At 68.0% G+C, this 57,397-nt stretch carries 42 protein-coding genes, 2 tRNA genes and 1 pseudogene; 28 read left to right on the top strand and 17 right to left on the bottom strand.

Annotated elements, in window-relative coordinates; translation table 11 throughout:
* The 4 genes and pseudogenes from AC5JJ2_RS03640 to AC5JJ2_RS03625 all read left to right on the top strand — a co-directional run.
* Positions 1–712: pseudogene (locus AC5JJ2_RS03640) on the top strand (squalene--hopene cyclase); the annotation flags it as partial.
* Positions 713–802: 90 nt separating this feature from the next.
* On the top strand, positions 803–1,822 hold the full coding sequence (gene hpnH / locus AC5JJ2_RS03635; RefSeq protein WP_495856597.1) for an adenosyl-hopene transferase HpnH: 1,020 nt from the start codon (positions 803–805) through the stop codon (positions 1,820–1,822).
* Positions 1,807–2,508, top strand: coding sequence for a phosphorylase family protein (locus AC5JJ2_RS03630; protein WP_495856596.1), 702 nt, complete (start codon positions 1,807–1,809; stop codon positions 2,506–2,508). Before hpnH ends, AC5JJ2_RS03630 begins: the two co-directional genes overlap by 16 nt.
* A 26-nt stretch (positions 2,509–2,534) precedes the next feature.
* Positions 2,535–2,984 (top strand): phosphatase domain-containing protein, encoded by a 450-nt coding sequence (locus AC5JJ2_RS03625; protein ID WP_495856595.1) that lies wholly within the window; start codon positions 2,535–2,537, stop codon positions 2,982–2,984.
* Positions 2,985–3,022: 38 nt separating this feature from the next.
* On the opposite strand, the gene AC5JJ2_RS03620 is transcribed toward AC5JJ2_RS03625, so the two are convergent.
* Genes AC5JJ2_RS03620 through AC5JJ2_RS03610 form a run of 3 tightly spaced genes read right to left on the bottom strand, consistent with a single transcriptional unit; the run spans position 3,023 to position 4,824 of the window.
* Positions 3,023–3,379, bottom strand: a complete 357-nt coding sequence (locus AC5JJ2_RS03620; protein ID WP_495856594.1) for an FKBP-type peptidyl-prolyl cis-trans isomerase — start codon at positions 3,377–3,379, stop codon at positions 3,023–3,025.
* Between the two features lie 23 nt (positions 3,380–3,402).
* Entirely contained in the window at positions 3,403–4,212 is an 810-nt protein-coding gene (locus AC5JJ2_RS03615) for an FKBP-type peptidyl-prolyl cis-trans isomerase (RefSeq protein WP_495856593.1), read from the bottom strand.
* Positions 4,213–4,236: 24 nt separating this feature from the next.
* Entirely contained in the window at positions 4,237–4,824 is a 588-nt protein-coding gene (locus AC5JJ2_RS03610; protein ID WP_495856592.1) for an FKBP-type peptidyl-prolyl cis-trans isomerase, read from the bottom strand.
* 72 nt (positions 4,825–4,896) lie between these two features.
* On the opposite strand from AC5JJ2_RS03610, the gene AC5JJ2_RS03605 reads away from it, so the two are divergent.
* The 4 genes from AC5JJ2_RS03605 to AC5JJ2_RS03590 all read left to right on the top strand — a co-directional run bounded on the left by AC5JJ2_RS03605 (position 4,897) and on the right by AC5JJ2_RS03590 (position 8,902).
* Entirely contained in the window at positions 4,897–5,637 is a 741-nt protein-coding gene (locus AC5JJ2_RS03605) for a tetratricopeptide repeat protein (protein ID WP_495856591.1), read from the top strand.
* The gene (locus tag AC5JJ2_RS03600) at positions 5,634–6,866 is read left to right on the top strand and encodes a hypothetical protein (protein WP_495856590.1); all 1,233 of its coding nucleotides are present in this window, start codon (positions 5,634–5,636) and stop codon (positions 6,864–6,866) included. Before AC5JJ2_RS03605 ends, AC5JJ2_RS03600 begins: the two co-directional genes overlap by 4 nt.
* A gap of 104 nt (positions 6,867–6,970) precedes the next feature.
* A complete protein-coding gene (locus AC5JJ2_RS03595) occupies positions 6,971–8,584 on the top strand; it encodes an ArnT family glycosyltransferase (RefSeq protein WP_495856589.1) in 1,614 nt (537 codons plus the stop codon).
* Between the two features lie 96 nt (positions 8,585–8,680).
* Positions 8,681–8,902: a hypothetical protein gene (locus tag AC5JJ2_RS03590; RefSeq protein WP_495856588.1), complete on the top strand. Its 222-nt coding sequence runs from the start codon at positions 8,681–8,683 to the stop codon at positions 8,900–8,902.
* A gap of 177 nt (positions 8,903–9,079) precedes the next feature.
* On the opposite strand, the gene AC5JJ2_RS03585 is transcribed toward AC5JJ2_RS03590, so the two are convergent.
* On the bottom strand, positions 9,080–12,286 hold the full coding sequence (locus AC5JJ2_RS03585; protein WP_495856587.1) for a cytochrome c biogenesis protein: 3,207 nt from the start codon (positions 12,284–12,286) through the stop codon (positions 9,080–9,082).
* A gap of 34 nt (positions 12,287–12,320) precedes the next feature.
* Positions 12,321–12,914, bottom strand: coding sequence for a hypothetical protein (locus tag AC5JJ2_RS03580; RefSeq protein WP_495856586.1), 594 nt, complete (start codon positions 12,912–12,914; stop codon positions 12,321–12,323).
* A 310-nt stretch (positions 12,915–13,224) separates the two neighbouring features.
* Here AC5JJ2_RS03580 and AC5JJ2_RS03575 point away from each other — a divergent pair, with 310 nt between their 5' ends.
* The gene (locus tag AC5JJ2_RS03575) at positions 13,225–13,698 is read left to right on the top strand and encodes a hypothetical protein (protein ID WP_495856585.1); all 474 of its coding nucleotides are present in this window, start codon (positions 13,225–13,227) and stop codon (positions 13,696–13,698) included.
* 19 nt (positions 13,699–13,717) lie between these two features.
* Here AC5JJ2_RS03575 and AC5JJ2_RS03570 read toward each other — a convergent pair whose 3' ends face one another.
* Both AC5JJ2_RS03570 and rho read right to left on the bottom strand, forming a co-directional pair.
* The gene (locus tag AC5JJ2_RS03570; RefSeq protein ID WP_495856584.1) at positions 13,718–14,335 is read right to left on the bottom strand and encodes a Uma2 family endonuclease; all 618 of its coding nucleotides are present in this window, start codon (positions 14,333–14,335) and stop codon (positions 13,718–13,720) included.
* A 139-nt stretch (positions 14,336–14,474) separates the two neighbouring features.
* Positions 14,475–16,073 carry a transcription termination factor Rho gene (gene rho / locus AC5JJ2_RS03565; protein ID WP_495856583.1) on the bottom strand — a complete coding sequence of 533 codons (1,599 nt, stop codon included), beginning with the start codon at positions 16,071–16,073 and terminating at the stop codon, positions 14,475–14,477.
* Positions 16,074–16,684: 611 nt separating this feature from the next.
* Here rho and AC5JJ2_RS03560 point away from each other — a divergent pair.
* The 3 genes from AC5JJ2_RS03560 (at position 16,685) to AC5JJ2_RS03550 (ending at position 20,528) form a co-directional block, all read left to right on the top strand.
* Positions 16,685–18,490, top strand: coding sequence for a protein kinase domain-containing protein (locus AC5JJ2_RS03560; RefSeq protein ID WP_495856582.1), 1,806 nt, complete (start codon positions 16,685–16,687; stop codon positions 18,488–18,490).
* An 84-nt stretch (positions 18,491–18,574) separates the two neighbouring features.
* Positions 18,575–19,588: a dTDP-glucose 4,6-dehydratase gene (gene rfbB, locus AC5JJ2_RS03555; protein WP_495856581.1), complete on the top strand. Its 1,014-nt coding sequence runs from the start codon at positions 18,575–18,577 to the stop codon at positions 19,586–19,588.
* 208 nt (positions 19,589–19,796) lie between these two features.
* Positions 19,797–20,528, top strand: coding sequence for a sugar phosphate nucleotidyltransferase (locus AC5JJ2_RS03550; protein WP_495856580.1), 732 nt, complete (start codon positions 19,797–19,799; stop codon positions 20,526–20,528).
* A 50-nt stretch (positions 20,529–20,578) separates the two neighbouring features.
* Here AC5JJ2_RS03550 and AC5JJ2_RS03545 read toward each other — a convergent pair whose 3' ends face one another.
* The gene (locus AC5JJ2_RS03545) at positions 20,579–22,879 is read right to left on the bottom strand and encodes an OPT family oligopeptide transporter (RefSeq protein ID WP_495856579.1); all 2,301 of its coding nucleotides are present in this window, start codon (positions 22,877–22,879) and stop codon (positions 20,579–20,581) included.
* A 139-nt stretch (positions 22,880–23,018) separates the two neighbouring features.
* Between AC5JJ2_RS03545 and AC5JJ2_RS03540 the strand changes: the two genes are divergently transcribed.
* The 3 genes from AC5JJ2_RS03540 (at position 23,019) to AC5JJ2_RS03530 (ending at position 27,499) form a co-directional block, all read left to right on the top strand.
* Positions 23,019–23,107, top strand: a tRNA-Ser gene (locus AC5JJ2_RS03540).
* Positions 23,108–23,276: 169 nt separating this feature from the next.
* On the top strand, positions 23,277–24,386 hold the full coding sequence (locus AC5JJ2_RS03535; protein ID WP_495856578.1) for an efflux RND transporter periplasmic adaptor subunit: 1,110 nt from the start codon (positions 23,277–23,279) through the stop codon (positions 24,384–24,386).
* The gene (locus tag AC5JJ2_RS03530; RefSeq protein ID WP_495856577.1) at positions 24,383–27,499 is read left to right on the top strand and encodes an efflux RND transporter permease subunit; all 3,117 of its coding nucleotides are present in this window, start codon (positions 24,383–24,385) and stop codon (positions 27,497–27,499) included. The genes AC5JJ2_RS03535 and AC5JJ2_RS03530 overlap by 4 nt, the downstream gene beginning before the upstream one ends.
* Positions 27,500–27,517: 18 nt before the next feature.
* Here the strand turns inward: AC5JJ2_RS03530 and AC5JJ2_RS03525 are convergent, their stop codons facing one another.
* A complete protein-coding gene (locus AC5JJ2_RS03525; RefSeq protein WP_495856576.1) occupies positions 27,518–28,333 on the bottom strand; it encodes a hypothetical protein in 816 nt (271 codons plus the stop codon).
* Between the two features lie 166 nt (positions 28,334–28,499).
* Here AC5JJ2_RS03525 and AC5JJ2_RS03520 point away from each other — a divergent pair, with 166 nt between their 5' ends.
* From AC5JJ2_RS03520 to AC5JJ2_RS03510, 3 genes are read left to right on the top strand one after another with little or no spacing between them, the layout of a single operon-like run.
* Positions 28,500–29,954, top strand: coding sequence for a N,N-dimethylformamidase beta subunit family domain-containing protein (locus AC5JJ2_RS03520; protein WP_495856575.1), 1,455 nt, complete (start codon positions 28,500–28,502; stop codon positions 29,952–29,954).
* Positions 29,955–30,014: 60 nt separating this feature from the next.
* Positions 30,015–30,818: a Uma2 family endonuclease gene (locus tag AC5JJ2_RS03515; RefSeq protein ID WP_495856574.1), complete on the top strand. Its 804-nt coding sequence runs from the start codon at positions 30,015–30,017 to the stop codon at positions 30,816–30,818.
* Positions 30,819–30,864: 46 nt separating this feature from the next.
* Positions 30,865–31,734, top strand: a complete 870-nt coding sequence (locus AC5JJ2_RS03510; RefSeq protein WP_495856573.1) for a UbiA-like polyprenyltransferase — start codon at positions 30,865–30,867, stop codon at positions 31,732–31,734.
* A gap of 1 nt (position 31,735) precedes the next feature.
* Here the strand turns inward: AC5JJ2_RS03510 and AC5JJ2_RS03505 are convergent, their stop codons facing one another.
* On the bottom strand, positions 31,736–33,109 hold the full coding sequence (locus AC5JJ2_RS03505) for a DUF1501 domain-containing protein (RefSeq protein ID WP_495856572.1): 1,374 nt from the start codon (positions 33,107–33,109) through the stop codon (positions 31,736–31,738).
* Between the two features lie 99 nt (positions 33,110–33,208).
* Here AC5JJ2_RS03505 and miaA point away from each other — a divergent pair, with 99 nt between their 5' ends.
* The 3 genes from miaA (at position 33,209) to AC5JJ2_RS03490 (ending at position 37,519) form a co-directional block, all read left to right on the top strand.
* Positions 33,209–34,120 (top strand): tRNA (adenosine(37)-N6)-dimethylallyltransferase MiaA, encoded by a 912-nt coding sequence (gene miaA, locus AC5JJ2_RS03500; protein ID WP_495856571.1) that lies wholly within the window; start codon positions 33,209–33,211, stop codon positions 34,118–34,120.
* Positions 34,121–34,237: 117 nt separating this feature from the next.
* Positions 34,238–35,860, top strand: coding sequence for a phosphoglycerate dehydrogenase (serA, locus tag AC5JJ2_RS03495; RefSeq protein ID WP_495856570.1), 1,623 nt, complete (start codon positions 34,238–34,240; stop codon positions 35,858–35,860).
* A gap of 312 nt (positions 35,861–36,172) precedes the next feature.
* Positions 36,173–37,519 (top strand): ATP-binding protein, encoded by a 1,347-nt coding sequence (locus tag AC5JJ2_RS03490; RefSeq protein ID WP_495856569.1) that lies wholly within the window; start codon positions 36,173–36,175, stop codon positions 37,517–37,519.
* Between the two features lie 71 nt (positions 37,520–37,590).
* On the opposite strand, the gene AC5JJ2_RS03485 is transcribed toward AC5JJ2_RS03490, so the two are convergent.
* From AC5JJ2_RS03485 to AC5JJ2_RS03465, 5 genes are all read right to left on the bottom strand, one after another.
* A tRNA-Arg gene (locus AC5JJ2_RS03485) sits at positions 37,591–37,663 on the bottom strand.
* 56 nt (positions 37,664–37,719) lie between these two features.
* Positions 37,720–43,119: an alpha-2-macroglobulin family protein gene (locus tag AC5JJ2_RS03480; protein WP_495856568.1), complete on the bottom strand. Its 5,400-nt coding sequence runs from the start codon at positions 43,117–43,119 to the stop codon at positions 37,720–37,722.
* A gap of 6 nt (positions 43,120–43,125) precedes the next feature.
* The gene (locus tag AC5JJ2_RS03475) at positions 43,126–43,665 is read right to left on the bottom strand and encodes an RNA polymerase sigma factor (RefSeq protein ID WP_495856567.1); all 540 of its coding nucleotides are present in this window, start codon (positions 43,663–43,665) and stop codon (positions 43,126–43,128) included.
* Between the two features lie 336 nt (positions 43,666–44,001).
* Positions 44,002–44,940 carry an amidohydrolase family protein gene (locus AC5JJ2_RS03470; protein ID WP_495856566.1) on the bottom strand — a complete coding sequence of 313 codons (939 nt, stop codon included), beginning with the start codon at positions 44,938–44,940 and terminating at the stop codon, positions 44,002–44,004.
* A gap of 209 nt (positions 44,941–45,149) precedes the next feature.
* Positions 45,150–45,617, bottom strand: a complete 468-nt coding sequence (locus AC5JJ2_RS03465) for a hypothetical protein (RefSeq protein ID WP_495856565.1) — start codon at positions 45,615–45,617, stop codon at positions 45,150–45,152.
* A 272-nt stretch (positions 45,618–45,889) separates the two neighbouring features.
* Here AC5JJ2_RS03465 and AC5JJ2_RS03460 point away from each other — a divergent pair, with 272 nt between their 5' ends.
* Together AC5JJ2_RS03460 and AC5JJ2_RS03455 are read left to right on the top strand one after the other, a co-directional pair.
* Positions 45,890–46,741 (top strand): hypothetical protein, encoded by an 852-nt coding sequence (locus AC5JJ2_RS03460; protein ID WP_495856564.1) that lies wholly within the window; start codon positions 45,890–45,892, stop codon positions 46,739–46,741.
* A 162-nt stretch (positions 46,742–46,903) separates the two neighbouring features.
* The gene (locus AC5JJ2_RS03455; RefSeq protein ID WP_495856563.1) at positions 46,904–47,212 is read left to right on the top strand and encodes an ArsR/SmtB family transcription factor; all 309 of its coding nucleotides are present in this window, start codon (positions 46,904–46,906) and stop codon (positions 47,210–47,212) included.
* A gap of 5 nt (positions 47,213–47,217) precedes the next feature.
* Here the strand turns inward: AC5JJ2_RS03455 and AC5JJ2_RS03450 are convergent, their stop codons facing one another.
* On the bottom strand, positions 47,218–48,744 hold the full coding sequence (locus AC5JJ2_RS03450; RefSeq protein ID WP_495856562.1) for an FG-GAP-like repeat-containing protein: 1,527 nt from the start codon (positions 48,742–48,744) through the stop codon (positions 47,218–47,220).
* Between the two features lie 155 nt (positions 48,745–48,899).
* On the opposite strand from AC5JJ2_RS03450, the gene AC5JJ2_RS03445 reads away from it, so the two are divergent.
* From AC5JJ2_RS03445 to AC5JJ2_RS03430, 4 genes are all read left to right on the top strand, one after another.
* Positions 48,900–49,718 carry a carbon-nitrogen hydrolase family protein gene (locus AC5JJ2_RS03445; RefSeq protein ID WP_495856561.1) on the top strand — a complete coding sequence of 273 codons (819 nt, stop codon included), beginning with the start codon at positions 48,900–48,902 and terminating at the stop codon, positions 49,716–49,718.
* A gap of 8 nt (positions 49,719–49,726) precedes the next feature.
* Positions 49,727–50,509 (top strand): NAD-dependent epimerase/dehydratase family protein, encoded by a 783-nt coding sequence (locus tag AC5JJ2_RS03440; RefSeq protein ID WP_495856560.1) that lies wholly within the window; start codon positions 49,727–49,729, stop codon positions 50,507–50,509.
* Positions 50,509–51,882, top strand: a complete 1,374-nt coding sequence (locus tag AC5JJ2_RS03435; RefSeq protein WP_495856559.1) for an alkaline phosphatase family protein — start codon at positions 50,509–50,511, stop codon at positions 51,880–51,882. Before AC5JJ2_RS03440 ends, AC5JJ2_RS03435 begins: the two co-directional genes overlap by 1 nt.
* A gap of 396 nt (positions 51,883–52,278) precedes the next feature.
* Positions 52,279–55,227: a hybrid sensor histidine kinase/response regulator gene (locus AC5JJ2_RS03430; protein ID WP_495856558.1), complete on the top strand. Its 2,949-nt coding sequence runs from the start codon at positions 52,279–52,281 to the stop codon at positions 55,225–55,227.
* Between the two features lie 3 nt (positions 55,228–55,230).
* On the opposite strand, the gene AC5JJ2_RS03425 is transcribed toward AC5JJ2_RS03430, so the two are convergent.
* The gene (locus AC5JJ2_RS03425; RefSeq protein ID WP_495856557.1) at positions 55,231–56,052 is read right to left on the bottom strand and encodes a purine-nucleoside phosphorylase; all 822 of its coding nucleotides are present in this window, start codon (positions 56,050–56,052) and stop codon (positions 55,231–55,233) included.
* A gap of 168 nt (positions 56,053–56,220) precedes the next feature.
* Here AC5JJ2_RS03425 and AC5JJ2_RS03420 point away from each other — a divergent pair, with 168 nt between their 5' ends.
* The gene (locus tag AC5JJ2_RS03420; RefSeq protein ID WP_495856556.1) at positions 56,221–57,345 is read left to right on the top strand and encodes a leucine-rich repeat domain-containing protein; all 1,125 of its coding nucleotides are present in this window, start codon (positions 56,221–56,223) and stop codon (positions 57,343–57,345) included.
* The last annotated feature ends 52 nt before the right edge of the window (positions 57,346–57,397 follow it).

The raw sequence follows: 57,397 nt of genomic DNA, 5'->3' as shown, positions 1-57,397 counted from the left end.
GAAGTCCGAGCCGGCGGCCGCCCGCGCGGTCAACTGGCTGCTCGCCATGCAGAACTCGGACGGCGGGTGGGCCGCGTTCGACCGGAACATCAACAAGCAGGTGCTCACGAAGGTCCCGTTCGCCGACCACAACGCGATGCTCGACCCGAGCTGCCCGGACATCACCGCCCGCGTGCTCGAAGCCCTCGCGCACTACGGCCACCGCGTCGGCCGGCCGCACGTCGATGCGGCGGTCCGGTTCATCGCCCGCACGCAGGAGGCGGACGGGTCGTGGTTCGGCCGGTGGGGCGTGAACTACGTCTACGGCACGTGGCAGGTGCTCGCCGGCCTCGCGGCCGTCGGGTTCGACATGACCGCCCCGATGGCCCGTCGCGGCGTCCGGTGGCTGAAGGAACACCAAAACGCCGACGGCGGCTGGGGCGAAACCTGCGGCAGCTACGACGACCCGGCCCTCGCGGGTCAGGGGGAATCGACCCCGTCGCAGACGGCGTGGGCACTCCTCGGCCTGCTCGCCGCCGGCGAGGCAGACGGCCCGGAGGCCCGCGCCGGGGTCGAGTACCTGATCGCGGAGCAGTCCGCCGACGGGACGTGGGACGAGGAGCCGTTCACCGGGACGGGCTTCCCGAAGGTCTTCTACCTGAAGTACCACCTGTACGCCCACTACTTCCCGCTCATGGCCCTCGGCCGGTACTGGAATTTGAGCCACAGATGAACACAGAAATCACAGATCAAAACAAGGCATGATTTCTTCTGATCCGTTTTCATCCGTGTCGATCAGTGGCCAACCTCTGAAGGAACTTCCATGCGTTTCCCCCTGAGCCTGACGGCCGACATGGCCGGGTACATGGTCAAGAAGAAGCTCCGCCGCGAGAAGCGGTTCCCGCTCGTCATGATGTTGGAGCCGCTGCACGCGTGCAACCTGACCTGCACCGGGTGCGGCCGTATCCGCGAGTACGAGAGCACGATCAAGCAGAAGCTGTCGGTCGCGGAGTGCCTCGCGTCCGTGGACGAGGCCGGCGCGCCGATCGTCAGCATCTGCGGCGGCGAGCCGCTAATTTACCCCGGCATTGGCGAGCTGGCGAAGGGCATCCTTCAGCGGCGGAAGCACATCTACCTCTGCACGAACGGCGTGTTCCTGAAGAAGAAGCTCGACCTGTTCAAGCCGACCAGCCGGTTCTTCTTCAACGTCCACCTCGACGGCATGCGGAAGACGCACGACCTGGCCGTCGAGCGCGACGGCGTGTTCGACCAGGCGGTCGAAGGCATCAAGGCGGCGAAGGCGGCGGGGCACTTGGTCTGCACGAACACGACCGTCTACCGCGAAACGGACATGGCCGAGATCGACGAATTGTACGCATTCCTCACGAAGCTCGGCGTGGACGGGTTCATGCTCTCCCCGGCCTACGGGTACGCGGCCGTGTGCAGCACCAACCCGGACGGGGCGGCGGAAATCTTCCTCACCCGGCAACAGATCATGGAGAAGTTCAACCAGGCGGACGGGCTGTTCCGCAAGTACAAGATGAACACGTCGCCGGTGTACAAGGAGTTCCTGCAAGGGAAGCGCGACCTGACGTGTGCGGCGTGGGCCAGCCCGACCCGCAACGTGAAGGGGTGGAAGGGGCCGTGCTACCTCATCACGGACACCCATCACGCGAGCTTCGACGAACTGATGAACGACACGGATTGGGACAAGTACGGGTACGGCAAGGACCCGCGGTGCGAGCACTGCATGATGCACAGCGGGTACGAGGTCGCGGCCGCCCTCGGCGTGAACCGCAAGATCAGCGACACCTGGAAGATGCTCAAGTGGCAACTGACGTAGTCGTCATCTTCGCCCTCGACCGGGAGGCGGCCCCGTTTCGCGCGATCGCGCGGCGAGACCGCCTCCCGGTTCGCGTTCTGGTCAGCGGCGTCGGGCCGGGGAATGCCCGGCGAACGGCGGAAGGCGTCGGCACCGCGGGCCTGGTGATCTCGGCCGGGTTCTGCGGGGCGCTGAACCCGGCGTTACGGGTCGGCGACGTGGGCGTCTGCACGATGCTCTATGACGGCGAGCCGAGCGGCGTGAGCCGCCGGGTGTGTGACGCAACCCTGCGGCTCACGCCGCTCGGCTCGCCATATCCGGTTCTCAACGATTTCACACTCCTCACCGTGCCGCAGCTCGTCGCCACGCCCGAAGAGAAGCGTCTCCTCCGCGAACGAACTTTCGCCGATGTCGTGGACATGGAGGCCGCCCACGTCCGCGCCGCCTGCGTCGCCCGCGACCTGCCGTTCCTCGCCGTGAAGGCCGTCTCGGACGCGGCCGACACCGCCCTCTCGCCGCGGCTCGTCCGACTGCTGGCCGGCGGTCGCGTCTCGCCGGTTAGGGCGGCCGCCTCGCTACTCGTACAACCGAGCCTCGCCGGCGAGTTCCGCCGACTCGCCCTCGACACGCGACTCGCCGCCGACCGGCTCGCGCACGAGCTGTGGGAAATCGTCACCTGTCGCGGGCCGGCCGGCCGACTACGATAGCCCGACCCGCCCCCGCGAGGTTCCCGATGCCGCCGCCCGCGTTCAGTTGGGTCGATCGCCCGCACTTGGCGGCCCTCGCGTTTCCGGACTCCGCCGACGACCTCAAGTGGCTCCGCCGCAACGGCATCGAAGTCCTCGTCTCGCTCACGGAAACACCGACCCCGCGGCAGTGGGTCAACGAGGCCGGCCTCATGCTCGTTCACGTCCCCGTCCCGGACATGGGCGCGCCGAGCCATAGGCAGTTCGAGACGATCCTCGACGCGGTCCAGCGGGCGAACAAGAGCGGCCTGGGGGTCGCGATCCACTGCGCCGCCGGGAAGGGGCGGACCGGCACGGTCCTCGCCGCCTACTTCGTGGCCCAGGGGCTGACGGCGGACGCCGCCGTCGAGAAGGTGCGGCAGCTCCGGCAGGGGTCGATCGAAACGACGGACCAGATTCTCGCCGTCGAGGAGTTCGAGAAGAAAAAGAGGGGCTGAAAGCCCACGGACGAACGTCCGTGGGCGCGTCGGGCAACTCACTTCACCAGCTTCACTTCAAACACCAGCGTCGCGTTCGGCGGGATCGTGCCGGGGATGCCACGGCTGCCGTAGGCCATCGCCCCAGGGATGAGCAGCCGGCGGACGCCGCCCGGCTTCATGCCGGGGATGCCCTTCTGCCACCCCTGGATGACGCCGTTCAGCGGGAACGTGATCGGCTGCCCGCGGTCCAGGCTGCTGTCGAACTTCTTGCCGTCCGTCAGCCACCCGGTGTAGTGGCACGTCACGGACGCGCCGGCCGGGACGGCCGTGCCCGTCCCTTCGGTAACCTCCCACTGCTTCAGCCCGCCGCCGATGTCCTTCCACTCCGGCGCGTCGATGGGGGGGAATGTCATGATGCCGTGTCCTTGCGTGAGAGTTACTTGGATTCAAACAGTTCGACTTCGAAGATCAGGTCGGCCTTCGCCGGGATGGTCGGCGGGCTGCCCTCCTCGCCGTAGGCGAGCTTCCATGGGATGAGTAGCCGCCGCTTGCCGCCGGGCTTCATGCCGGGGATGCCCTTCTGCCACCCCTTGATGAGGTCGCCGAGCGGGAACGTGGCCGCCTCGCCGCGGGTGACGCTGCTGTCGAACATCTTCCCGTCCAGCGTCCACCCGGTGTAGTGGATCGTGACCGTCGCGCCGGGCTTGCACTCGTCCCCCTTGCCCTCGGCCACGTCCCAGTACTTGATCCCGTCACCGTCCTTGAGTTCCTTCCACTCCTTCGCGTCCGCGGACGGGGCGCTGAGGGCGGCGAAGAGTTCGACCTCGAACACGAGGTCCGCCTTCGCAGGAATTCGCGGCGGCCGCCCGTCCTCGCCGTAGGCGAGCTTCCACGGGATGTGCAGCCGGCGGACGCCGCCGGGCTTCATGCCGGGGATGCCCTTCTTCCAGCCGGGGATGAGGTTGTCGAGCGGGAACGTCGCCTTCTTCTCGCGGAGGACGCTGCTGTCGAAAACGGTCCCGTCGGTCAGCCAACCGGTGTAGTGGATGGTGACGATGGCCGACGCCGTCGCGGCCTCGCCCTTGCCCTCCTTCACGTCCCAGACCTTGAGGCCGTCGCCGTCCTTGAGGTCCTTCCACTCCTTCGCGTCGAGCGGCGGCAGCTTCGGGGCGGCCTTCTTGTCCTCGGCCGCCGCGCCGCCGGCGAGCGCCAGCGCCAGGACGACCGCGGTGATCGTGCGAATCATCGAAACCTCCGAACGGGGGTGGGGTCACTTGGCGGCGAACAGTTTGATCTCGAAGATCAGGTCGGCCTTCGGCGGGATGCTCGGCGGCCGCCCCTGTTCGCCGTAGGCCATCGGCCAGGGGATGTAGAGCCGGCGGACGCCCCCCGGCTTCATGCCGGGGATGCCCTTCTGCCAGCCGGGGATGAGGTCGCCGAGCGGGAACGTGGTCGGCTCGTTCCGCTTCACGCTGCTGTCGAAGATCTTCCCGTCGAGCGTCCACCCGGTGTAGTGGATCGTGACCGTCGCGCCGGCCTGGGCGGGCAACCCGGACCCTTCCTTCACGTCCCAAAACTTCAGCCCCGCGTCGGCCGGGTCCGGGGCGACCTTCCACTCCGGGGCCGTGTCGGACGGCTTGTCGAGCGTCAGCCCGTCCGCGTTCACCTCCTCCGGCTTCAGCCCCTCGGGCAGGTTCGTTTTCGGGTCGAAGTTCACCTTCTTGGCCCCGCCGGGGCCGGACGTGTCCGGGTTGTCCCGGTTCGCGATCAGGAGGCCGATCAGCACGATCACCGCGGCGATCGCGAGGGCGGGCATGACGATCCGCATCATCTGTTCCTTGTCCGGCCGGTCGCTCATACAGTAGTCTCCGGATAAACGTATGCGTGCCATTGTAGGTCCCGCCCGCCGGATGTCCGCGAGGTTCTCGCCATGCGATTCGCACTCCCCGCGCTCTTCGCCCTCGGGTTCGCCGTGCCCGGCGCGGCGGACGACACCGACCCGGAGGCCCTGTACCAGAAGGCGACGGCCCTGGCCGCGAAGCGGGAGCACGAGAAGGCCGTCGAGGCGTTCACGGCCGCGATCAAGGCCGACCCGGACACGCCGCTCCTGTACGACCGCCGCGGCGACTCGTACCTGAAGCTCGGCAAGTTCGCGGAAGCCATCGCCGACTTCGACACGTTCCTGAAGGCGAACCCGAAGTTCGAGCCGGACCACTGGCGGCGGGGCATCGCGTACTACTACGCCGGGAAGCACAAGGAGGGCGTCAAGCAGTTCGAGACGCACAAGACGGTCAACCCGCAGGACGTGGAGAACGCCGTCTGGCACTACCTGTGCAACGTGAAGGTGATCGGCAAGGAGAAGGCGGCGAAGGAACTGATCGACGTGACGAAGGACGCCCGCGTGCCGATGGCCGAAATTCAAAAGCTGTACGCCGGGAAGCTGAAGCCGGAGGACGTGACGGCGGCCGCGGAAAAAGTGGACGCGAAGACGGAGGCTGGGAAGGAGGCCCGGTTCTACGGCCACCTCTACGTCGCCCTGTGGTACGAGGCCGAGGGTGACACCAAGAAGGTGATCGAGCACCTGACGCCGGCCGTCGAGAAGTACGTCATCAGCCATTACATGTGGGACGTGGCGAAGGTTCACCTGGCGGTCGCGAAGGCGAAGAAGTGAGGGCGGTCGTCGTCCTCGCGCTCGCGGTGATGGTGTTCGGTCCGAAGGCGGTCGAGAGCGACGGCCGCGTGCGGTACGACAACTTGCGAAACGTCGTGGATCGCGGCTCGTCCGCCGCCCCGAAGTTCTCGCACGTCGGCCCGGTCTTTTCCGCCCCGCTGCTGCTGCTCGACCGGACGTTCGGGACGGGGGAGATGATCCTCGTCCAATACAACTGGCTCCTCTTCGTCGTCGGCGTGCTGGCCCTTTCCCGACTGCTTCGGCCGATCCTTCCCGACGACGTTCGCAGTCGATTCCTGTTGCTACTCGTCGTCGGTTCGATGTTCCCGGCGAACACGTTGAACTACTTCGGCGAGACGTTCACGGCGATGACGGTCGCGGTCGGTACGGCCGGGGTCGTCGCACGGCGGGCGTGGTGGGGCTGGCCGCTCGTCGCGCTCGGCGTGGCGAACACCCCGGCGACGGCCGTGGGCCTGGCGCTCGCGGTCGCCGTGTACTGCCGGCACGAACGCCGATTCTCTGCGCTAATCGTGCTGCCGGCCGTGGCCGCGGTGATCCTCGGCGAGAACTGGTTGGCCCGCGGGTCGCCGTTCGCGACGGGGTACGAGAACGACGCCGGCGTGCCGACGGTGCTGCCGTTCTCCGGCCGGCCGGGGTTCAGCTACCCGTTCTTCTTCGGCGTGCTGTCGTTGCTGTTCTCGTTCGGCAAGGGCCTCGTCTTCTTCACGCCGGGGCTGTTCCTGCCGTGTGCGATGGAAGACCGCGGGCGGCTGATCGTGCGGATGTGGGTCGCGTTCACGGTCGGTCTGTTGCTGGTGTACGCGAAGTGGTGGGCGTGGTACGGCGGCCTCGCGTGGGGGCCGCGGATGTTGCTGTTCGCGTCGCTGCCGGCGTCGCTGGTCCTCGCGAAGCTGTCCGCCGCGCCGGACGGCGGCCGCGGCAAGAAGCTGCTCGTGCTGCTGGCGGTCGTGCTGTCGTGTTGGGTTGGGGCGAGCGGGTTCGCGTTCGGGCCGGGATTGATGGCCGCGTTCGTCGGCGAGAACTACCAGACCGAGTTCGTGCTCTGGTACGTGCCGGAGTGTTCCGTGTTGTGGCTGCCATTCGTCTTGCCGAGTGCGGTGAACCCGGCGGGATACGTGTTCCTGGTCCTCGGCGGCTTGGCATTCGTCATGCTGGGGTGGCGGCCGGCGACCGCCCTGGCGAGCCGAGCGGCGTCAACCGCCGGGTGAGTGCCACTTACCCGGCGGCTGACGCCGCTCGGCTCGCCACTTCCCCTTGACGTTCGGCGTCGTCACCGAGTTAGATGGGGCCTTTCTCCGCGGACCATGGCAGGATGCCCACCCTCAACGCGGTTGCGATTCGTCCGCGAACGCCGGTCTGCCTCCGGCCGTCGTCCGCTGCTGTTGCTTACCTCGTCATCCTTGCGTTCGCGATCGTCAACGCCCTTTACCTGCTCGTCTCGCCGCTCGACCTCTCGCCGGATGAGGCGCACTACTGGGACTGGTCCCGCCGCCTCGATTGGAGCTACTACAGCAAGGGGCCGCTCGTCGCGTGGATCATCCGCGGCAGTTGCGCCCTGCTCGGCGACACGACCTTCGCCGTCCGGCTGCCGGCCGTCGTTTGCAACGCGCTCGCGCTGATGGCGCTGTTCGCGCTCGCCCGCCGGTCCCTCGGTACCGACAAGTTGGGTCTCGCCGTCGTCGCGTTTGCAATCACGCTGCCGCCGATCTGCGCCGGGGCCGTCCTCATGACCATCGACGCCCCGTTCCTCTGTTGTTGGGCGTGGGCCCTCGTGTTCGCCCGCCGCGCGATCTTCGACGGCGACCGTCGGGCCTGGCTCCTGGCCGGCTTCGCCGTCGCGGTCGGCACGCTGACGAAGTACACCATGCTCGCGTTCCCGCCGCTCGTCGGGCTGTTCCTGCTCGCCGACCGCCGGCCGTTCCCGCGCCGCGGGTTCCTGACCATGACGCTCCTCGGCGGCCTCGGCCTGCTGCCCATCGTCGTCTGGAACGCGGCCCACGACTGGCTCGGCGTCCGCCACCTGTTCGGGCAGGCCGGGTTCGCCACCGGGCCGAAGATCGGGTTCAAATGGTTCGGCCCGCTGGACTACCTCGCCGGGCAATTCGGCGTCCTCGCCGGCTACTGGTTCTGCGTCTGGGCGGCCGCGGCGTGGGCGTACCGACCGGGGAAAACTTCCCGGCCGTTCGCGTTCCTGTGGTGGACCTCGGTGCCGCTCGTGCTGCTGCTCGTGCCGTTCTCGCTGCGGGTAAAGGTGCAACCGAACTGGCCCGGCGTCGCGTACTTGCCGGGGTTCGTCCTCTGCGTGGCGTGGCTCGCCGACCAACTGCGGTCGCCGTCCGTCGCTTACCGCCGCCTCGTCCTCGGCTGCCTCGTCCTCGGCACGACGCTTTGCGTCGCGCTCGGCGTCGTCACGCGGTTTCCGCAGTTGGCCCTGCCCGTCTTCGCAAGCCTGGCCCCAGAACCAACAGATGATCGCCTCGCCCCGGTCCGCAACCTCGACCCGACGGCCCGGCTCCGCGGGTGGAAGCACCTCGCCGCCGCGGTGGACGAGCTGCGGGAGCAAGTCCGGCGGGAAGATGGGCAAGGGCCGCTGATCGGGACGATGACGTGGAATGTGCCCGGCGAACTCGCGTTCTATTGTGCCGGAAACCCTCAAGTTTACACGTTCGGGGTCGCCCTCAGCGACCGGTTCAGCCAGTACGACGTTTGGCGGCCGAACCCGGTGGCCGACGCGCAAGCCTTCGCGGGGCGGACGTTCGTGTACGTCGGCGAGAAGATGCCCGACATGGACGCGGTGTTCGAGCGACGCGACGGACCCTACCGCGTGGAATACCGGGAAAACGGAGTGACGGTCGGCGGTTGGAAGGTGTGGGTCGCACGCGGCTACCGGGGGTTCCCGGCGGCCGACAAGCGGCCCCAGTACTGACCCCGAACCCAGGTCGGCCCCAGTTGCCCAGGTCCACGTCAACGTCCGCCGTCGGGTGACCCCGCCGACGATCAAACCAAAATATCCAGGTGACCCGTGAAGCCCACATGGACGGTTTCGTGTGCCGCGTGCGCGCACAGTTGGACGTTGGCCGGGACGTGGTCCGAAGCGGAGCGGGAGGCGATCGAGTCGCGGCCGTGCCCGAAGTGCGTGTCGTACACGCTCAGCAGCCCCGAGCCGACCGGGGCCTTGCCCCAGAAGAAGCCGCGGCGGCCGTTACGGTCCCCGGCCGTGCCGACGTGTGCCCAGCCGGCCTGAGCCTGCCGGAATGACAGGCGACACCGCCACCGCCGCCACCGCCACGGGTGGCCCCCCGTGGCGGAATCGCCACCTGGGTTGACGCGACACGTACAATGTAAATTCGTACAGACGGCCGGGGCGCGGGAACCAATTGCCCTCGCGCCCCGGCCGTCTGTACGAACGACTCGTCGGGCGTTACCGTCTCTTCTTCGCCTTCTTCCCGGCTTGCGGCCCGTTGCCGTTGGCCGCCGGCTCCGGCGTGGCCGCCGCGACGGACACCCGGTTCGTCGTCGCCGTCACGGTCGCCGCCCCGTCCTTCGGCATGAAGCTCAGCCAGTGCTCCAGGGGCACGAGGCCGAGGCCGACGAGCATCGCGTGCGACACCCACAGGCCGGTGCAGACCATCGCCAGCGTGTTGTCGAACCCGTAGGCGTGCAGCCCGATGCCGAGTTGGTTCGTGCCGAACCAACTCCACACCGTCACCATGTTCCCGGCAATCGCCAACAGCGCGATCCCCCGCGTCTTCACCAGCCCGGCCCATCGGGCGTGCAGGATGAGCGCGTTCCAGATCACGATCAGCACGGCCCCGTTCTCCTTCGGGTCCCAGCCCCAGAACCGGCCCCACGACTGGTCGGCCCAGATGCCGCCGAGGACCGTGCCGACGAAGCTGAGCAGCGTGGCGAACGCGACCACGCCGTAGAGCATGTTGTTGAACGTCTTGTTCAGCTCCGGGGTGACCGCCCGCGTGAACAGCCCGGCGATGACGTAGGCGATCCCGATCGCCCCGGCCACGAACGTGGCCGTGTACCCGAACGTCACGCAGGTGACGTGCGTGGCCAGCCAGAAGTTCGTGTCGAGCACGGCCTGCATCATCTCCAGCGTGTCGCCGCCGGCCCCGATCTGGTGCGACACGATCGTCGTCAGCACACCGAGGATCGCACCGATCAGGTTGCCGATGCCGATGGGGTAGACCCTCTCCAGTAGCAGGCCGAGGACGACGCACCCGAACCCGATGAAGATGGCGGACGAGTAGAGGTTCGTCACGAACACGAGCCACCGGTCCTGGATCGACATCCGGGCGATGAGCGCCGCCCCGTGGATGACGGCGGTGAGGACCATGAGCCAGAACGCGGACTTGCGGAACGCCTCGGCGTGGCCGAACCAGCTCGCGATGCACAGGAGGATGACCCCGACGTACAGGCCGATGCACTCGTAGAACGGGGCGAAGGCGTTGTAGAACGTTTCGAGCTTCATCTTCGCCGGTGTCGCGCCCTGAAGCGTCAGCTTGTCGGCGTTCTCCGCGAGAATCTGGTTGAACTCGTCCGGCTTCTCGCGGGAGTACGCCTTGAACAGTTTCGCCCAGAACGCGACGGCCGGGTTCTCCGCCTCGACCGCGGCCATCGTCTCGGCGAACGGCCCGGCGAGCTTGTCCTGCTGCTCCTTCGGCAGTTTCTCCGTGTCCGTACTCAGCGGGAGGTCGAACTTCGGCAGCACCCGCTTTAGCGACTCCTCGCGGAGCGTCTCGAGCGCGTCCGGCAGGGGAACGTAGTCCTCCGCGTTCGTCGGCGACGGGGCGACGAGCGGCACAGACATCTGGTTGATGGCGACGAGCAGGTTCAGCCGGTCGGCCGTCTCGATAGCCTTCGCCTCGTACAGGTCGATCGGCTGATTGTTCCGCTTCTTGTTCTTCGCCGCCTGCGCGTCCTTGCCGAGTTTCTGCACCTCCGCGCCAAGTTCACTGATGGAATAAAGGAACCCGGACCGCGGCTCGAGCTTGAGCGTGGCGAGCACCTGGTCGTTGTCGATCTTGATGAACTTGTACTTCGAGGCGGGGCCGCGGCCGAACCCCTGGCCGGCCTTCACGAGGTCGAAGAACCACTTGATCGCCGGCACCGTGTCGCCGTCGGCGTCCTTGACCGTCTCCCGGCCGCTGATGACCCGGAGGTTGACGCGGGCGAACGTGTCGAGCGGCTTCACCCGTCCGCCGTCGATCACGGGAATGCTCGACGCGGCGACGAAGTTGTACGGCTCCTTCGGCGGGTACATCCGCCCGGCGTGGGCCAGGAGGTAAAGTGCCGCGAGGCCGAGGACGGCCCACGGAACCCACTTCACGTAGGGGTCCGTCGTCTGCGCGGTGACCGACGGGGCGACGAGCGACAGCCCGCCGCGGTCCCGCTGCTTCCGCAGGAACGCCACCAGCATCATGCCGAAGTGGACCGCCATGCCGAGGCCGACCATCACGCACGAGACGTACGGGATCATCCAGCCGGGGTTCCGCACGACCTGCAGGACGGTGTACGACTCGGTCGCGCGGTCGAAGCTGTGCTGGTAGAACGCCTCCCCCCGGTGGCGGAGCGGCTCGTTCATCGCGATCCGCTGCGTCCGGTCGATGCCCTGTTCCGGGTCGATCAGCCGGATGTCGCTGGAGTAGTTCTTCGGGCTTTCCGTCCCCGTGTACTTGTCGTGCCGGAAGTCCACGAGGTGGATCGTGAACGGCTTGTAGTACCGGACGTTCCGCAGGATGGCGGTCAGCTTCGCGTCGCCGACGGTCAGCGGCTCGGCCTTCAGGAACTTGGAGAATAGGTACGTGCCCTTGTCCGCGCCGGTCGCCTTGTCGAGGAACCGGACGTAGACGCTCGGCACGTCGTCCCGCTGGCTGGTGTCCACGCCGGACACCTGGGGCAGCTTCTTCGCGATCACCTCCGTGCCGGCCCCGGCCGTCGCCCGGTTGTCGCCGGTCGGGTTGCCGAGTTCGGAGTTGTCCATGTACTCCAGTGTTTCCAGATCGTAGGGCAGGTCCGGGTGGCTGACGCGCTCGCCGGGGACGAGCCGCGACTGTGGCACCGCCGTGACCACGTCGCCGTCCGGCTCGCTCCGGACGAACGCGAGTTCGTACTTCCGGTTGTTCTCCGCGAAGTTGACCGACTTCCCTTCGTCGATAATCATCCGCTGCTCGACCTGCGCCTCGCGGGTGATCGCCTCGCCGACGAACAGGAGGATCAGCCCGGCGTGGATGACGAGGATGCCGGCCCGCCTCCAGGTGACGCGGAACCGCACGAGGTGCGCGGCCGTCAGGTTCACAAGCATGGCGAACCCGAGGAGCTTGCCGGCCGGGAACGGGAACGAGCCGGGCAGGTGAACGCTCGTCGGCAGGAAGAAGAAGACGTGCCCGAACTTCGCGATCAGGTCGAAGGGAATCCACACGACCATCGACCAGAAGTACTGGTCCACGACCGTCCAGATGCCGTCGTTCATCTGCGCGAGCGTGCCGAAGAAGACGAGCACCATCGCGAGCGCGAACAGCACGACCGTCAGTTGCAACGACGCCAGCGGCTTCAGGACCTTCTTCACCTGGTCCCAGGCCGGCGTCTGCGGGGCCGTCGTTTCGTCGGGAGCGGACATGGAAATACCGAAGCCTCGGTCGTGGGGAGTGCGGTTAGGGGTGCGGCTTGCCCATCATCATGGGGCCGCCGCCGGGCGGCGGCGGGGCCTTCGGGCCGCGGAGCGACACGAACGCGCCGGCCACCTTGTCGGCCGCCACCGGCTTGCTGTACTTGGCGAGGTAGCCGGGGTTGAACTTCTCCTGGCCGAGCTGCCCGGCCCACCGCTTGACGTTGCCGAACGCCCCGCCGCGGGACGACGAGAGCGAGACTTCGAGCTGCTTGTTCTTGGGGTCCGGGTAGACCGTTGCTAGTACGATCTCGCCGCGGCCCTCGCCGACCTCCCAGCCCTTCGGCGTGTCCCACGTCGGCTGGTTCTTCAGCCCGTTCGGGAACCGGACGGTCGCCAGCATCTTCTCGAAGTCGGCCGCGTAGGGGGCGAGGTCGCTCGCCTTGCCGGGGAACTTGAAGAACCACGCCGGGTCGTCGTCCGGGAACATGCCGCCGAGGATTTGGTAGTCGCCGGTGAGCTCCTCCAGCGGCACGTCCACCGGCTTCGGAACCTTGTACGTCTGGATGTCGTCCTGCGGCCCGCACCCGATGAGTGTGGAACCGAGAATCAGGGCAATCGCTAACGCGCGAATCAGCATGTCGTCTTTGTCCGAGGGGCCGGGAAGTCGGGCATTGTGACGCGGAACGCGAAACGGCGTCAACCCGACGTGCGGGCGGCGTGGGAGTTCATCAGCTATTTTAGGAACGCGAGCGGGGAGTGAATCGACGAAGGGGAGAATCCGGTAAACTGTTGGCACTCTTGCCGTGAGGGGAACGACCGTGTTGACAGCCCGTGTGGAGTTTCGCTGCCGACGCTGTCACATGGCACTTTGTCGGCCCGTAGAACTCGCGAGTCGAACCCGCGTAGCCGTCGGTGACAGTCAGCCCTACGTCGCGCAAGGGACGTATGTGATTTCGCCGGGCGAAGACGGATTCGAGCCGGGCGTGTTTGTGATTCACACTCAGGATGTGCTGACCGGTCAGCACGATCAGGACGCCAAGAGCATGACCGGGTGTTGCGGCCCCACGGCGGAAATGAAGTCGATGAACTGGCTTTGCCCCCGAAGGCACGCGGTCGGCGGCGAGCAAACCGAGTGTTGGTTGCCGCACGGCTTTGCCTTCAACCCGACGTGCGTGTACCGTTCCGACGGGGACGGCACGGAGTTCCTCGAAGGGGCCGCCGAGGAACTCCAAACCCTACCGGCGCGGACAAGCCGGTCGTTGGCCCGCGGCATCGCGTCGTCCGGATCCTTGGACGGGTTGTACGCTCTGGCGGACGCCTTGGAAGAAATGGGATTCGAGAACAAACTTGTTCTCAAACACCTTCGGGCCGGACACCATCATCATGCCGGTTGCCTAGTGCTGGACTGGTTGACCGGCTAATCGCCAAAACCTCCGTACCTCAGGGCAGCAGGTCCGCGACGCGGAGCGTGGCGGTCGGGACGGCGAGCGGCGCGACGGAATCGGCGGGGCCGAACGTCTGCACGGTGGCGTATCGGTGGCCGCGAGCGGCAGCCGGATCAGTCACGGGGTCGCGGAAGACAAGGAGCTGTCGGCCGTTGATGTCCAGCACCCAATAGTCTCGAATGCCGGCCGCGGCGTAGAGGCCGAGCTTCTGCGTCGTGTCGTAACTCAGCGACGTGTCGCTGACTTCGATGACTAGGGGGGCCGTCGTGGGGTGCGACGTGTAATCCCCAGGGCGACCTGGAACAACCGCGACATCGGGTTCCGGGTCGATGTCTAGGCCGAGAACCAACGGCTTGGACGCGCGGACGTGCCACCCCTTGCCGAACGCATCGCGAACCGCGTCCTCGGTCTTCGTGGCGGCGATGGCGTGGGGCGGGTTCATCGGGCCTTCCTCCAGGATTTCGCCGTCGATGAGCATGGCCCGCCGGCCCTCGAAGACGCCGAGGTCGCCGAGGTAATGGAATTGCTCGACCGTCCAGAGCTTCTGCCCCGGCGTTTGCGCGGGCACTGGGCCGTGGGCCGGGCGGGCGGCGGGCAGCGTCGCAGTCGTCATAGGAATGTCCTCCGGCGGCCAGGGTAGCATCACGACTTGTTCAACACCAGATCGAGAAGCACCGCGCCACAAAACACAACCACCCCCGCGCGGATATGTCCGCGGTCGGGGGTGGCGCTTGCCGCGAGTCGTCGTCGCGTCAGTTCAGGTTCATCGCCAACAGGAACTCGGTGTTGCTCTTCGACTTCCGGGCGCGGTTCACCAGCAACTCCATCGCCTCCGTCGGGTGCATGTCGGCCAGCACGCGGCGGAGCATCGCGATGCGGGAAAGCTCCTCCGGGTGCAGCAGCAGGTCTTCCTTCCGCGTGCCGCTGCGGTTCACGTCGATCGCCGGGTAGACCCGCTTCTCGACCAGCCGCCGGTCGAGGTGCAGTTCCATGTTGCCCGTGCCCTTGAACTCCTCGAAGATCACGTCGTCCATCCGGCTGCCGGTGTCGATCAGCGCCGTCGCCAGGATCGTCAGGCTGCCGCCCTCCTCGACGTTCCGGGCCGCGCCGAAGAAGTTCTTCGGCTTCTGCATCGCGTTGCTGTCGAGGCCCCCCGAGAGCAACTTCCCGCCCGGCCCGGCCTCCGTGTTGTGGGCGCGGGCCAGGCGGGTGATGCTGTCCAGAAGGATGACCACGTCCTTCTTCAGTTCCACCATCCGCTTGGCCTTCTCCAGGACGACTTCGGCCACGTGAATATGTTCCTCGGGCGGTTCGTCGAAGGTGCTGGCCACGACCTCGGCGTTGGTGCCTTGGACGAGCCGTTGCATTTCCGTCACTTCTTCGGGTCGTTCATCGACCAGAAGAACGAAGACGTAGGCTTCGGGGTGGTTCTTCAGAATGGCGTTGGCCATCTTCGAGAGCAGGATCGTCTTGCCGGTCCGGGGCGGGGCGACGATGAGGCCGCGCTGCCCCTTGCCGATGGGCGTGATGAGGTCCACGATCCGCATCGACAGCTCGTCCGGCGTGGTTTCGAGCGTCAGCCGCTTGTTCGGGTGCAGCGGCGTCAGGTCGGCGAAGCTGGTGATCGTCGCCGTCTCGTCGCCCGGCTTGCCGTTGACGAGCTCGATCTGCATCAGGGCGAAGTTGTCCTGGTTCTCGATCGGCAGGCGGATCGGGCCTTCGACCACGTACCCGGTCCGCAGGCTCATCCGGCGGATCTGGCTCGGCGACACGTAGATGTCTTCCGGGCTGGACAGGTAGTTGTGGGCGGCGCTGCGGAGGAACCCGTAGCCGTCGGGTAGCACTTCCAGCGTGCCGGACCCGCGGACGACTTCGCCCCGCTCGATCTGCCGGCGGACGATGCCGACGATCAGCTGCGCCCGGCTCATGCCGGTGTGCTCCCGCATCCCCTCGCTCTCGGCGAGGGCGAACAGCTTCGGCATCGGCATCCGGTACAGGTCGTCGAGCTTCACGGCCGGGCCGGTCCCGCGGGCCGGGCGTTCCTGTTGGCGGTCGCCGCCGCGGTCCTGGTGGTAGTCGCGGTCGGCCCGGTCCATGCGGTCCCGCATCGCCGGGTTCGGGCCTTGCGTCCGCTGCTGCGGCACGGGCCGCGGGGCGGGCGCGGGGGCCGGGGCGGGTTGCGGCGGGGGAACCTCGGCCTTCGGGGCCTCGGCCACCGGGATCGGGGGGAACGCGGTCGATTCCGGGGCGGCGGGTTGCGACGTGGGGGCCGCCGGCTCACCGGGCTTCCGCAGCACGCGCTTGCGGACGACGGGTCGTTGCGACCCTTCGACGCTCTTGGCGTCGGGCATGGCTAATCCTCTGATTTGAAACGTCACGGTCGAAACAGGGCAACCCCGGACGGCCGCGCCCGGGACAAAAAGGTACTGGGAACTAGATCGGGGCGGGACGGCGGCCTCGCACGTCGAGGCCGGTTCCGACAGGTCGGCGATCCGTCGCCCGTACTAGTCGAACGATACGCTCAGAATTACTCGAACGAATCTCGTTCTATCACGTCGCACGGCCGGCCCACAAGCCGAAGTCGGCCGCGGGGTCGGGTTTCGTCGGGAGTTCATCGTCCAGTCATTGGCGAAGGAACGCGGCGAAGGTCATCACTTGCGTCGGTGCTGGGTTTAGTCAGCGGGTCAACTGAGAGGGTTTAGGTCTTCAGTTTCGGCAAGTGCCGGATAACGTGCGACTTCGACGGTACTTTAGGGACCATTGGTCCGGTTGACAATGGGATTATAACTGACGTTGACGCGGAATCCAGTCGGATTCGCGGAACCGGGGAAAATCCCGCCGCCGATGCGAACCGTCCCCAAGCTTCCGCGGCCGGATTCGACTGTCTTTTTGCGGTTTCAACCCGCGTTCCCATTTTGCTAAGATATTCACTGCCAACCCGCCCGCAGGGATCGCGAGACCCATGCCGGACCCGAACCGCATCACGGCCCCCGACGAGGTGACGTGCGACACGCTCGCCGGCCTGTCGGCGACGAAGCTCGACATCCCGCTGGCGCCCCCCATCGAGGTCGGGGACATCGGGTGCTTCGCCGGGTATCGCGTCGTCCGCCAGATCGGTAGCGGCGGCATGGGCCTCGTGTACGAGGCCGTGGACCCCCGGCTCGAACGGACCGTCGCCCTCAAAGTTTTGAAGCCCCGGTACGCGGCGAACGCGCGGGCGATGGACCGGTTCCTCGCCGAAGGGCGGGCGGCCGCGGCCATCGTGGACGACCACGTCGTCACCATCTACCAGGTCCACGAGGCCGAGGGGCTGCCGTTCCTGACGATGGAGCTACTCACCGGCTGCTCGTTGCAACACCAGACACAGGGCAAGGCCGTGCCGCAGACGACGGCCGCGCGGGTGGCCCGCGAGATCGCCACCGGGCTGCGGGCCGTCCACGCCGCCAAGCTCGTCCACCGGGACGTGAAGCCGGAGAACGTCTGGCTGGACGCCCGCACCGGCCGGGTGAAGCTGCTCGACTTCGGCCTCGCCCTCCGGCCGGCGGACCTGGTCGAGCCGGTCGAGGGGCTGACCGGGACCCCGGCGTACATGGCCCCGGAGCAGGTCGGCGCTGAGGCCATCGACCACCGCAGCGACCTGTTCAGCCTCGGCGTCGTGCTGTACGAGATGCTCGCCGGGGAGCGGCCGTTCCAGGGCGGGTCGATCCGCGACGTGCTGACCGCGATCCGGTCCACCCCCGCCCGGCCGGTGACGGAGGTTCAACCGGACGTATCCGCCCGGCTCGCCCGGCTGACCCATCACCTCTTGGAGAAGAACCCGGCCGACCGGCCCCCGTCGGCCGACGCGGTGATCCAGGAACTCATCGCCATCGAGACGCTGTTCTCCATCGACACGACGGCGACGGACGGGTTGATCGAGGGGTGGCCGGAGATCGTCGAGCGGCCGACGCCCGCCCCCCGGCGGGCGGTGCGGCCGCGGCAACCGGACCGGCGGCCGCTCTACCTCGGGCTGGTCGCTCTCGCCGCCGTGCTCGTGGCGCTTCCGTTCGTGTTGAACATCCCGCTCCTGCCGAAGTCGGCCAGCTCCGCCCCGGCCCCGCCCCCGAAAAAGGCTCTGCCGAAGGCGGCACCCGTGGCGAAGGTGACGCCGCCGGTGGCGAAGAAGGCCCGAACGGACGACACGTGGTATCCCTTGTTTTCGCCGGGCAGCCTCGCCGGGTGGACCCCGGCGCGGGGGAGTTCGGCGGACGCCTGGTGGTGGGAGGACGGCGTGCTCCGCGGCAAGCCGGACAAGGTCGATGACGTGCTGCTGTCGGACCGGGAGTACGGCGACTTCGAGTTGAAGCTCGACTACCGCTGGCGGAGTGAGGGCGGCCACACGAGCGTGATGTTCCGCTGCCGGGACCTCGACACCAGGGTCGATGGCATCGAGGTCAACGTCGGCGACGACGAGAACTTCCCGAAGGTCCACGGCCGGCCCATCGGGGCGAACTTCGAGACCGGCTCGATCTATAACGTGAAGGGCACGACCGAGAAGAGAAATAAGCTGATCGGGGAGTGGAACAACTTGCGTATCCTTTCCCAGGGGCAGGTCGTCCAGGTCGATCTCAACGGCACGCGGATGGTCGAGGTCGATCTCAACGCCGTGTCGGACGAGGTGCGGAAGGCCGTCCCCGCAATCGGCCGCCCGAAAGGCCCCATCGCCCTCAAGGTCCACTGGGGGCACATCGACTTCCGGAACGTGCAAATTCGGCTTCTCGGCGAGTGACGGTTCCGGTTAAGGTTTGACGCGCCGCGCCCCCGGCCGTAAACCGGCGGGAAGGAATCCGGCCTCGCTCGCACGGGAATCGTCATGCCGACGCTGTTGGTCACGGGTGGTTGTGGGTTCATCGGGAGCAACTTCGTCCGCCACCTCCTGGCGACCGACCCGGACTGCACCATCATCAACTTCGACGCGCTCACCTACGCCGGGAACCTCGCCAACCTCAAGGACGTGGCGAATAACCCGAACTACAAGTTCCTCAAGGGTGACGTGACGAGCCGGGACGACGTGCGGGCCGCCATGAGCCTCGGCGTGACGGACGTGATCCACTTCGCCGCGGAAAGTCACGTGGACCGCAGCATCCAGGACAGCGGCCCGTTCGTGAAGACGAACGTGATCGGCACGCAAATCCTCCTCGACGCCGCCCGCGAGTTCAAGGCCCAGAAGTACGTCCAGGTCAGCACCGACGAGGTGTACGGCAGCCTCGGCCCGACCGGGCTGTTCACCGAGACGACGCCGCTCGACCCGAGCAGCCCGTACTCGGCGAGCAAGGCGGCGTCCGACCTGTTGGTGAAGGCGTACCAGCACACGTTCGGCCTGCACGCCGTGACGACGCGGTGTTCCAACAACTACGGCCCGTACCAGTTCCCGGAGAAGCTCATCCCGCTGTTCGTGACGAACCTGATGACCGACCAGCCGGTCCCGGTGTACGGCGACGGGATGCAAATCCGCGACTGGATTCACGTCCTCGACCACTGCCGCGGCGTCGAGGCCGCGTGGCGGGCCGGGAAGAGCGGCGAGGTCTACAACTTCGGCGGCCGGTGCGAGAAGCCGAACATCGAGATCACGAAGCTGCTTTTGAAGCTGCTCGGCAAGGGCGACGACCTGATCCGGTACGTCGCCGACCGCCCCGGCCACGACCGCCGGTACGCCATCGACTGCTCGAAGGCCGAGCGCGAACTCGGCTGGTCCCCGCAGGTTTCGTTCGACCGCGGGCTGCAGGAAACGATCGACTGGTACAAGGCCAACGGCGACTGGATCACCGGCATCAAGAACAAGGACTACCTGAGCTACTACGAGAAGCAGTACGGGAAGTTGAAGTAGCTCGTGGTCTTCGCCGCGGAGCGGCCGGCGGGTACAGCCTGGGGCGGAAGCCCCAGGACCGAGTGAACCAATCCCCGCCGCGGAGCGGCCGGCGTCGGCCCCTACGGGGCGAAGACCGGGGTGGTCGCGACCTGGGGCTTCCGCCCCAGGCTGTACCCGCCGGCCGCTCCGCGGCGAAAAACCAAAACCATTCGATCGGAGAGTCCACATGTCCATTCGCGGCGTCATCCTGGCGGGGGGGAAGGGAACCCGCATGGGCGAACTCACGAAGGTGACGAACAAGCACCTGCTGCCCGTCGGGGCGTGGCCGATGGTCTACCACCCGCTGAAGAAGCTCACCGGCGCGGGCCTGCAGGACATCCTGCTCGTCTCCGGCACTGAGCACATGGGTGACTTCGTCGAGTTGCTCGGCAGCGGCAAGGACCACAACTGCCGGCTGACGTACCGCGTCCAGGACGAGGCCGGCGGCATCGCGCAGGCGCTCGGGCTGGCGGAGCACTTCTGCATGGGCAGCCGGGCGTGCGTGCTGCTCGGCGACAACATCTTCCGCGACCCGCTCGTCCCGCTCTTGGAGAAGGCCAATTCCCGCCCGGACTGGGCGTGGATCGGGTTGAAGCAGGTCCCGGACCCCGGCCGGTACGGGGTGGCCGAGTTGCACGGGGACACGGTCGTCGGCATCGAGGAGAAGCCGAAGGTGAACCCGAAGAGCGACTGGGCAGTGGTCGGGATTTACATCTACCCGCCGGACGTGTTCGGGATCATCAAGACGCTCAAGCCGTCCGGCCGCGGCGAGCTGGAGATCACGGACGTGAACAACCACTACATCCGCCAGGGCCGCATGGGGTGCTTCCAGCTCGACGGCTACTGGACGGACGCCGGGACGCTCGACTCGCTCGACTTCTCGAACGAGCTGGTCCGCAAGGAACCGCCGCGGTTCTAAGGCGAACGGCACGGCGTAAGCGTGCCGGTGGTGTACAAGTACCGGCACGCTTACGCCGTGCCGTTCGCCTTCTTCTTCGCCAACCGCTCCGTCCCGACGACGAACAGGACGACGGCCAGCGCCCCGAACATGACGACGCTCGGCACGTTGCTGTCGTTCCATGCCACGCCGTTAATCTGCACCTTCTCCACGAGCGACCGCAGGTCGAGCGCCTTCGGGATCGCCGGCCAGAACTCCAGGAACGCGACGATCACCTGGGCGATGGCCGCCCCCGCGATGTACCCGGACCCGAGCAGCACGCCGGGGCTGGAGTCGCCGTCGTCCGTGTTCCGCCGGGCCTGGTCGGCCGCCCACCGGACCAGGCCGCCGATGAAGATCGGCACCGACGCGGCGAGCGGCAGGTAGACGCCGACGGCGAACGGCAGCGACGGGACGCCGGCGAGTTCCAGCGTCACGGCGATCAGCACGCCGAGGACGACGAGGTTCCACGGCAGGTTGCGGTCGAGAATGCCGTCGATGATGAGGGCGATCAGCTCCGTCTTCGGCGCGTCGTACTTGTACTCGACCTTCGTGCCGTCGTCCTGCTCCTTCAGGTCGCCGTTCACGGCCGGGTCGCACCGGTAGACGATCTGGCCGGCGGCGTTTACCAGGAACCGGCCGGGCGTCATCTTCGCCGCTTCCGGTGCGCCGCCGACGACGAGGGCCGGATCGACCTTCTCCCGCTTGCCGACCACCAGCACGAAGTACTCGGCCGGGTCGTCCGCGTACTGGCCCGTCTTCACCTTGTCGGTCGCGGTCAGCTTCGCCACGTCCACCGTCACCGGCGGCAGCCCCTTCTTGGTGTACACCGTGCCGGCCTGGTTCAGCAGCAAGAGGACGAACCCGATGGCCACGGCGGACGCGAGCGACCCGATGAGGATCGCGTACTGCTGGTACAGCGGCGTCGCGCCGACGAGGTGCCCGGTCTTGAGCGCCTGCGACGTGGTCCCGCCGTTGCTACACGCCACGCAGACGACGCCGGCGATCGTCAGGGCGAGCAGCTTCGTGCCCTTGCCGAGTTCGACGACGCCGAGGGAGTTCAGCAGGAGCAGGATCAGGCAGGTCAGCAGGAGCGTCGCGACCGTCATGCCGGAGATCGGGTTCGAGGACGACCCGATCTCGCCCGTCAGCCGGCTAGAGACGGTGACGAACAGGAACCCGAAGACGAGGATCAGCAGCGCCCCGGCGATGCCGGTGGCGTTCAGCCCGAGGCCGAGGGACGGGGCGACCGCGAGCGCGAACACGAGGCCGAGGCTGCCCGCGAGGACGACCGACATCGGCAGGTCCCGCTCGGTCCGGAGGCCGCCGGCGGCCCCGCCGCCGGCCCGCATGTCCCGGAACCCGGCCACCACGGAGCCGAAGATCACCGGCAGCGCCTTCAACATGCTGATGATCCCGCCCGCCGCCACCGCCCCCGCGCCGATGTACAGGATGTACGCGTTGCGGACCTGCCCCTCGCTCATGTTCCGGATGAGGCCCACGTCCTTGCCGGCGTCGTCGAGCTTCGACACCGCCGGCGCGAGCGGCTTGTCCAGGTTCGCGCCGAAGAACTTGATCGTCGGCACGAACACGAGGTACGCGAGGACGCCGCCGGCCACCATGATGCTCGCGATCCGCGGCCCGATGATGTACCCGACGCCGAGCAGCGACGGGTTCATGTCGGACCCGACGGCCGCCCCGTCCAGCCCGCTGCCGGTCTCCGGGTCGTAGAGCGGTTGTTCCGTCTCGGGCTTCCAGAGCTTGAACGCGTTCATGCACCACTGGTAGGCGAACGCCATCCCGAACCCGAGGAAGAGCATCCGGGCCGTCGAGCCGCCCTTCTCGCCGGCGATCAGCACGTCGGCGCAGGCCGTCCCCTCCGGGTACTTCAGTTCGCCGTGCTTCTTCACGACGAACGCCCGGCGGAGCGGGATCATCATGAGGATGCCGAGCAACCCGCCGAGGACGCCGACGGTCATGACCCGCACGACGTCGATGTCGAACCCGAGCACGAGCAGCGCCGGCATGACGAGGCCGACGGCGAACGCGATCGACTCCCCGGCCGACCCGGCCGTCTGCGCGATGTTGTTCTCGAGGATGGTCGAGGTCCGCAGTTTGAACGCCTTCGAGAGCGCCTTGAAGACGGTGATGGACAGGACGGCGACCGGGATCGAGGCCGACACGGTCAACCCGACCTTGAGGACGAGGTAGACGGACGACGCCCCGAACACGATGCCGAGGAGCGTGCCGACGAGGATCGGCGTGAGGGTGAACTCTTTGGGCGACGCGGACGCGGGGACGAACGGCTGGAACGCTTCCGGCGGGGTGGACATGGCGGGTCTCGCGGGTCGGCCGGGGGACGGGAGAGGGGACGGCCGTGCGGGATAAGATTCGGGTTGGCCCCGGTCCCGGCAAGAGGCGGTCGCCGTTCTATTGTCGGCGGCGCGTTCCGGTGCTAAGATTCGCCGTGACGGAGAGGTGGCTGAGTGGTCGAAAGCACCGCTTTGCTAAAGCGGCGTGCGAGTAAAATTGCACCGCGGGTTCGAATCCCGCCCTCTCCGCATTCGAGAGCCTCGCTCGGAACGACCCTGGGAAACCGGGGTCGTTCTTCGTTTCGGGCCGTCCCTCGCGATGAGAAAATCGTGAAGACGCGATCCATGTGAGATGCCGCCGGCGGTTCGGTATAGTCTACTGGCATACTCCGCGCCCAGGCTGCCCCGAGGCCACCGCATGAGAGTTCTCCCGCCCGTGTTGGTCGTTCACCTAATGCTCGGTTGTACCAAGCCGCCCCCGCCGAAGCCGGACGCCCCGCCCGCCCCCGTCACCGTCGCCGTCAGCGAGAAGCGGACCGTCCCGGTCGAGGTGCGGACCATCGGGTCCGTGAAGGCCGTCGCGAGCGTCGCCATCCGGCCGAGGGTCGGCGGGCAGCTCACCGAGGTCCACTTCAAGGAAGGCGAGTACGTCAAGAAGGATCAGAAGCTGCTCGTCATCGACCCGCGGCCCTACGAGGCGGCGGTGAAGCTCGCCGAGGCGACGCTCGGCAAGAGCCTGGCCGTGCTCAAGGGGGCGGAACTCGACCTCGCCCGCGTGGAGAAGGTCGGCGTCGGCGGGGCCGCGTCGGCCGTGGAACTGGACGCCGCCCGCACCGCCGCCGCCACCGCCGCGGCGGCCGTCGCCGTGGACCGCGCCGCCCTCGACTCGGCGAAGCTCCAGGTCGGGTTCACCACCATCTTCGCCCCGCTCGACGGGCGGGTCGGCGAGCTGCTCGTCAACCAGGGGAATCTCGTCGAGGCGAACGGGCTGAACCCGCTCGTCGTCATCAACCAGGTCAGCCCGATCTTCGTGACGTTCGCCCTGCCGGAGCAGCAACTCCCGGCCGTCGCCCAGGCCCGGCGGGAGCGGCCGCTGAAGGTGGAGGCGTACCTCCGGGACGGCGAGCCGCCGATCGAGGGCCGGCTCGCGTTCATCGACAACGCCGTGAACACCGGCAGCGGGACCGTCCTGCTGAAGGCCGAGTTCCCGAACAAGGACCGCAAGCTCTGGCCGGGGCAGTTCCTGGACGTGGTGCTGACCGTCCGCGACCGGCCGGACAGCGTGACCGTCCCGGCGACGGCCGTGCAGTCCGGGCAGAAGGGGAACTTCTTGTTCGTCGTCACCCCGGACCGCAAGGCCGAACTCCGGCCGGTCGCGGTGGCGTTCGAGGTCGGGGCCGACGCCGTCATCGCGTCCGGGCTGTCGGCCGGGGAAACGGTCGTCACCGAGGGGCAGCTCCGGCTCGTCCACGGGACGAAGGTGGAGGTGAAATCTACTGCCGCGGCGCGGCAGGAGCGGACCGAGTGAACATCTCCTCCCCGTTCGTCCGCCGGCCGATCATGACCGGCCTGCTGACGCTCGCCGTCGTCCTCGCCGGGGCGCTCGGGTACACGGCCCTGCCGGTCAACGACTTGCCGAACGTGGACTTCCCCACGATCCAGGTGACGGCCACCCTGCCGGGGGCGAACCCGGAGACGATGGCCGCGGCCGTCGCGTCCCCGCTCGAGCGGGAGTTCACCGCCATCCCCGGCATCGAGGGCCTCACGTCCACGAGCGCCCTCGGCGTCACGTCGATCACGATGCAGTTCGACCTCGCCCGCGACATCGACGCCGCCGCCCAGGACGTGCAGTCGGCCATCGCGAAGGCGGCCCGGTCGCTCCCGGACGACATGCCGTCCCCGCCGTCGTTCCGCAAAGTCAACCCGTCCGACTCGCCCATCGTGCTCCTCACCCTGCGGTCCGACACGCTCCCGCTGTACGACGTGAACGAGTACGGCGAGACGTTCCTCGCCCAGCGGATGTCGCAGGTCACCGGCGTCGCGCAGGTCGTCGTCTTCGGCCAGCAGAAGAAGGCCGTCCGGGTCCAGGTCGATCCGAACGTGCTGGCCGTCCGCGGCGTCGGCCTCGACGAGGTTTCCACCGCGATCAAGGACGCGAACGTCAACCTGCCGACCGGTACGTTCCAGGGCCGCAAGCAGGCGTTCAACATCCAGGCGACCGGGCAGCTGACGGAGGCGAAGGGCTACCGGCCGGTGATCGTCACGTACCGCGGCGGCCAGCCCGTGCGGCTGGCCGAACTGGCGACCGTCTTCGATGGCGTGGAGAACGACAAGGTCGCCGCGGCGTCCACCGAGCGGACGGCGGCCGGCGAGCCGGGGGACGTGGCCCGGTCGGTCATGCTGGCCGTCTACCGCCAGCCGGGGGCGAACACCGTCGAGGTGGCGGCCGAGGTCCAGCGGCTGCTCCCGACGTTCCAGGCGCAGCTGCCGCCGTCCGTCTTGTTGAAGGTGCTGTCCGACCGGTCGCTCCCGATCCAGGAGTCGATCCACGACGTTCAGATCACGCTCCTGATCGCGTTCGCGCTGGTCGTGCTGGTGATCTTCGTCTTCCTCCGCAGCGTCCGGGCGACGCTCATCCCCAGCCTCGCCTTGCCGGTGTCGATCGTCGCGACGTTCGGCGTCATGCACCTGTTGAACTACACGCTCGACAACCTGTCGCTGCTGGCGTTGACGCTCGCCGTCGGGTTCGTCGTGGACGACGCGATCGTGATGCTGGAGAACATCATCCGCCACCTGGACATGGGCAAGTCCCCCCTGCAGGCGTCGCTCGACGGGTCGGCCGAGGTCGGGTTCACGATCGTCTCGATGACCGTGTCGCTGGTCGCCGTGTTCATCCCGGTGCTGTTCATGGCCGGCCTCGTCGGCCGGCTGCTCCGCGAGTTCGCCGTCGTCATTTCGGTCGCGATCGTCATTTCCGGGGTCGTGTCCGTCACCCTCACGCCGATGCTCTGCGCCCTGCTGCTCAAGGGCGGACACGCCGGCCACGGGGCGGCGCGGCCGGGCCTGTTCTACCGGCTGACGGAGGGGTTGTTCGACGCGGTCCTCGGCGTGTACGCCTGGACGCTGCGGCTCGCCCTCCGGCTGCGGCTGCTCATGCTGTTGTTCTCGTTCGCGTTCGTCGCCGGGACGGCGTACTACCTGTACGCCCTGCCGAAGGGGTTCCTGCCGAGCGAGGACACCGGGCAGATCACTTGCACGACCGAGGGGCCGGAGGACATCTCGTTCCAGGGACTGCTGGAGGCCCAGGCCCGCGTGGTCGAGATTTTGCGGACCGACGAGAACGTCGCCGCGTTCAGCAGCACCGTCGGGTCGAGCGGGTTCAGCGCGTCGGCGAACGCCGGCCGCATCTTCATCCGGCTCGTGCCGCGGGACAAGCGGGACCTGTCCGCCGACCAGGTGATCGCCCGGCTGCGGAAGAAGACGGCCGAGGTTCCGGGGATCAAGGTGTTCTTCCAGAACCCGCCGCCGATCCGGATCGGGTCGCGGACGGCCAAGAGCCTGTACCAGTTCACCATCCAGGGGCCGGACACGAAGGACCTGTACGCCGGGGCGGCGAAGGTCGAGGCCCGGATGCGGGCGATGCCGGAACTGCTGGAGGTGACCAGCGACATGCAACTCCGCAGCCCGCAGCTGAACGTGCGGATCAACCGCGACCGGGCGAAGACGCTCGGCGTCACCGCCCGCCAGATCGAGGACGCCCTCGCCAACGCCTACGGCTCCCGGCAGGTCACGTCGATCTTCACCCCGAACAACGAGTACCAGGTCATCCTGGAGGTGAAGCCGGAGTACCAGGAGAACCCGACGCTCCTGTCCCGGCTGTACATCCGGTCGGACGCGAACGTGCTCGTGCCGATGGACTCGCTCGTGACCGTGGACCGCGGCGTCGGCCCGCTGACGGTGAACCACTCCGGGCAGCTTCCGTCTGTCACGATCTCGTTCGACCTCCGGCCCGGCGTGTCGCTCGGCGACGTGCTGGCGGGCATCGACCGGGCCGCCCGCGAGGAGCTGCCGCCGACGCTGACGACCGGGTTCCAGGGGACGGCACAAGAATTCCAGAAGTCGGCGCAGGGGCTGGGGCTGCTCCTGATCGCGGCCGTGGTGGTGATTTACCTCGTGATGGGGATGCTGTACGAGAGCCTGATCCACCCGATCACGATCCTCTCCGGGCTGCCGTCCGCGGGCGTCGGGGCGCTACTGACGCTCGCGCTCTTCAACAGCGAGTTGAACCTGTACTCGATGGTCGGCCTCATCATGCTCATCGGGATCGTGAAGAAGAACGCGATCATGATGATCGACTTCGCACTGGAAGCGGAGCGGCAGGGGAAGTCTGCGCGGGACGCGATCTACGAGGCGTCGCTCGTCCGGTTCCGGCCGATCATGATGACGACGATGTGCGCGCTGCTCGGGGCGCTACCGATCGCGCTGGGGCTGGGGGCCGGGGCCGAGTCACGGCGGCCGCTCGGCCTGGCCGTGGTCGGCGGGCTGATCGTGTCGCAGGTGCTGACACTGTACTTCACGCCCGTCTATTACATCTACCTCGACAAGCTCCGGTTCGCGCGGGGCACGCCGGACGCGGCGTGACGCCCGCCGCCCGGCGGGTCAGCCGGGGTCGCGGTGGCCGGTCGAACTCGGCCGCAGCGCGATCAGGTGCTGAATCTCGTGAATCTTCGACCCGACGAACAGCACGTTCGGGACGAGGATTTCCTCCCGCCGGCCGCCGTAGGTCTGCATCTTCAGGTCGCCCGACCCCAGGCCGAGAATCCAGTGCTTGAACAGGTCGTCCCGCCGCTTCTCGAGGACGAGGTTCTCCGTGTCGTAACTCCGGGACGACGCGCCGAACACGGCCACGCGTGTGATCTGGCCGGGGGTGATCCGCCAATACTGCATGTGGTCGATGAGGAACGTCGTGACCGCCCAGATAAGGAACACGGCCGTCGAGAACCAGAAGTACGCCCCCTGGTTGAGGTAGATGTTCAGGTCGCCGAGCCAGCCGAGGATGGCCCCCCACGCCCCGAAGTAGGCGATCAGCACGGCCGCGGTAATGAGCGACATGAGGACCATGCCGGATGCGTACCCGCGGATGCTGATGTTCGAGATCACGATGACCAGGAACAACGTCAGGAAGAACAACACCCCGAGGTTGTTGCCGAAGTGGAAAACGACGCGTTCGTCGCCGATCGCCACCGGCTGTCCGTACACCCACGTGAGGATCGCCATCACGTAGCCGACGACCCAGACCGGCCACCAGTAGACCAGCGGCGAGTGGCCGACGACGATTACCTCGCGGTGCTCCGCCGGCTCGGGGGGCGGTTCCGCGGGAACGGCAACCGGCTGCGCGGCGTACCCCGGCGGGGCGGTGTAGGGCTGGGCCGGCGCGTTCGCCGCGGCCCCGGCTTGCGGCGTGTACTCGTTCACGGTCGTGCCTCGTAAGTTGGTTCGCGGGGGGGCGGCTCGCACGTTCGCGCGGGTAGGCTCGGTCAAGAAAGTCGGCAACCAAGATGCCAAAGCCGGGAATCATTCCCGCTTCGCCCCGGATCGCGGGTCGAGTATGCTCGTGGGTGTCTTCAACCAGGAACCCACCATGTCACTCAATCGCCGTCAGGCCCTCGCCGCGGTCGCCGGGCTGCCGCTCGCCGCGACGGCCGCCGCCCCGAACCGCGTCCGCGACGAGAACGAGAAGCCCGGCACGACCGACTGGCAACTCACCTACGTCAAGTTCGACGCGAAGGCGAAGTTCCGCTCGTCGCTCATCGAGGGCTATTGCAACAAGTCGAGCGTGGCGGCGGGCGAGAAGCTATCGTTCCGCGTCAGCACGCTGCCGGCGACGCCGTTCCGGATCGAGGTCTACCGCCTCGGGTACTACCAGGGCCACGGGGGGCGGCACGTCACGACGCTCGGCCCGTTCGCCGGGAAGCCGCAGCCGACGCCGCCGGTCGCCGCGATGCGGCTCCGCGAGTGCGGGTGGGAGCCGTGTACCGAACTGACGATCCCCTCCGACTGGCCGAGCGGCGTCTACCTCGGCAAGCTCGTCGCGGAGAAGCACCGGTACCAGAGCTACGTGACGTTCATCGTCCGCGACGACCGGAAGGCCGACTTCCTGTTCCAGTGCAGTACGAACACCTGGCAGGCGTACAACAAGTGGCCGGAGAACCACTCGCTGTACGACAACGACCACGCGTCGAAGAAGCCGCTCGTCAGCGGCGTGCGGGTCAGTTTCGACCGCCCCTACGCGAAGTACCCGCAGGTCGTGGACCACGCGCTCTCGCTCGGCAGCGGCGAGTTCCTGCTCTGGGAGTTCCCGTTCGCGTTCTGGATCGAGCAGCACGGCTACGACGTGACGTACTGCGCGAACGACGACGTGGACCGCCACGGCATCGACTTCCTCACGCGGGCGAAGGCGTTCCTGTCCGTCGGGCACGACGAGTACTGGACCCGTAAGCAGTACGACACCTGCCTGGAGGCCGTGAAGCGGGGCGTGAACTTCGGGTTCTTCAGCGGCAACTCCGTCTGCTTCGTCATCGACACGCCGTCGCCGCGGGTCATCGAGCGGGTCGGGCGGTACGGCGGCATCCGGCCCGGCGAGGAGAAGTACATGGAAGACCTGCCGGTGCAGGCCCCGACCGAGGCGGCGCTCATCGGGGCGCAAACCGTCTCGCCGTTCAACGGGTCCGGCGACTGGGTTTGCACGAAGCCGGACCACTGGGTGCTCGCCGGCACGGGCATGAAGAAGGGGGACCGCATCCCCGGCCTCGTCGGGTGGGAGTTCCACGGCGACCCGGCCGCGATCCCCGGCCTGGAGGTGCTGGCGGCCGGCAAGACGCTGACCGGCGGCGAGGCCGAGTCCCACTACGAGGCGACGATCTATCCGGGGCCGAAGGGGAACACGGTGTTCAACGCGAGCACCATCTTCTGGGCGATGGGGTTGAGTTCGCCGCCGGGGTTCATCCTGCCGCACGTCCACAACGGCCGGCCGCACGGCCCGGACCCGCGGGTGCAGCGGATCACCCGGAACCTGTTCGAGAAGTGGCGGGGCTGATCCGCCTTCCCGGCCGCGGCCGGATTCGCGACAATACGGGAAATCGAAGAGGAGCCGACCGTGGCGACCACGCACCTCGATCCGTCTCAGTGGGTTGACGACCCGGATTACCCAGACGACGACGGGAAGCCCATGAGCGACAACAGCCTCCAGTACGACTGGATTTCGATCATCAAGTGGGGGCTGGAGTTCCAATTCCTACAGAACCCCGAAGTCGTCGTCGCCGGGAACATGCTCTGGTACCCGCGGCGGAAGCTGCCCGGCGAGACGGCCCACGCCCCGCGGCAGGCCCCGGACGCGATGGTGATCTTCGGCCGGCCGAAGGGCTACCGCGGCAGCTACAAGCAGTGGCAGGAGAACGACGTGCCGGTCCACGTCGTCTTCGAGGTCTGCTCGCCGAACAACACCGACGAGGAGATGGAAGAAAAGCTCCAGTTCTACGACGAATTCGGGGCGGAGGAATACTACCTCGTCTACCCGGAGTTCCCGGCGTTCGTCGAGGGATGGCATCGGACGGACGGGCGTTTGGTGTCGATTCCGAAGATCAACGACTGGGTCAGCCCGCGGTTGGGCATCCGGTTCGAGGTCGCCCGCGGGCGGATGCACGTGTTCCATCCGGACGGGTCGAAGTTCATGACCCCGACGGCCATGGCCCAACGCGGCGACGAAGAGCACGAGCGTGCGGAACTGGAACGGTCGCGCGCGGAAGTGGAGAGGTTGCGCGCGGAGCGCGCGTTGGTACAAGTAGAAGTAGAACGGCTGCGGGCGGAGCAAGTCGCCGCCGCGGCCGAACTCGAACGTGTGCGGAAAGAAAAGTTGGCCGCGAAGTTACGGGAATTGGGCCTCGATCCCGACACGATCTAGCTCCACCCCGGCGTTACGCGCGCCGCGGCAACGCGGTTACCCCGACATGCTCGCCACGACCCGGAAGCTGCTGGAGCTGGTCCGCTTCTCGCACACGATCTTCGCGCTGCCGTTCGCGCTCTTGAGCGCGGCCGTGGCATGGAAGTACGAGCCGTTTCGGTGGCTCGACCTCCTCGGCGTGCTGCTGTGCATGGTGTTCGCCCGCAGCTTCGCGATGGCGTTCAACCGCCTCGCCGACCGGGACATCGACGCGAAGAACCCCCGCACCGCGACCCGCCACCTGCCGGCCGGGACGCTGTCCGTCGGCCTCGTCGCGCTGTTCACGGTCGCCACCGCCGCCGGGTTCGTCGCGGCCACGCTGCTGTTCGCGAACCCGTGGCCGCTGTACCTGTCCGGGCCGGTCCTCGTGTTCCTCGCCGGGTACTCGCTGACGAAGCGGTTCACGTCACTCGCGCACGCGTGGCTCGGCGTGTCGCTGAGTCTCGCCCCGGTCGCGGCGTGGATCGCGATCCGCGGCCCGGTCGAGATGCAAGACCCGCTACTGCTTGCGGCCGTCGTACTGTTCTGGGTGACGGGGTTCGACATCCTCTACGCCTGCCAGGACGCCGACTTCGACCGCAGGGAAGGGTTGCACAGCATCCCGGCCCGGTTCGGCGTGCGTCGCAGCCTTCGGATCGCCGCAGCTTGTCACGCGGTCATGTTCGGGCTGCTGTTCGCGCTGCTGATGACCTCGCCGGCGCTCAGCGGTCCGATCTTCCTGCTCGCGTGGCTGGCAGTTGGCGTGCTGCTGACTTACGAGCATTCGCTCGTGTCGCCGGAGAATCTGGCACAGGTGAACCGTGCGTTCTTCCAGGTGAACGCGGTCATCAGCATGGGCCTCTTGGCCGTCGGCGTCGTGCAAGTCTGGTTGAAGTGAGTCACGCCACCATTTCCTTCACCACCCGCCCGTGAACGTCGGTCAGCCGGAAGTCGCGGCCCGCGTACCGGTACGTCAGCTTCTCGTGGTCGAAGCCGAGCAGGTGCAGCATCGTCGCGTGCAGGTCGTGGACATGGACCTTGTTCTCGACCGCCGCGAACCCGAACTCGTCGGTCGCGCCGACGACCGTGCCGCCCTTCACGCCGCCGCCGGCCAGCCAGCACGTGAACCCGTAGTGGTTGTGGTCCCGGCCGTTGAGGGCGGGGAACTCGGCGACCGGCGTGCGGCCGAACTCGCCGCCCCACAGGATCAGCGTCTCGTCGAACAGCCCGCGCTGCTTCAGGTCGCTGATGAACGCGGCGATGGGTTGGTCCCACTGCCCGGCCAACGCGCGGTGCTGCTTCTCGAGGTTGTCGTGGTTGTCCCACGGCTGCCCGGCCCCGCTCCAGAGCTGCACCACCCGCACGCCGCGCTCCAGCAGGCGGCGGGTGTAGAGCAACTGTCGGCCGTGAACGGTTTCGCCGTAGAGTTCGCGGACCTGCTTCGGCTCCCGCCGCAGGTCGAACACGTCCGCCGCCACCGACTGCATCCGGAACGCCAACTCGAACGTGCGGATGCGGGCTTCGAGGTTCGCGTCGTGGGCCCGCAGTTCCTTGTGCTTCGCGTTCAGCTTCTGTACGAGGTCGAGTTGCTCCCGCTGCCGGTCGAGCGGCAGGTCGGCGTTGCGGATGTACGCGATCAGCTTCTCCACGTCCGCGTGCTGCGTGTCGAGGTACGTGCCTTGATACACCCCCGGAAGGAACGCCGACCGCCAGTTCTGCGTCGTGACGATCGGGAACCCGCCGGGACACATGACTACGAACCCCGGCAGGTTTCGGTTCTCGCTGCCGAGGCCGTAGGTTACCCACGACCCCAAACTCGGCCGCGGCAGCCGGCCGTCGCCGCAGTTCATGAGCATCAAGGACGGCTCGTGGTTCGGAACGTCCGCGTGCATCCCGCGGATGACGCACATGTCGTCGACGTGCGCGGCCGTCTTCGCGAACAGCTCGCTGACCTCGATCCCCGACTGACCGTACTTTTTGAACTTGAACGGCGACCGCATCGGCGCGCCCGTCTTCCGCTCGGTCCGCAGATTCGACCCGGTGAGCGGTTTGCCGTGGTGCTTGTCGAGCGCCGGCTTCGGATCGAACGTGTCCACCTGCGACGGGCCGCCGTTCATGAACAGGTGAACGACGTGCTTCGCCTTGGCCGGAAGCGGTGATTTCTTAGGCGCGAGCGGGTCCACGTCCGCGGCGTCCGCGAACACGCCGGCCAGGCCGAGCATCCCGAGGCCGCTCCCGGATCGGGAGAGCAGTTCGCGACGAGTGAGGTTCATGAAAACCGTTTTACCGCAGAGAGCGCGGAGGGCGCAGAGAAAAATCATTTGATAAAACTGCTGAAATGTTATTCTCTGCGCCCTCTGCGGTGAATCCTCTTGTCCGCCTTCGCCGACGCCCTGATCCTGACCGGCCCGACCGCGAGCGGGAAGACGGCCCTCGCGCTGGACCTAGCCGAGCGGGTCGGTGCGGAAGTCGTCGCGATGGACTCGATGACATTCTACCGCGGCATGAACATCGGCACGGCGAAGCCGACGGCCGAGGAACGGGCGCGGGTGCGGCACCATCTGATTGACGTGCTCGATCCGTGGGAGTCGGCGAACGTCGCGTGGTGGCTCGGCCGGGCGGCGGAGGCATGTGCCGAGATTCGCGGCCGCGGGAAGCGGCCGTTGTACGTCGGCGGCACGCCGTATTATTTGAAGGCACTGCTGCACGGGCTGTTCGAGTCGCCGCCGACGGACGAGGGACTTCGTCAAAGGTTGGAAGAGGAAGCCGCGACGCACGGGAACGCCGCGCTCCACGCGCGACTGGCGGCCGTGGACCCGAAGCTCGGGGCGAAGCTGCACGCCAACGACGTTCGCCGCGTGGTGCGGGCGCTGGAGGTCTTCGAGCTGACGGGGAAGCCGCTCGGCGAGTTGCAACAGACGTGGGACACGCCGCCCGCCGAGATTCCGTGCGTCTGCCTCGAATGGCCGCGCGAGGTCCTGTACGACCGCATCGACCGCCGCGTCGAGGCGATGATCGCGGCCGGGTGGATCGACGAGGTCCGCGGGCTGATGGCGAAGCCGATGAGCCGCGAGGCGGCGCAGGCGGTCGGGTACGCGGAGCTGATCGCGTACCTACGGGACGGCGTGCCGTTGGGCGAGACGGTCGCGCTCATCCAGCAGCGGACGCGGCAGTTCGCGAAGCGGCAGATGACGTGGTTCCGCGCGCTGCCGACGTGCCGGCCGGTGACCGGCGGGGCGACCGTGGACGAGGTGGTGCAGGAACTGGCGAACGGCACGGCGTAAGCGTGCCGGTGTGGGGCGAGTTGCACACCGGCACGCTTACGCCGTGCCGTTCGCCTTGAATTCGTGTTCCCATACAATCACTGCCTCTCCCCGATCCTTGAAAAGGTGTACCCGCCGATGGCCCGCGTGTTGATCGCCGACAACCTGGAAGCCGCCGCCGCCGAGACGCTCAAGAAGCTGGGCGTCCCCGTCGATCACCGGCCCGAACTCAGCAAGAAGCCCGACGAGCTGAAGGCCGCCCTCAAGGAATACGACGCCGTCATCGTACGGTCCGCGGCGAAGATCACCGGCGACATGCTCGCCGACCCCGGCAAGCTCCGGGCGATCGCCCGCGCCGGCGTCGGCGTGGACACCATCGACGTGCCGGCCGCCACCCGCAAGGGCGTCGTCGTCATGAACACGCCCGGCGGGAACACCGTCTCCGCCGCGGAACACACCATCGCGCTGCTCATGTCGCTCTCCCGGCTCGTGCCGCAGGCCGACGCCACCATGAAGAAGGGCGGGTGGGACCGCAACAAGTTCGTCGGCACGCAGGTCACCGGCAAGACGCTCGGCGTCATCGGGCTCGGCCGCATCGGCCGCGAGGTCGCCAAGCGGGCCGCCGGGCTGGAGATGAAGGTCCTCGCGTTCGACCCGTTCGTCACCCCGGACAAGGTCACGGAGATGGGGTACAAGCCGGCCGCGAGCATCGAGGCGATGCTGCCGGACGTGGACTACCTGACGATCCACGTCCCGCTAACGGACGAGACCAAGTCGCTGATCGGGCCGGCCGAGTTGGCGAAGATGAAGAAGACGGCCCGCATCCTGAACGTCGCCCGCGGCGGGATCGTGGACGAGAAGGCGCTCGCCGAGTGCCTCAAGGCCGGGACCATCGCCGGGGCCGGGATCGACGTGTTCAGCGTCGAACCGGTCGTGGCCGACAACCCGTTGCTCGCCGCGCCGAACGTCGTCCTTACCCCGCACCTCGGCGCGTCCACGGTCGAGGCGCAGGAGAACGTCGCCATCGAGGCGGCCGAACTCATCGCCAACTTCCTGCTCAAGGGGATCGTCGCGAACGCCGTCAACATGGCGGCCGTGGACCGGAAGGAACTCGACGAGCTGAAGCAGTTCGTGGACCTCGCCCGCCGCCTCGGGATGTTGCACGCGCAGATGAACCACGGGCAGATCAAGAAGGTCACGCTCACGTACAAGGGCGACCTCGCCGGCAAGAAGACGAAGCTGCTCACCAGCGCGTTCACGGCCGGGCTGCTCGAGTCCCGCATGGCCGGCGTGAACCTCGTCAACGCCGAGGTCATGGCCCGCGACCGCGGTATCGAGATCATCTCCTCGTCGTCACCGAAGAAGGACGACTTCGCGTCGCTCATGCAAGCCGACGTGGAGACGGACAAGAAGACGTACACCGCGGCCGGGACGCTGTTCGGCAACGAGTACCTGCGGCTGGTTCGGCTTGGCGCGTTCCGGCTGGAAGCCTATCTGGACGGCGTGCTGTGCGTGTTCAGCCACCGCGACCGGCCGGGCGTCATCGGGTTCATGGGCGGTACGTTCGGGAAGCACGACGTGAACATCGCGGCCATGAACCTCGGCCGGCAGGCCCCCGGCGGCGAGGCGATCGGCGTGCTCAACCTGGACACAGTCCCCCCGCCCGCGGCCGTGGAAGAGGTCGCGAATCACGAGCACATCACCAGCGTGTCGGTCGTCAAACTCCCCGCGGCCGGAGAGTTACCCGCCTGGCTCGGTTAGCCACTGTCGGGTTTTTTTGCCGGAACCGAGAATTTTTTCCGGTTCCGGCAGAATTCAGTTGCAGGCTCATGCGTTCATGTCAAAAATTTCGCATGGGTGGCGAGTGGGATGCCCATTCTTCCATTGCCACTTTAGTGCATCCGTGCTGAGACTAAGTGTGGCCGTTCCCCTGAGTGGGAACTGTCAAGTGCCCGACAGACAAGGCCCGTAATGTAATTTTTCGCCCGGCGTTCAGTCGCCGTGGAAACATGCGTGGGCCGCGAGCTAAGGTTACCTTTAGACTCGCGGCTCAGTCGCCCTGAACCGAGCCAGATGAACGCGTCTACCCCTCTCGCCGGGCTTTTCGCCGACCAGATGCAGGTCGGGATGGCTTATTTCCTGACCGCCCTCGGCGGGGTCGCGGCCGCCGCCGCGGCGTGGATCGTCGCCCTCCGCCGGCGGCTGCACAAGCAAGACGAGGAACTGCGGGCGCACTTCGCGAAGGAAAAGGAACTGGAGAACCGCATCCTCCAGGGCCAGAAGCTCGAGGCCGTCGGCCGGTTGGCCGGCGGCATCGCCCACGACTTCAACAACCTCCTCACGGTCATCAACGGCTGCTCGGAGTTGCTCGACACGACGCTGCCGCCGGACCACGTCTCCCGCGACCTCGTTGCGGACATCCGCCGGGCCGGGGAGCGGGCCGCCGGGCTGACGGCGCAACTCCTCCTGTTCAGCCGCAAGCGGCCGATCAACTTGCTGTCGATCAACCTGAACAGCGCCGTCACCGACGCCGTCCGGCTCCTCGGCCGGGTGCTCGGCGACAACGTCACGGTCGAGACGAAGCTGGCCGACGACCTCCCCGCCGTGAAGGCCGACTACGGGCTGATCCACCAGATCGTCCTGAACCTGGCCGTGAACTCGCGGGACGCCATGCCCTACGGCGGGACGGTCACGATCCGCACGGAAAGCAAAGACGCGGCCGACCGGGCCGTGGTCCGCCTGAGCCTCGCGGACACCGGCGCGGGCATGGACGAGGAGACGCAGAAGCAGGTGTTCGAGCCGTTCTTCACCACGAAGGAGCAGGGGAAGGGGACCGGGCTGGGCCTCGCGACCGTGTACGGGATCGTGCGGACGCTCGGCGGCGAGATCCACTTCCGGTCGGCCGTCGGCCACGGCACGACGTTCGAGATCGACCTGCCGGCGGCGGGCGCGTCGGACCACGGCGACTCGCGGGAGATGAGGAAGGTGGCCGTCCCGATCGACGACCCGACCCCGCTGCCGAGCCGGGGCGTGGTGCTGCTGGTCGAGGACGACGAGATGGTCCGCGGGCTGGCCCGCCGGGTGCTGACGCGGGACGCCTTCCACGTGGTGACGGCCGCGAGCGCCACGGACGCCGTCCGGATCGCCCGCCAGGAGCCGCAGTTGGACCTGCTCATCACGGACGTGGTGATGCCGGAGTTGAGCGGGCCGGAGGTGGCCGAGTTGATCCGCCAGTTCCGGCCGAACCTGCGGGTGCTGTTCATGAGCGGCCACACGCCGGACGAGATCCGCCGGCAGGGGTTGGACGTGGACGCGGAGGCGTTCGTGCAGAAGCCGTTCGCCGGCGAGGCGCTGATCGCCCGCGTCGAGGCGCTGTTCGTGAAGACCGTCCCGGAACTCGACCTCGGACCGGTCGAGTAGCGTTCCCCTTCTTATCCCCGCCGGTCCGTTTGGCGATTGACGTGACTTGGCGATCGCCGACGTTCAAACATTGCCCCCGGCAGGATTCGAACCTGCGACCACCGGTTTAGGAAACCGATGCTCTATCCCCTGAGCTACGAGGGCGCGGCCACCGTGATTGTACGACCCAGGGACACGGCCAACAGGCCGGAGGTGATCGGCTATTTCGCGGGGCGAATGGTGACGGTCAGCGGGTCGAGCCACCGCTTCGCGTCCGCGGCGTAATACAGGTACGCCCGGCTCGCGGGGCCGTGGTACTCGCCGGGCACGTCGGCGATCAGGTCGAGCGACAGGTCGATGGTTTGCTCCGGGCCGAGCGCCCGCCAGTAGAGGATCAACTCGCGGCCGTGTAGTTCCCAGTAGCTCAGCGTGGCCTCACCCTTCGCGGGCTTGGCGGTCAGGTCCTTCAACTGCTTGAAGTCCGGGGGCAGCTTCACACCGGCCGGGAGGCCGACGACGGCGACGGCCATGCCGGTGTCGGTTGCGGCCGGGTTCTGGAGTTGCACGATTAGTCGGACGCTGTTGCCTTCGACGACTTCCTTCGCCGACAGGGCGGCCGACAGCTTCAGCGGCGCGTCGGCAGCGCTCGGCAGCTTCTTGCAGAACGCCTCCCACGACACGTTCACCGGGTAGCTCTGCTTCGCCGTCGTCTCCAGCGTGACCTCATGCGGGCCGGGGGCGAACACCGCCTCGGCGTTGTCGAAGACCAGGGTCGTCGGCTTCAGTTCGTCGCTCTTGAACGGCAGGCGGCCGACCTCCTTGCCGTCCACCTTCACGACGATCTCGCCGGTTTCGGTCGGGCGGCGGTTGGCCCGGTTGTACGCGACGATGGCCTTCAGCGCCAGCACGGTCGCCTGCGTGCCGCCGAAGGAGCCGTGCGGCTGCCGGGACTTCACCAGGAAGCTGACCGCGTTGCCGAGGGCGACGGCGTGGTCCGGCGACTTCGCGTTCACGAACGCGAGGGCGGCGAGGGCCGTCGTCTCGACGACGAGGTCGCTGCCGCGGGAGCGGGTGATGGTCGCCTCCGCGCCGGGGAAGGAGCCGTCCGGGTTCTGCTTGGCGGCGAGGGCTTTCAACAACTCTGGCTTCGGCGTCACGTTCGCGGTCAGGGCGAGGCGGTACGGGTCGAGGCTCGTCAACGCCTCCGCGACGACCGCGGCCGTTTCCTTCGCGAGGTCGGCCGTCGGGTCGGCGGAGTGGATCGCCCAGGTGATGTAGGCGTTCGCCACGGCCGGCGGCACGTCGCCGAAGGCGTGGCCGTCCTGCTTGCGGGCGTACCCGCCCTTGCCGTCGCGGCGGGACAGGAGGAAGTTCCGCGTGCGGTCGATGAGCTGCGGATCGACCGGGAAGACGCGGGCCATGTCCGTGAACTGGACGAGGCCGTAGGCCGTCAGGCACTCGTGGGCCGGGAACGCGCCGAACCACTCGAACCCCTCGCGGCCGCCGCCGGCCTCCTTGCGGACCTCGAACCCGGCGAGGCGGTTGTACCCGCTCTCCAACAGGCCGCGGGCGCGGGACGCGAGCGCGGGGTCGGCGAGGTTCGCGTCCTTCAGGTACTCGAGCGCGAGGACGTTCGGGTAGTTGGTGGAGGACGTTTGCTCGAAGCAGCCGGACGGCTCGCGGAGCATCCCGTCGAGGCCGGACTGGATGTCGGCGAGCGCGTTCGTGAACACGGTCAGCCGCACGGCCAGCGTCTTCGGCACGAGGTCGGGCGGAATCGTGACCGTGGCCTTCGCCGTGTACTTCAGTTCCGCGTTGGCCGCGCCGCTTTGCGGGAAGCCGTCCGGCACGACGGTGACGGTCCGCTCGGCCGCGTCGGTCAGGGCGTCGGCGGACGCCGCGACGCGGACCTTCGCCTTACCGAGGCCGTTGACCCTCACCGGGGCGAGCAGCCGCGCGCCGGCCGCGGCTTCGACTGACAGCGGGGTGTCATCCCGCTCCGGGATCAGGTTGTCGGACCAGACGCTGACCTTCGCGTCGAACTTCTTCGCCGTCCCGTTGCTCACGACGACCGGCAGCTGCGGGCGGTCGCTCGAACTCAGTTCGGCGGGCAGTTTCACGTCCGCGGACAGCGGCTTCCGCACTTCGAGTAGGCCGGTCGCGGCCCCGAGGCGGCCGTCGAGCGTGTGCCCGGCGACGAGGACGCGGTACGGGTTCACGGCGTCCGAGACGTGGAAGTCGAGCGTCGCCCGGCCGTCGGTCGGCAGCACGAGGACGGGATGCCAGAGGACGGTTTCGGTGAAGTCGGTGCGGGTGGCGTCGTCGGAGGTCGGCTTCGGCGGGTGCGCGTACTCGCGGACGACAAACGGCGAATGCCGTGTGAGGGCTTGCTTCACACGGCCGAGGGCGGCGTCTTCGTCGGCGGTCGGCGAACCTTCCCGGCTGTCCCAGAAGGTCCGGGCCGCCCGCTCGCCGCGGTCGGGCTTGAGTTTGCTCGCGGACGCTTCGCCGCGAGCTTGGCGGAACGAGCCGGGGCCGATCTCGGATCGGGGGCGGGCTTGTGGCTGGGTGGTCGCGGGCACGTCCGGGACGGGGCTGGTCGGACCCCGTTCGCGGAGGTCGGTCGTGCCCCCACGATCCACTTCGGCCACAGTGGGCGAATCGGTGAGTCGGCTCTCTACCCACTGGTCATCGGGGACCGGCAACACGCTCAGCGAATACGTCAGAATGCCCCCCAGCGATAGCACCACAACAGCGGCCGCGACCCGAAAGAGTTTACGAGAGAGCAGGACATAACACCAGGCAGCGGTCAGAAGCACGGCGATTCCAATACTTCCGTAGGCCAGTCTCGACGACACTTGATTGCCGATTCGTATTTGCTCCGCTTGCGCCTGTGTTGTTGCTACCCTCTGGCTATCCCACTCTGGTAACTTCCTGTCCCGCTCGCGCTCGGCCAGCTTCTTCTCTGCCTCCAGTTGGTCGAGCTTCGCGTCGATCGGCTCGATGCCGTTCCGCTGACTCGCCGTCACACGATCGGGGCGGACGGACTCGGTCATCACGTCGGTGCGGCCGTTCGCTATCCAGAACCGTTGCTTCTCGGCGTCACTCGCAGCGCTCGACCGGAACCGGCCGTCGGCCTCCGCGAACCGCCGCCAGCCCTGCGTGCCGAGGAGCAGGTCGAGCGCCGCGGCGGCCTTCGGGTGCGGCGTCAGGATGAAGTCGGCGTGTTCGAGTTGGTCCGGCCGTTGCAACTCGCCGGCGAGCAGGAAGTGCGTCGGCAGCAGCCGCTCGGCCTTATCGTCGGCCATCGTCAGCACGCTCTGGTTCACGACGGCGGCCATCACGACCGCGGCCGTCGGTTGGTCCTTCTCGTTCGTCGCCGTGACGGTCAGCGTCACCTTGTCGCCGGGGGCGGCCGGCCCCTTGTGATTCGTGGCGAACGCGAGGTTCAGCTTCTCGGCCGGGCGGCGGAAGATCAGCCGCTCGGCGAGCGGGATCAGGTCGGCGCGGCCGTTGTTCGCGGCAGGTTCCTCGAAAACCGTCACGCGGGTGACGCCACCGACGGCGACCGGCGGCGGGGCGATGCTAACTTCGACGGCCTTGCCCGGCTCGGCGGTCAGCCGCGCGTGGCCGACGACGAACCCGCGGGTGTAGACGCCGACGATGAGGTTCCGCTTCGTCTTCGCTGACGTGACCGTCGCCTTCACCGGTTGCGTCGCGTCGATGACGCCGTTCGGGATCGTTAGCACAACGCCATCGGCCTCGGCCTTCGGCAGCAGGTAGCCGGTCGTGAAGTTCGGAACGTCGATCTTCGGCTCGACGGTCCCGACGGGGCGGAGCAGCTTCAGGGCGTACCGCTTGCCCGGTTGCGGGGTGAACGCGAACACGCCGAGGCCCTGGTTCGCGCCGGGGTGCTCGGCGTCGGTCAGGGTCTTCACGTCCGCGACGCGGTTCGTGCCGTCGGTGACGAAGCCCTCCACGTCGGCCGGGGAGCCGGTCGCAGTAGTCGCGCGGACGTAAACGCGGTTCGGCAACCCCTCGATCAGGTCGCCGCCTTCGGGGAAGAATTCGAGCGACAGCGTCTTCGACGCGAGCGGGATCGGCCGGACGATCGACTCCGCGTTCTGGTCCTGGATCAGCACCGTGATCGTTGCGGCCTTCAGGTCGTCGAGGTTCGGCAGCGTCAGGCTGATGTCGGCCGCACCGTCGGCGTTCAGCGTCACCGGAGCCTTCACCGGGATGCGGGCGTTCTTGCCGTGCGTCGCCGTCACCAGAATAGGGATGTTCGCCAGCGGCTTGCCCTGGTTCTTCACCACGACCTTCGCCCTTACCGGGTCGCCGGGGCCGTAAGTCTTCGCGTCGAACTCCAGCGTCTTCAGCAGCACGTCCGGCTGGTACCGCGCGACCACGACTTTCCGCGTGCCGATGGGCGTCGAGCCGGCGGGTAGGTCCTTGCCGGCCCAGCCCTGCGGCAGCTCGTGGGCGACGAGCGTGTACTCGCCGCCGGGCAGCGCCGCAGGCAGCGCGATGACGCCGCACGCGATGCCGCGGACGGGCGCGCCGTCCGGGCCGACGACCGGTCTCTCGATGCCGTCGCGGTTCACCACCGGCGTCGTCGTGCCGATGACCGTGGAGCCGTCGAGGACCGTGCCGTCCGGCTTGCGGAGGTCGAATCGGATCGTCAGGTCGCGGCCCGGCGGCTGGAGGCTCGTGCGGTTGAGCGTCAGGCTGCGGAAGTAGACCGGCTCGCCGGGCCGGTACAGCGGCTTGTCCGTGACGACGAGCGTGGTGAACACCGGGCCGAGCAGTTGGATCGGCTCCGTCAGCTCGGCCGTCGCGCCGTCGGCGGTCGTCGCTTTGATGGCGAGCGACAGGTCTTCCGCCCCGGCCGGGAACTTCGCCCAGAGGCTCGTCGGCAACCGCCACGACTTGCCGTTCGTGGGCAGCGTCTCGGTGTGGTAGACGGTGTTCCGCGAATCGCGGATCGTGACGGTCGCGGTCGCGGCGAGGTCGGCGCTCTGCTTCGTCTTCGTGGTGATCGCGTACTCGTTCAGCCCGCCGGGGATGGCGGCGACGGGGCCGGTCACTTCCAGGTTGAACGGCTGGGCGCGGGCCGCGATGTCGGCGGCCACCCACGTCTTGACTTGCTTCTTGTGCGACTCGCGGAGCTCGACGAGCCGACGGTCGTAGTCGGCAACGAGCTGCGACTGAACGCGGACGCGGTCCTGGTCCGCCTGCTCGATCTCGTCCAGCTTCTTCTGGGCCTGCGCGACCTTGTTGCTCTGCTCGCGATACGCCATGTAATCGCGGATCGCCGGGGACAGCAGCGCGAGTGAACAGACCAGCAGCGCCGCAGCGACGGCCCACGGGTAGGTCCGCGATGGCTTCCGCGCCGGCACGGGGGGCGAGGCCTCGGCGGGGGCCGCGAACGTCACGTCCGGAAACGGGGCCTTCGCCGCGGCCGCGAACAGGCCCTTCACCCCGGCCGCCTCGTCGCGGGCGGCGGCGCACGCCGGGCACGATTCAATGTGCGCGGCGACCTCGGCTTCCTCGGCCGGGTCGAGCAACCCGTAGAGGAAGTCGAGCACCCGCTCGCGACATTGTTCGCACCGCCCGGTCATGACCTGCTACACCTCGTCTGGGGTTCCGTCGGCGTCGGGGTTCAACACCTTCCGCAACTTAATCAGGGCCGTCCGCATCTGCGTCTTCACCGTGCCGACGGGAATCTCCCGCAGCTCGGCAATCTGCTCATAGGTCAAGTCGCCGTTCTGCCGCAAGAGAAAAACTTCCCGCTCCTCCGGCCGCAGGTCGAGGATGGCCGCCCGCAGCCGGGAGACGTTCTCGTTGTCCACGATCTGCTCCGCCGCGGAACTCTCGCGGGCCGGGAGGAGCACCTCCTCGGCGATCAACGGCTTCGCCCGCTTCGTCCACCCGCTCCGCTGGTGGTCGCGGGCGGCGTTCAACCCCACTCGAAAAATCCAGGCCCGCAGGTTCTGAACTTCCAGGATCGTCTCCCGTGCCCGCCAGCATTTGACGAACGCCTCCTGAGCGGAGTCCATGGCGTCTTCGCGGTTGCCTAGTACATACGCGAGGGTGCTAACGAGTTCATCACGGATTTGCTCGAACGTCTCGACCAGGAGCTTTTCCGTGGGCGTGGGTGTAGGCATGGGCACGGCGCGGGCCGGTCCGAGGGCGGGGGTCCGATTTTGCGGGTCCGGGGGGTTAGTCCGGCCTCGCCCGCCCTTTGCCATACGCTCCCTACCAGACAGACGGGGACGGGGCACTCAGCGATTGAACAGGCACAAAAACCCATCGTATTCGTCGAAGAAAACGCCCGGCTAGGGCCGCCGGGCGCGAAACTGCGCAAGGTGTGCGGGATCGAGGGGAAAACTACACCCCGCCCTGGGACCGCGGGCGTCCCGCCCGCCCACCTTCCCGGCCGCGGGGATCCGTCTTAAGTGGCTGGGAGCGTGGCGGGCGGGACGCCCGCGGTCCCAGCACCTCTACCCCAGCCCGTAGAACGCCTCCGCGTTGTCGTGCAGCAGCTTCTTCTGGTCCGCCGCCGGGCGGTCCTTGATGACCTGCCGCAGCGCCGTCAGCCAGTCGGCGTAGCTGCCGGCCGCCAGCACGACGGGCCAGTCGCCGCCGAACATCACCCGGTCCCAGCCGAACGTGTCGCAGACGTGGTTCACGATCGGCGCGATGTCGTCGGCCTTCCACGTCCCCTTCTCCCAGCCGTTCGCCAGGAACCCGGACACCTTGCACACCACATTCTTCTTCGCCGCCAGCGCCGCCGTGTTCTTCTTCCACGCATCAGTCTGTTCCGCCGTGAACTTCGCGTTCGGGTTGCCGCAGTGGTCCAGGATGAACCGCGTGCCGGGGCACTGCTCGACCAACTTCACGTAGTTCGGCAGGTCGGCCGGGCGGACGCACAGGTCGTAGCTCAGCCCGAGATCGCCGAGGAGTTGGATGCCCTTCACGAACTTCGGGTCCAGGCAGTAGTCCGGCGGCGTGCTCTCGACGTGCAGCACCTGGCGGATGCCCTTGACGTACTTGCTCCCCTTGAACTGCCCGGCGTACTTGGCGAACCCGTCGCCGTTCGGCCGCCCGGACACCACGGCCGCGACCGTCGGCGTCTTGCCGCCGGCGCACAGCTCGACGAGGTAGTCGGCCTCCGCCTGTTGCTGTTCCGGCACCACGTCCACTTCCATGTACACGGCCTTGACGACGTTCAGCCCCTTCGTGGCCTCGGCGTACTCGGTCGGCGTGAAGTTGGCGTCGTACACGGTCCCGGGCTTGAGCCAGCCGAGTTTGAACTTGCGGAGGTCCCAGAGGTGCTGGTGGGTGTCAACGACCGGGATCATGGCGGCGTCCTGAGCGGGGGAGGCGGTCGGCAGCAGCGCGGCGGCGGTGCCGACGGCGAGGAAGTCACGTCGGTTCATGGCGAGCGGCCCTCGGTGGTGGTGGCGATTGTATGCGGCCGCCGCGCGGAAGGGGAACCGTCCCGCCCGGAGCCGCCGGGCCGGACCGCGCGTTCCGCCCGCTCGCGCTTCAGCAGGAGAAGGAGCGTCTTCTTCGTCCGCGCGACCAGTTCGGCCTCCGAGGGCATCGGGCCGCCCTTCTCTTCCGCCAGCTGCCGGGTCCACTGCACCTACTGCGGGAAGTCCGGCCCGCGGGCGAGGACCTCGACGGCCTCCTCGTCCGCCATCGCCGGGTCCGATTCCATCGCTTCCGGTGCGTCGTCCAGTTCGTCGGCCGCCAGCACGGCGGCGAGTACGGCCTCGCACTCCGTCACGGCCCGCGCCGGGGACGACAGTGACGGCAAGTCCGCAACCGGCGGCAGGCCGTCGTCCGCCGGTTGCGGAGGGACGGTCGAACCGGCGAGGTCGCGGTTGTGCCGCAGCCGGGTGCGTTCCATCTCGAAGAGGGCGCGGGCGGCGCGTTCGGCCACGTCCGGGTCGGGGTCGGCGAGCCGGCCCTGGTAGAACAGGACGGCCGCGAAGATGGCGTTACCCCAAGCCTCGCCCTTCGCCTCCGGCGTGGGCGGCACGGGCAGCGGCGTCGGCGGCAGGTATCCGGCGATGCGATTCGAGAGAGGCGGCGGTGCAGTCGCGGTCATGGCGTGAGCCTCCAGGATGTGGGGACACGCGAGCGTAAGATTCGATGAACCAATGTCAAGTATGGCCGCATAATTTGTTCGACCTCAAGATTGGTTTTGACTCAGCCTGTGGGCGTTGCTACGCTGGGGCAAGACCAGCCCAGCGGAACCAAGTGGAATCCATCTTCGCCCATTCCGTGGATTGGGATGAACATCGACTTGGCGGCAGAGGAAGGCAGTAACTGGTTATAGGCCCGATTCAACCAACTGGCTTTTTTTACTGCGAGAAGATCATGTGGTGCTACGGAATACTCTTTGGAACAGGCGGTATCGTCATCCTTGCGCTCATCGCCAAATACTCTCGGGAGGCAGCGCGGTTGCGAGCCGATGAACGCCAGAGACAGTTTGAGGCAGAAATCGCGAGACAGAAGGATGCAATCCAAGAGGCAGAGTATCGCAAGAAACGTGCCGCCGAGGTCGCGAAGGATGCCCAGTGGGCGGCGAGAGGATCGGAAGCCGAGGCGAGGCTCGTCGACCTCATTCGCTCGGAAGAAATCCCTCTCAACGAGGCGGCAAGGCGACTTTATGCGCGTAGCAAATACACTCCGGCTCAGCCGATTCAAACAGAGGCCTTATACCGGATGCTAGGAACATTGATTTTGAAGGCTACATCCAGCCAAGATGCAAACGCTTACGAGCTCCTGCTCGGTGTCGAAGTAAATATGGTGTTTAAGCAACATTGGGAACAAACTCACCGACGACTTCTTGCTCGGTGTTCGGGCAAGCTTCGACTTCTCACAGCCAAACGACTACTTAAACTGGGTCACTACGAAAGCGCAAATATCGTCGCGGGGGAAAGTGTTCAAACGCTTGAGCTGGCTGAAATTGCCAGTATTAAAAATCCCACACCACACATTGATGAACTGTCAGCCATTCTAGCAGCTCTAAGTAAGCATATTTCTATAGAGCTTCTCGAACGTATTACGAAACTTCCCGACCATGTACAAAAGACGAGGCAGGAGTGCTGTAACACGGGAGGCGATAAATTGGAGTACGAGAACTGGGAAGTTGTAACTTGGACCGAGAACATTCCTTTGCGAGATATCAAGCAAATGGCCGCAGCTGAAATAGGGAAGCGCGTCTAGACTTTAGCCAAATGGCAGGACGGCTATAGCTGATAGGGCTGGATATAGACAATCGCATTTCACAATCTTTAATCTCCTCCATGTGATAACTTATTATTCCTTGACAGACAACTTGCTGTACTTTGGTGTCGATTCTCAACTTCACTCTTGACACGTAAGCACATGCTTACCTATACTGCCCGCATGGTCGTCACCCCCGATCGCGGGCCGGACGTGTTCGCCGCCATCAGCCACCCGGCCCGGCGGCGGATGCTCGACCTGCTCGCCGACGCCGACCGGTCCGTCACCGTCCTCGCCGGGCACTTCGACATGAGCCGGCCGGCCGTCTCCCAGCACCTCCGCGTCCTGCTCGACGCCGGGCTCGTGACCGAGCGGCGGGACGCCCGCGAACGCCGCTACCGCCTCCGCCCCGAATCCCCCGGCCCGGTCCGCGACTGGATCAAGCACCACGAGCGGTTTCGGGAAACCTAGCCGGCCTACGGCCCGGTCTTCCCCGGCGTGACGTTCCGCCAGATCGTGATCGCGTCCGCCCCCGGCGGCGGCTGGCGGAAGTAGCTGTTGCCCGTCACCAGGTGCATCCGGCCGTCGCCCATGAGGTCGCCGACGGCGCACGTCACGTGGTCGTAGGCCCCCGCTTCCAACGAGTGGCGGGCGAACTGGCCCGGCGCGGTCTGCCGCAAGAGGACGACGGAATCGAGGCCCAACTTGTCGCGGTCCGGGAGGTCCTTCGGCAGGAAGCTGACCGCCACCACGTCTTGCCGGCCGTCGCCGTCGAGGTCCGCGGCCACCGCCCGGTGCGCCCCGGCCAGGTCCGTCAGCGGGTGGTGGGCGAACGGGTACGTGCCGCGGTTCTCCAGCCACTGGACGCCGTGGTCCGGGTGGAGGGCCGCGCTGTCGAACGAGTCGCCGTTCGTGTAGAGCACGTCCAACCGGCCGTCGCCGTTGAGGTCCGTCAGCTGGATGCCGCTGGAGCCGTAGGCCGGGTGCGGGGCGGCGTGGATCGTTTCCTGGCGGAACCTGCCGCCCCCCTCGTTGAGGAAGGCCACGATCGTCTCGTGCTCCTGACTGAAGAGGGCGACGAAGTCCGGCTTGCCGTCGGCGTTCAGGTCGCAGACGGGCACGTGAATCGCGCCGTGCCGGGGGTCCACGGTGTGGGGCACGAACACCGGGTTCGCCCAGTCCTGCGTCCGGTTCTCCAGGTAGAGGACTTCCCCGACCGTCCGCCAGCCGAAGACGGCGACGACCAGGTCGAGCTTGCCGTCGCCGTTGAAGTCGGCCGCCTGCACGTCGGCGACGCGGCCCACGTCCTTGAGGAGCGGGACGGGGGTGAACGTGCCGTCGGCCCCGCCGCGGAGCCAGACGACCCGGCCGTTGCGGTCGTCGGACGGGTAGAAGGTTCCCAGGCAGGCGACGAGCACGTCCCGGCGGCCGTCGCCGTCGAGGTCCACGACCTCGGCCAGCGCCGGATTCGGCTGAACGTCCAGCACCCGCCACGTCGGGTTCGCCTCGTAGGGCCGCAACACGCTGACCTGGCACAGCCGCATGTCGCAGCAGAGCACGTCCAGCCGCTTCGGGTCGGAGAGGTGGACGAGGTTCACGTTGGAGACCCACGGGTCGGGCCGGCCGTTCGCCGGCCGGAAGCCCTGGCGGGCGAACCGCACGGGCGCGTCGCCGGGGGCGTTCTCGGGGCGGGGCCGGGGCAGCTCCAGCGGCGCGCGGGCCTCGTAGTAGCGGACGACGCTTTCCTGGGACGGGTGCGGGCCGGGCCGGGCGGGCGTCGCGGCGTGGAGGAAGTCGTACCCCTGCTGGACTTCCTTGCGCCAGGCCGCGCGGGGGAACGACTCGGGCGGCGGGTAGGCGTGACACGCCGCGCAGAGCGCGTGGACCTGCTCGGGGGTGGCCTCCGCCCCGGCGGCGGACGTGCCGGGGGTGGCCCGGAAAACGAACCACGCGCCCAAGCCGACGGCCGCGGCCAGACCGACGAACCCAACGAGCCGCACCATCGCCGCCTCCTTTTTTCGGGCCGTCGCCCCCTGTGGTGAGCATAAGCCGTCCGCGCGGCGCGGGCCAGCCCGTGCCGGGTTTCCCCCGCCGCGGTACGCGAACCACGTACATCAAGTCTTCGGCGGGAAGGGTTCGCGGTTCTCGGAGGTTCCCCATGCGTATTGCGCTCGCGTCGCCGCGGGTGGCCGTCAGCCTCGACGACGGCCTGCACAAGGTCGAGCGGCTCGCCGCCGACGCCGCCGGGCAGGGGGCGGAGATCGTCTGCTACCCGGAAGCCTACCTGCCGGGGCTGCGCGGCCTCGACTTCGACGTTCCCCCGTTCGACCAGAAGCAGCACGACCGGGCACTCGTGGCGGTGGCGGCGGTGGCGGTGCGGTACGGCATCGCCGTCGTCATCGGCATGGAGCGGTACGTCCCGGCCGGGCGGCAGATCGTCGCCTACGTCATCAACGCCGACGGGAAGCTGCAAGGGTATCAAACGAAGAACCAGCTCGACCCGTCCGAGGACGCGAACTACGTTCCCGGCGACGCCCGGCAGCTGTTCGCGGTCAACGGCATGACGTTCGGCGTCGCCATCTGCCACGAGGGGTGGCGGTATCCCGAAACCGTCCGGTGGGCGGCCGTCCGCGGGGCGAAGGTCGTCTTCCACCCGCAGCACACCGGGTACGAGACGGCCGGCGTCGTGCCGACGCAATGGGGCGCGGCCGACGGGCCGTACTACGAGAAGGCGATGATGATGCGCAGCCGGGAGAACACGATCTACTTCGCCAGCGTCAATTACGCGCTGCGGTTCCCGGAGTCGGCGACGAGCGTGATCGCGCCGGACGGCGAGTGCCAGGCGTACTTGCCCTACGGCACGGAGGGGGTGCTGGTGCAGGACATCGACGTGTCGAAGGCGACGGGCCTGCTGGCTTCCCGCTACGCGCCGGACCGCTACCGAGAGGTGAAGCCGGGCGGAGAGTTTGTACGCTAATCCGGACCATGAAGCACCGCATCCTCGTGACCGGTTCGGCCGGGCGGCTCGGCCGGGCGGCGGTCGCCGCGCTCGCCGCGAAGGGCCACCACGTCATCGGGTTCGACCTCCGGCCGACGCCGGGGCTGCCGAAGGAGCAATCCCTCGTCGCCACCCTCGCGGACGTGGCCGTGCTGCGGGCCGCGGCCGACGGCGTGGACCGCATCATCCATCTCGCCGCCACGCCGGACGACGCGAAGTTCCCCCGCGGCACCCCGCCGGACGACGGCGACAACTTCCTCGACGGCCTCGTGCCGAACAACGTCGTCGGGCTGTACACGATCCTCGAACTGGCCCGGACGCGGAAAATCCCCCGGCTGATCCTCGCCAGCACGGGGCAAGTCATCGACCGCCACCTCGACAGCGGGAACGTGCCGGTGAACGGCGGCACGCGGTACGCCCCGCGCTACCTCTACGCCTGCACGAAGGTGTTCCTGGAAGCGATGGGACAAGTGTACGCCCGCGAGCACGGGATCGAGGTCCTCGCGGTGCGGCTGGGGTGGTGCCCGCGGGACGCCGGGCAGGTCGCCGAGATCGCCGCGAGCGCCGAGGACCAGGACGTGTACCTCAGCCCCGGCGACGCCGGCCGGTTCTTCGTCGCGGCCGTCGAAGCGCCGGCGGTCCCCGGCTTCCACGTCGCCTACGCCACAAGCCGGCACACGGGCAAACTGCTCTACGACCTGTCCGAGACGACCAAACTGATCGGCTTCGAGCCGAAGGACCGGTGGCCGACCGGGGCGAGCGAGTTCTAATGCCTCCCATCGTACTCATCAACGCCGTCGGCCTCACGCCGCGGCTGCTCGACCACGCCCCCCGCCTGTCGGCCGTCGCGAAGGCCGGGTGGGTCGCGGACATGCCCGAGACGCTGCCGGCCGTTACTTGCACGGCTCAGGCGACCCTCCTCACCGGGCTGTCCCCGGACGCGCACGGCGTCGTCGCGAACGGGTGGCTGTTCCGCGACACCACCGAGGTCCGGTTCTGGCAGCAGTCGAACCGACTCATCCAGGCCGAGCCGCTGTACGCGACCGCGAAGAAGCTGGCGAGGGACCGCGGCCGATCCTTTAAGGCCGCGAAGCTGTTCTGGTGGTTCAACCAGGGCGCGGCCGTGGACATCAGCGTCACCCCGAAGCCGTGGTACGGGGTGGACGGCAACAAGGCGTTCGGCATCGCCGGGTCCCCCCGCGGCCTCACCGACGACCTCGAACGCCAGCACGGGAAGTTCCCGTTCCCCAGCTTCTGGGGGCCGACCGCCGGCCGCGGCTGCACGGAATGGATCGCGAACGCCGCCGCGTCGGTGCTGCTCGACGACAAGCCGGACCTGACGCTCGTGTACCTGCCGCACCTGGACTACGACCCGCAGCGGTACGGGCCGTCCGGCTGCAACATGCCGAAGGTCGTGAAGCAACTCGACGCCGCCTGCGAGCCGCTGCTGGACGCGGCGGAACGGGTCGGCGCGGCCGTGTGGGTCGTCAGCGAGTACGGCCACTGCGACGTGGACACGCCGATCCTGCCGAACCGGGCGCTGCGGAAGGCCGGGCTGCTCGAAGTCCGCGGCGGGCCGTTCGGGGAGCAGCTCGATCTGTACGACAGCCGGGCGTTCGCCGTCGTGGACCACCAGCTCGCGCACGTCTACGTGAAGGACGCCGCCGACATCCCCCGCGTCCGCGACGCGGTCGCCCCGCTGGAGGGGGTCGGCCGCGTCCTCGTCGGCGACGAGCGGGCCGAGGTCAAGCTCGACCACGAGCGGGCCGGGGAACTCGTGCTTCTGTCGAAGCCGAACGCCTGGTTCGCGTACCCGTTCTGGCTGGACGACGCCGTCGCCCCGGACTACGCGCGGGCCGTCGCCATCCACCACAAGCCCGGCTTCGACCCGTGCGAGCTGTTCTGGGACCCGAAGCTGTTCGCCCCGAAGCTCCGCGCCGCCCGGCGGCTCGTTCAGAAGAAGCTCGGGTTCCGCACGATCTTCGACGTGGTGCCGCTCGACCCGGCGGTCGTCCGCGGCAGCCACGGCCTCGCGGCCGCCGACCCGCTCGACCGCCCGATCCTCGTCGGCCACGGCCCGAACCCCGGCCCGAGCGTACCCATGACCGGGGTCCGCGACCTGTTGCTCAACGCCCTCGGTTAGGGTCTGTGACCCCCACCCTGACCCGTCTTTAACAAATCTTCTCCGGACTTCGCCTCCCCCTTCGCCGTATGTGCCGGCGTCCAAACGCGATCGGCCCTTTTCCTGCAAGATCAGAACTTCTCGATTTTTGAAGCGCTTGAAGGAGTTTTCTCGATCAGATAGATGGGCCTCGCGTTGGGACCGGGTTCCCATTCGTGGGTCGGTTTTTCACGAGCTTTTCCGTGTAACTTGTGGTACTAGTGTATCTAAGGTCCGCCCACGGCCGTAATTCAAGCATTCGCTCCGGTAATGATGCAGTCGAGCGAGCCACGGAAGATGGAATGATCGCCCGCCGGGAGCGGCTCACGGCCGCCGCAGGATGACGACGGCGGGCGATCCCGGAACCAGGGCTTGACCATGAGCCGTTCCACGCCGACCGGCCCCCGCCTTAGAGGCCCGTTCGGGCATCGCTCCGCCCCGCTCCGCGTCGCCGGGCTGTATCTGCTCGGCTTCGTCACCTGGATCCTCCTGTCGGACCGCGCGGTCGAATCCGCGAACTTGCCCGCCGCGGTGGCGAACCGCGTGCAATCGGTCAAGGGGATCGGGTTCGGCGTGCTGTCCGCCGCGTTCGTGTTCTGGCTCGTCCGCCGGGAGCTCCGCACCCACGTCCGGGCCGAGGACCTGCTCCACGCCGTCGCGGACGAGTCGTCGGACGCCATCGTCGTGAAGGACCGGGCCGGCCAGTACCTGTACGTCAACGGGACCGCCGCCCGGCTCGTCGGCCAGCCGCTCGCGCGGGCGCTGGACTCGGACGACGCGGTCACGTTCGAGGTCCACGCGGACGCGGCCGACACCCCCCGCGACCTCCTCGGCGAGCCGGACTCGGAAGTCCTCCGGCCGCGGCCGCCCGCCCGCGAGGGCAACGGCGCGACCCGGACCTACGCCGCCACGGCCGCCCCGTACCGGGACGCGGACGGCAGCGTCCTCGGCACGGTCCGCGTCGCCCACGACATCACCGACCGGAAGCGGGCCGAGGCCCTGCAGGCGAAGGGCGAGTTCATCCGCCACGTCCTCGACGCGCTCGCCGCCCACGTCGCCGTGATCGACGCGGACGGCACGATCGTCGCCGTCAACGCGGGGTGGCGGGCGTTCGCGAAGGAATGCACCGACGAGAACGGGGACGGGTGGTTCTGCGGCCGCCGGCACGAGAACTACCTCGACCTGTGCCGGCGGAAGGCGGACCAGGGGCACGCCGACGCCCGCGCCGTGGCCGACGGCATCCGGGCCGTCCTCGCCGGCAAGACCGACCGCTACCAGTTCGAGTACCCGCGCCGCACCGCCCAGGGGCGGCGGTGGTTCCTGCTCGGCGTCGCCGCCCTCCGCGGGGCGGACGGCGGGGCCGTGATCTCCCACACGAACATCACCGAGCGGAAGCTCGCCGCCGAGGCCGTGCAGGAGCAGGAGCGGCTGTTCCACAGCGTCTTCAACCAACAGTTCCAGTTCATGGCCGTCCTCGACCCGGACGGCCGGGTGCGGGAGGTGAACCGGCCGCCGTTCCGGGTCCGCGGGTACAAGCGGGAGGAGTACCGCGGCCGGACCCTCGGCGACATGCCCGGCTGGCTTCCGCCCGACAGGTGGCGGGCGGCGTGGGAGGGCCGGTTGCGGCAGGCGGCCGCCGGCGGGCCGGTCCTGACCGAGGACGCGATCGCCCTCGACGACGGCACCACCGGGCACGTGGACGTTTCGACCGCGGCCGTCCGCGCCGCCGGCGGCGGCGTAGAGTTCTTCATCGTCCAGGCCAGCGACGTGACCGCCCGGAAGCGGGCGGAAGAGGCCGTCCGGCAGTCGCACCAGATGCTCCAGATCGTCCTCGACAACATCCCGCAGGGGGTCGTGTGGAAGGACGCGCAGTCCCGCTACCTGGGGTGCAACCGCGTCGTCGCCCAGGCGATGGGGCTGTCCGACCCGGCCGAGATCGTCGGCCAGACGGACGCCGACCTCGCCCCGCTCACGCCCGAGCAGGTCGAGTTCTTCGTCGCGAAGGACCGAGAGGTAATGTCGACCGACACGCCGATCTACCACTTGATCGAGCCGATGACGCTGGTGGACGGGAAGGTCATCTGGCTGGACACGAACAAGGTCCCGATGCACGACCGCCGGGGCAAGGTCATGGGGCTGGTCGTCACCTGGCAGGACATCACCGAGCGGAAGCGGCTGGAGGAGCAACTCCACCAGGCGCAGAAGATGGAGGCCATCGGCCAACTGGCCGGCGGCGTGGCCCACGACTTCAACAACCTGCTCACCGTCATCAACGGGTTCACCGACATCCTGCTCGACGACGCCCCGTCGGCCGAGTTGCTCCAGGACTCGCTGACGGCGATCCGGCACGCCGGGGAGCGGGCGGCCGGGCTGACGAACCAACTGCTCATGTTCAGCCGGAAGGCGATCGTCGCGCCGCGGGTACTCGACCTGAACGAGGTCGTCGATTCCGCCGGGAAGATGCTCCGGCGGCTGATCCGCGAGGACATCGCGCTCGCCACCGCCCTCGGCCCGCGGCTGCCGCGGGTGAAGGCCGATCCGGGGCAGGTCGAGCAGGTCATCATGAACCTGGTGGTGAACGCCCGCGACGCGATGCCCCGCGGCGGCCGGATCACGCTGGAGACGGCCGCGGTCGAGCTGGCCGACGGCCGGCCCGACGGGGGCGAGTTCGTCCGCCCCGGCCACTTCGTCACGCTGTCCGTGGCCGACACCGGCGAGGGGATGACCGACGAGGTGCGGGCGAAGATCTTCGAGCCGTTCTTCACGACGAAGGAAGCGGGGAAGGGGACCGGGCTGGGGCTGGCCACCGTCTACGGCATCGTGAAGCAGGCCGGCGGGTACGTGGCCGTCGAGACCCGGCTCGGCGAGGGGACGCGGTTCACCGTCTACTTCCCGGCCGTTGAGGACACCGTGGACAAGGCCCAGCCGACGGTCGCCGTCGCGCCGGAGGGGACGGAGACGATCCTGCTCGCGGAGGACGAGGAGGGGGTCCGCACGCTCGCCCGGATGGCCCTCGAGATGCAGGGCTACACGGTGCTGGAGGCGGAGACCGGGTCCGCCGCGGCGGACCTCGCGGCGGCGCACGCCGGGCCGATCCACCTGCTCATGACGGACGTGGTGATGCCGGACAAGGGCGGCCGGGAACTGGCGGACCTGATCCGCGGCCGGCGGCCGGACGTGCGGGTGCTGTTCATGAGCGGGTACACGGACGACGCCGTGCTGCGGTACGGCGTGTCCGAGGGCGTGGACGCATTCTTGCAGAAGCCGTTCACCCCGCTGTCGCTGGCGCGGAAGGTCCGGGACGTGCTGGACGCGGTGGTTCACTAGCCGTTACAACTCGCCGACCACCCGCCGGACCAGCACCCGCAGCTTCTTCTCGGCCTCGTTCGCGACGTGGATGATCTCCGGCAGGCTCACCGGCTGGAGCGCGTCCGGCAGGCACATGTCCGTGATGACGGAGATGCCCATGCACCGCATCTTCCCGTGAACGCCGACGATCACCTCCGGCACGGTGGACATGCCGACCACGTCCGCGCCGATCGTCCGCAGGAACCGGTACTCGGCCCGCGTCTCGAGGTTCGGGCCGGACACGGCGACGTACACCCCCTGGTGGCACGGAATTTTTTCCTCCATCGCGATGCGGCGGCCGAGCTTCAGCAACTCGCGGTCGTAGGCGTTGCACATGTCCGGGAACCGGTCGCCGAGCCGCTCGTCGTTCGGCCCGATGAGCGGGTTGTCGCCGATCAGGTTGACGTGGTCCTCGATCAACATGAGGTCGCCCTTGTCGTACTGCGGGTTCATCCCGCCGCACGCATTCGACGCGATCAGGACGTTGCACCCCAGCGCCTTCATGACGCGAACCGGGTACGCGATCTGATTCAGTCGGTAGCCCTCGTAGAAGTGGAACCGGCCTTCCATCGCCATGACGGACTTGCCGCCGAGCGTGCCGCAGACGAGCTGCCCCTTGTGCGACGGGGCGGTGGAGCGGGGGAAGTGCGGGATGTCGCCGTAGGGCAGCACGGCCTCGGCGCGAATGTCCTCGACGAGCTTGCCGAGGCCGGTGCCGAGGATGATGCCGACGGTCGGCGACCCGGCCCACTTCGACCGGACGAACGCGGCCGATTCCTGAATCTGGTCGAACAGTGCGGTCATGGTCGCCTCATAGTAGTAGGCACACTCCGTGTGCCGTCCGCGGAATCGAGTCCGCGAGATTCCGCGAGGGCATTTGGAACCAGGTAGCAAACGGCACACGGAGTGTGCCTACTACTTTAAGTCCCGGTTGACGGGGCGGTCGGGTTTGGGGTACGGTCGTCAGGATACATGCCGCCGCCGAGCAAAGCCAACCCGTTCGCCCGCCGCGCGCCGGGCCGCGCCACCACAGAATACTTGACATGGATGGCGTGGGCACCGTCGTACCGCGCGCCGCGGCTGCGGGAGGTCACCGACTCCCCGCCGACGTTCGTCGGCGGGCTTTCGCCCGAAGGTCGTGTCAGCGGGCGGGCGTTCATCAGCCTTCGACAGCCTGTCCAAGAACTGAACCTCGTCGCCGTCGCGCCGTACATGGACGAACTCGCGGCCTGCCCGCACCTCGCCTCCGTCGAGTCGCTCGACCTCCGCGGCAACCACGTCGGCCCGGCCGGCATCCGCGCCCTCGCGGCGTCGCCGCACCTGCGGTCGCTCACGCACCTCGACCTCGCGAACAACTCCCTCGGTCCCGACGGCATCCGTGAACTCCTGTGCGCCCCGTGGCTCGGCCAGCTCCGTGGGCTGTCGCTCGCCGGCAACGGCCTCGACGCCGCGGCCCTCGCGGAATTGCTCGACGAGCCGGCGTTCGCCGACCTGACCGACCTCGACCTCGCGGACAACGGCATCGGCCCGGCCGTCGCGGAGAAGCTGCCCCGCACGGCCGTCGTTTGCCTGCTGACGAAACTCTCGCTCGCCGGCAACCGGATCGGCCCCGGCGGGGCGGCCGCGTTCTTCGCCGCCGACCGGCTCGACAAGTTGACCGCCCTCGACCTCAGCTTCAACGGCATCGGCCCGGACGGGGCGTTCGCACTGGCGGACTCGGAATCGTTCGCGAACGCCCGCGGCCTCGACCTGAGCTTCAACGACCTCGGCGACGCCGGGGCGGAAGCGCTGGCGTCCGCCGGCAACCTCTCGCACCTGCGGCGGCTGAACCTCCGCGGCAACCGCATCGGCCCGGCCGGGGCGAAGGCGCTCGCGGAAAGCTCGAACTTCGCGAACCTCGTGTCGCTCGACCTCGCCGCGAACTTCCTCGGCGACGCCGGGGCGGACGCGATTCTCTCCGGCGACGGCCTCGGGCGGTTGCAGGAACTCGAACTGTCGAACAACCAACTCACGGCCGTGACCGGCGACCACGGCCTCGCGCATCTCGCGGTCGACGATTTGGTCAAAGTCCGGCCCGTCGGTAAAAAAGCCGCGTAACGAAATGTGCCCACCGAGCCTTCTTCATATAGCCGCCGGCTTGCCGGCGGGG

Source organism: Limnoglobus sp., assembly GCF_059499385.1.
The sequence above is the reverse complement of the archived record's forward strand: the minus strand, read 5'-3'. Positions and strand labels throughout refer to the sequence as shown.

Bases quoted from the DNA above. Each gene is read 5' to 3' on its own strand.
- AC5JJ2_RS03510 (WP_495856573.1), top strand. From the start codon at position 30,865: ATGCTCGCCACGACCCGGAAGCTGCTGGAGCTGGTCCGCTTCTCGCAC.
- AC5JJ2_RS03550 (WP_495856580.1), top strand. From the start codon at position 19,797: ATGTCCATTCGCGGCGTCATCCTGGCGGGGGGGAAGGGAACCCGCATG.
- AC5JJ2_RS03605 (WP_495856591.1), top strand. From the start codon at position 4,897: ATGCGATTCGCACTCCCCGCGCTCTTCGCCCTCGGGTTCGCCGTGCCC.
- AC5JJ2_RS03475 (WP_495856567.1), bottom strand. From the start codon at position 43,665: ATGCCTACACCCACGCCCACGGAAAAGCTCCTGGTCGAGACGTTCGAG.
- rfbB (WP_495856581.1), top strand. From the start codon at position 18,575: ATGCCGACGCTGTTGGTCACGGGTGGTTGTGGGTTCATCGGGAGCAAC.
- AC5JJ2_RS03580 (WP_495856586.1), bottom strand. From the start codon at position 12,914: ATGCTGATTCGCGCGTTAGCGATTGCCCTGATTCTCGGTTCCACACTC.
- AC5JJ2_RS03570 (WP_495856584.1), bottom strand. From the start codon at position 14,335: ATGACGACTGCGACGCTGCCCGCCGCCCGCCCGGCCCACGGCCCAGTG.
- AC5JJ2_RS03465 (WP_495856565.1), bottom strand. From the start codon at position 45,617: ATGACCGCGACTGCACCGCCGCCTCTCTCGAATCGCATCGCCGGATAC.
- AC5JJ2_RS03430 (WP_495856558.1), top strand. From the start codon at position 52,279: ATGAGCCGTTCCACGCCGACCGGCCCCCGCCTTAGAGGCCCGTTCGGG.
- hpnH (WP_495856597.1), top strand. From the start codon at position 803: ATGCGTTTCCCCCTGAGCCTGACGGCCGACATGGCCGGGTACATGGTC.
- AC5JJ2_RS03585 (WP_495856587.1), bottom strand. From the start codon at position 12,286: ATGTCCGCTCCCGACGAAACGACGGCCCCGCAGACGCCGGCCTGGGAC.
- AC5JJ2_RS03520 (WP_495856575.1), top strand. From the start codon at position 28,500: ATGTCACTCAATCGCCGTCAGGCCCTCGCCGCGGTCGCCGGGCTGCCG.
- AC5JJ2_RS03425 (WP_495856557.1), bottom strand. From the start codon at position 56,052: ATGACCGCACTGTTCGACCAGATTCAGGAATCGGCCGCGTTCGTCCGG.
- AC5JJ2_RS03505 (WP_495856572.1), bottom strand. From the start codon at position 33,109: ATGAACCTCACTCGTCGCGAACTGCTCTCCCGATCCGGGAGCGGCCTC.
- AC5JJ2_RS03450 (WP_495856562.1), bottom strand. From the start codon at position 48,744: ATGGTGCGGCTCGTTGGGTTCGTCGGTCTGGCCGCGGCCGTCGGCTTG.
- AC5JJ2_RS03625 (WP_495856595.1), top strand. From the start codon at position 2,535: ATGCCGCCGCCCGCGTTCAGTTGGGTCGATCGCCCGCACTTGGCGGCC.
- AC5JJ2_RS03560 (WP_495856582.1), top strand. From the start codon at position 16,685: ATGCCGGACCCGAACCGCATCACGGCCCCCGACGAGGTGACGTGCGAC.
- AC5JJ2_RS03595 (WP_495856589.1), top strand. From the start codon at position 6,971: ATGCCCACCCTCAACGCGGTTGCGATTCGTCCGCGAACGCCGGTCTGC.
- serA (WP_495856570.1), top strand. From the start codon at position 34,238: ATGGCCCGCGTGTTGATCGCCGACAACCTGGAAGCCGCCGCCGCCGAG.
- AC5JJ2_RS03480 (WP_495856568.1), bottom strand. From the start codon at position 43,119: ATGACCGGGCGGTGCGAACAATGTCGCGAGCGGGTGCTCGACTTCCTC.
- AC5JJ2_RS03535 (WP_495856578.1), top strand. From the start codon at position 23,277: ATGAGAGTTCTCCCGCCCGTGTTGGTCGTTCACCTAATGCTCGGTTGT.
- AC5JJ2_RS03420 (WP_495856556.1), top strand. From the start codon at position 56,221: ATGCCGCCGCCGAGCAAAGCCAACCCGTTCGCCCGCCGCGCGCCGGGC.
- AC5JJ2_RS03460 (WP_495856564.1), top strand. From the start codon at position 45,890: ATGTGGTGCTACGGAATACTCTTTGGAACAGGCGGTATCGTCATCCTT.
- AC5JJ2_RS03440 (WP_495856560.1), top strand. From the start codon at position 49,727: ATGAAGCACCGCATCCTCGTGACCGGTTCGGCCGGGCGGCTCGGCCGG.
- AC5JJ2_RS03490 (WP_495856569.1), top strand. From the start codon at position 36,173: ATGAACGCGTCTACCCCTCTCGCCGGGCTTTTCGCCGACCAGATGCAG.
- AC5JJ2_RS03620 (WP_495856594.1), bottom strand. From the start codon at position 3,379: ATGACATTCCCCCCCATCGACGCGCCGGAGTGGAAGGACATCGGCGGC.
- AC5JJ2_RS03455 (WP_495856563.1), top strand. From the start codon at position 46,904: ATGCTTACCTATACTGCCCGCATGGTCGTCACCCCCGATCGCGGGCCG.
- AC5JJ2_RS03545 (WP_495856579.1), bottom strand. From the start codon at position 22,879: ATGTCCACCCCGCCGGAAGCGTTCCAGCCGTTCGTCCCCGCGTCCGCG.
- rho (WP_495856583.1), bottom strand. From the start codon at position 16,073: ATGCCCGACGCCAAGAGCGTCGAAGGGTCGCAACGACCCGTCGTCCGC.
- AC5JJ2_RS03435 (WP_495856559.1), top strand. From the start codon at position 50,509: ATGCCTCCCATCGTACTCATCAACGCCGTCGGCCTCACGCCGCGGCTG.
- AC5JJ2_RS03445 (WP_495856561.1), top strand. From the start codon at position 48,900: ATGCGTATTGCGCTCGCGTCGCCGCGGGTGGCCGTCAGCCTCGACGAC.
- AC5JJ2_RS03610 (WP_495856592.1), bottom strand. From the start codon at position 4,824: ATGAGCGACCGGCCGGACAAGGAACAGATGATGCGGATCGTCATGCCC.
- AC5JJ2_RS03615 (WP_495856593.1), bottom strand. From the start codon at position 4,212: ATGATTCGCACGATCACCGCGGTCGTCCTGGCGCTGGCGCTCGCCGGC.
- AC5JJ2_RS03470 (WP_495856566.1), bottom strand. From the start codon at position 44,940: ATGAACCGACGTGACTTCCTCGCCGTCGGCACCGCCGCCGCGCTGCTG.